Annotated in this window: 50 protein-coding genes and 1 pseudogene (1 of these 51 running past the window's edge); 26 read left to right on the forward strand and 25 right to left on the reverse strand. The window is 63.6% G+C overall.

Features of this window, described 5'->3' with window-relative positions; genetic code table 11:
- Positions 1–183: 183 nt before the first annotated feature.
- Positions 184–3,435, forward strand: coding sequence for an error-prone DNA polymerase (locus HGR_RS06025; protein ID WP_006297262.1), 3,252 nt, complete (start codon positions 184–186; stop codon positions 3,433–3,435).
- A gap of 120 nt (positions 3,436–3,555) precedes the next feature.
- Here the strand turns inward: HGR_RS06025 and HGR_RS06030 are convergent, their stop codons facing one another.
- Both HGR_RS06030 and HGR_RS06035 read right to left on the reverse strand, forming a co-directional pair.
- On the reverse strand, positions 3,556–4,881 hold the full coding sequence (locus HGR_RS06030) for an ABC transporter substrate-binding protein (RefSeq protein ID WP_006297263.1): 1,326 nt from the start codon (positions 4,879–4,881) through the stop codon (positions 3,556–3,558).
- A complete protein-coding gene (locus HGR_RS06035; protein ID WP_006297264.1) occupies positions 4,878–7,838 on the reverse strand; it encodes an EAL domain-containing protein in 2,961 nt (986 codons plus the stop codon). The genes HGR_RS06030 and HGR_RS06035 overlap by 4 nt, the downstream gene beginning before the upstream one ends.
- A gap of 510 nt (positions 7,839–8,348) precedes the next feature.
- Here HGR_RS06035 and HGR_RS06040 point away from each other — a divergent pair.
- Positions 8,349–9,134, forward strand: coding sequence for a phosphatase PAP2 family protein (locus HGR_RS06040; RefSeq protein WP_169312677.1), 786 nt, complete (start codon positions 8,349–8,351; stop codon positions 9,132–9,134).
- Here HGR_RS06040 and HGR_RS06045 read toward each other — a convergent pair.
- Positions 9,104–10,408: an NAD(P)/FAD-dependent oxidoreductase gene (locus HGR_RS06045; protein ID WP_006297266.1), complete on the reverse strand. Its 1,305-nt coding sequence runs from the start codon at positions 10,406–10,408 to the stop codon at positions 9,104–9,106. The genes HGR_RS06040 and HGR_RS06045 overlap by 31 nt on opposite strands.
- Before the next feature lie 111 nt (positions 10,409–10,519).
- Entirely contained in the window at positions 10,520–11,701 is a 1,182-nt protein-coding gene (metK, locus tag HGR_RS06050) for a methionine adenosyltransferase (RefSeq protein WP_006297267.1), read from the reverse strand.
- 143 nt (positions 11,702–11,844) lie between these two features.
- On the opposite strand from metK, the gene HGR_RS06055 reads away from it, so the two are divergent.
- Together HGR_RS06055 and HGR_RS06060 are read left to right on the forward strand one after the other, a co-directional pair.
- The gene (locus tag HGR_RS06055) at positions 11,845–12,681 is read left to right on the forward strand and encodes a lysophospholipid acyltransferase family protein (protein ID WP_006297268.1); all 837 of its coding nucleotides are present in this window, start codon (positions 11,845–11,847) and stop codon (positions 12,679–12,681) included.
- Positions 12,681–13,553 carry a lysophospholipid acyltransferase family protein gene (locus tag HGR_RS06060; RefSeq protein WP_006297269.1) on the forward strand — a complete coding sequence of 291 codons (873 nt, stop codon included), beginning with the start codon at positions 12,681–12,683 and terminating at the stop codon, positions 13,551–13,553. The genes HGR_RS06055 and HGR_RS06060 overlap by 1 nt, the downstream gene beginning before the upstream one ends.
- 17 nt (positions 13,554–13,570) lie before the next feature.
- Here HGR_RS06060 and HGR_RS06065 read toward each other — a convergent pair whose 3' ends face one another.
- Positions 13,571–14,737: a capsular polysaccharide export protein, LipB/KpsS family gene (locus HGR_RS06065; RefSeq protein WP_138922416.1), complete on the reverse strand. Its 1,167-nt coding sequence runs from the start codon at positions 14,735–14,737 to the stop codon at positions 13,571–13,573.
- A gap of 38 nt (positions 14,738–14,775) precedes the next feature.
- On the opposite strand from HGR_RS06065, the gene HGR_RS06070 reads away from it, so the two are divergent.
- Positions 14,776–15,645: a glycosyltransferase family 2 protein gene (locus HGR_RS06070; RefSeq protein WP_006297271.1), complete on the forward strand. Its 870-nt coding sequence runs from the start codon at positions 14,776–14,778 to the stop codon at positions 15,643–15,645.
- Between the two features lie 13 nt (positions 15,646–15,658).
- Positions 15,659–16,684 carry an NAD-dependent epimerase gene (locus HGR_RS06075; protein WP_039852651.1) on the forward strand — a complete coding sequence of 342 codons (1,026 nt, stop codon included), beginning with the start codon at positions 15,659–15,661 and terminating at the stop codon, positions 16,682–16,684.
- Positions 16,685–16,705: 21 nt separating this feature from the next.
- Here HGR_RS06075 and HGR_RS17250 read toward each other — a convergent pair whose 3' ends face one another.
- The 9 genes from HGR_RS17250 to yihA all read right to left on the reverse strand — a co-directional run bounded on the left by HGR_RS17250 (position 16,706) and on the right by yihA (position 27,302).
- Positions 16,706–17,371 carry a hypothetical protein gene (locus tag HGR_RS17250; protein ID WP_138922417.1) on the reverse strand — a complete coding sequence of 222 codons (666 nt, stop codon included), beginning with the start codon at positions 17,369–17,371 and terminating at the stop codon, positions 16,706–16,708.
- A 24-nt stretch (positions 17,372–17,395) separates the two neighbouring features.
- Positions 17,396–18,727: an O-antigen ligase family protein gene (locus HGR_RS06085; RefSeq protein ID WP_081463449.1), complete on the reverse strand. Its 1,332-nt coding sequence runs from the start codon at positions 18,725–18,727 to the stop codon at positions 17,396–17,398.
- Positions 18,728–18,729: 2 nt separating this feature from the next.
- Positions 18,730–20,748, reverse strand: a complete 2,019-nt coding sequence (locus HGR_RS16770) for an acyltransferase family protein (RefSeq protein ID WP_006297274.1) — start codon at positions 20,746–20,748, stop codon at positions 18,730–18,732.
- Positions 20,748–21,479, reverse strand: a complete 732-nt coding sequence (locus HGR_RS06095) for a glycosyltransferase (protein ID WP_006297275.1) — start codon at positions 21,477–21,479, stop codon at positions 20,748–20,750. Before HGR_RS06095 ends, HGR_RS16770 begins: the two co-directional genes overlap by 1 nt.
- 9 nt (positions 21,480–21,488) lie before the next feature.
- Entirely contained in the window at positions 21,489–23,120 is a 1,632-nt protein-coding gene (locus HGR_RS06100; RefSeq protein ID WP_237701377.1) for a glycosyltransferase family protein, read from the reverse strand.
- 176 nt (positions 23,121–23,296) lie between these two features.
- Complete coding sequence (locus tag HGR_RS06105) at positions 23,297–25,129, reverse strand: glycosyltransferase family protein (protein WP_006297278.1); 1,833 nt, start codon at positions 25,127–25,129, stop codon at positions 23,297–23,299.
- A gap of 21 nt (positions 25,130–25,150) precedes the next feature.
- Complete coding sequence (locus HGR_RS06110) at positions 25,151–25,702, reverse strand: hypothetical protein (RefSeq protein ID WP_006297279.1); 552 nt, start codon at positions 25,700–25,702, stop codon at positions 25,151–25,153.
- Positions 25,703–25,803: 101 nt separating this feature from the next.
- Positions 25,804–26,640: a glycosyltransferase family 2 protein gene (locus tag HGR_RS06115; protein ID WP_006297280.1), complete on the reverse strand. Its 837-nt coding sequence runs from the start codon at positions 26,638–26,640 to the stop codon at positions 25,804–25,806.
- Positions 26,637–27,302 (reverse strand): ribosome biogenesis GTP-binding protein YihA/YsxC, encoded by a 666-nt coding sequence (gene yihA / locus HGR_RS06120; protein WP_006297281.1) that lies wholly within the window; start codon positions 27,300–27,302, stop codon positions 26,637–26,639. Before yihA ends, HGR_RS06115 begins: the two co-directional genes overlap by 4 nt.
- A 286-nt stretch (positions 27,303–27,588) precedes the next feature.
- On the opposite strand from yihA, the gene HGR_RS06125 reads away from it, so the two are divergent.
- The 5 genes from HGR_RS06125 (at position 27,589) to HGR_RS06145 (ending at position 33,796) form a co-directional block, all read left to right on the forward strand.
- Positions 27,589–28,236 (forward strand): c-type cytochrome, encoded by a 648-nt coding sequence (locus HGR_RS06125; RefSeq protein ID WP_006297282.1) that lies wholly within the window; start codon positions 27,589–27,591, stop codon positions 28,234–28,236.
- A 174-nt stretch (positions 28,237–28,410) separates the two neighbouring features.
- Positions 28,411–30,537, forward strand: a complete 2,127-nt coding sequence (locus tag HGR_RS06130) for a cytochrome c biogenesis protein ResB (RefSeq protein ID WP_006297284.1) — start codon at positions 28,411–28,413, stop codon at positions 30,535–30,537.
- A gap of 4 nt (positions 30,538–30,541) precedes the next feature.
- Entirely contained in the window at positions 30,542–31,897 is a 1,356-nt protein-coding gene (ccsB, locus tag HGR_RS06135) for a c-type cytochrome biogenesis protein CcsB (protein ID WP_006297285.1), read from the forward strand.
- 167 nt (positions 31,898–32,064) lie between these two features.
- Complete coding sequence (gene msrP, locus HGR_RS06140; RefSeq protein ID WP_006297286.1) at positions 32,065–33,084, forward strand: protein-methionine-sulfoxide reductase catalytic subunit MsrP; 1,020 nt, start codon at positions 32,065–32,067, stop codon at positions 33,082–33,084.
- A gap of 64 nt (positions 33,085–33,148) precedes the next feature.
- On the forward strand, positions 33,149–33,796 hold the full coding sequence (locus tag HGR_RS06145; protein WP_006297287.1) for a protein-methionine-sulfoxide reductase heme-binding subunit MsrQ: 648 nt from the start codon (positions 33,149–33,151) through the stop codon (positions 33,794–33,796).
- On the opposite strand, the gene lysA is transcribed toward HGR_RS06145, so the two are convergent.
- Positions 33,797–35,119 (reverse strand): diaminopimelate decarboxylase, encoded by a 1,323-nt coding sequence (gene lysA / locus HGR_RS06150; RefSeq protein WP_006297288.1) that lies wholly within the window; start codon positions 35,117–35,119, stop codon positions 33,797–33,799. It lies immediately after the preceding gene.
- On the reverse strand, positions 35,116–35,451 hold the full coding sequence (gene lptM / locus HGR_RS18070) for an LPS translocon maturation chaperone LptM (RefSeq protein ID WP_006297289.1): 336 nt from the start codon (positions 35,449–35,451) through the stop codon (positions 35,116–35,118). The genes lysA and lptM overlap by 4 nt, the downstream gene beginning before the upstream one ends.
- A gap of 9 nt (positions 35,452–35,460) precedes the next feature.
- Here lptM and cyaY point away from each other — a divergent pair, with 9 nt between their 5' ends.
- Positions 35,461–35,790: an iron donor protein CyaY gene (gene cyaY, locus HGR_RS06160; RefSeq protein WP_006297290.1), complete on the forward strand. Its 330-nt coding sequence runs from the start codon at positions 35,461–35,463 to the stop codon at positions 35,788–35,790.
- 89 nt (positions 35,791–35,879) lie between these two features.
- On the opposite strand, the gene HGR_RS06165 is transcribed toward cyaY, so the two are convergent.
- Entirely contained in the window at positions 35,880–38,402 is a 2,523-nt protein-coding gene (locus tag HGR_RS06165) for a penicillin-binding protein 1A (protein ID WP_006297291.1), read from the reverse strand.
- Positions 38,403–38,800: 398 nt separating this feature from the next.
- Here HGR_RS06165 and pilM point away from each other — a divergent pair, with 398 nt between their 5' ends.
- The 12 genes and pseudogenes from pilM (at position 38,801) to HGR_RS06230 (ending at position 50,462) form a co-directional block, all read left to right on the forward strand.
- A complete protein-coding gene (gene pilM / locus HGR_RS16780; RefSeq protein ID WP_169312679.1) occupies positions 38,801–39,979 on the forward strand; it encodes a pilus assembly protein PilM in 1,179 nt (392 codons plus the stop codon).
- Positions 39,976–40,626, forward strand: coding sequence for a PilN domain-containing protein (locus HGR_RS06180; protein WP_006297294.1), 651 nt, complete (start codon positions 39,976–39,978; stop codon positions 40,624–40,626). The genes pilM and HGR_RS06180 overlap by 4 nt, the downstream gene beginning before the upstream one ends.
- Positions 40,623–41,294, forward strand: a complete 672-nt coding sequence (gene pilO / locus HGR_RS06185; protein ID WP_006297295.1) for a type 4a pilus biogenesis protein PilO — start codon at positions 40,623–40,625, stop codon at positions 41,292–41,294. The genes HGR_RS06180 and pilO overlap by 4 nt, the downstream gene beginning before the upstream one ends.
- Positions 41,295–41,410: 116 nt before the next feature.
- Positions 41,411–41,965: a pilus assembly protein PilP gene (locus HGR_RS16785; protein WP_006297296.1), complete on the forward strand. Its 555-nt coding sequence runs from the start codon at positions 41,411–41,413 to the stop codon at positions 41,963–41,965.
- 156 nt (positions 41,966–42,121) lie between these two features.
- Positions 42,122–43,498 (forward strand): annotated as a pseudogene (locus HGR_RS06195) (type IV pilus secretin PilQ); the annotation flags it as partial.
- A 37-nt stretch (positions 43,499–43,535) separates the two neighbouring features.
- Positions 43,536–44,123, forward strand: coding sequence for a shikimate kinase (locus tag HGR_RS06200; RefSeq protein ID WP_006297298.1), 588 nt, complete (start codon positions 43,536–43,538; stop codon positions 44,121–44,123).
- A 128-nt stretch (positions 44,124–44,251) separates the two neighbouring features.
- Positions 44,252–45,487, forward strand: a complete 1,236-nt coding sequence (gene aroB, locus HGR_RS06205) for a 3-dehydroquinate synthase (protein WP_006297299.1) — start codon at positions 44,252–44,254, stop codon at positions 45,485–45,487.
- A 66-nt stretch (positions 45,488–45,553) separates the two neighbouring features.
- Positions 45,554–46,714 carry a deoxyguanosinetriphosphate triphosphohydrolase gene (locus HGR_RS06210; protein WP_039852666.1) on the forward strand — a complete coding sequence of 387 codons (1,161 nt, stop codon included), beginning with the start codon at positions 45,554–45,556 and terminating at the stop codon, positions 46,712–46,714.
- A gap of 47 nt (positions 46,715–46,761) precedes the next feature.
- Positions 46,762–48,174: an MFS transporter gene (locus tag HGR_RS06215; RefSeq protein ID WP_081463453.1), complete on the forward strand. Its 1,413-nt coding sequence runs from the start codon at positions 46,762–46,764 to the stop codon at positions 48,172–48,174.
- Entirely contained in the window at positions 48,171–48,746 is a 576-nt protein-coding gene (locus HGR_RS06220; protein WP_006297302.1) for a DUF1415 domain-containing protein, read from the forward strand. Before HGR_RS06215 ends, HGR_RS06220 begins: the two co-directional genes overlap by 4 nt.
- 14 nt (positions 48,747–48,760) lie before the next feature.
- The gene (locus HGR_RS06225) at positions 48,761–49,717 is read left to right on the forward strand and encodes a class I SAM-dependent methyltransferase (RefSeq protein WP_006297303.1); all 957 of its coding nucleotides are present in this window, start codon (positions 48,761–48,763) and stop codon (positions 49,715–49,717) included.
- A gap of 49 nt (positions 49,718–49,766) precedes the next feature.
- Positions 49,767–50,462, forward strand: coding sequence for an REP-associated tyrosine transposase (locus HGR_RS06230; protein ID WP_006297304.1), 696 nt, complete (start codon positions 49,767–49,769; stop codon positions 50,460–50,462).
- A gap of 296 nt (positions 50,463–50,758) precedes the next feature.
- On the opposite strand, the gene HGR_RS06235 is transcribed toward HGR_RS06230, so the two are convergent.
- The 3 genes from HGR_RS06235 to HGR_RS06240 form a co-directional block, all read right to left on the reverse strand.
- The gene (locus HGR_RS06235; protein ID WP_006297305.1) at positions 50,759–51,079 is read right to left on the reverse strand and encodes a hypothetical protein; all 321 of its coding nucleotides are present in this window, start codon (positions 51,077–51,079) and stop codon (positions 50,759–50,761) included.
- Positions 51,080–51,734: 655 nt separating this feature from the next.
- Positions 51,735–51,965, reverse strand: a complete 231-nt coding sequence (locus HGR_RS17015) for a hypothetical protein (RefSeq protein ID WP_202796596.1) — start codon at positions 51,963–51,965, stop codon at positions 51,735–51,737.
- Positions 51,966–52,196: 231 nt separating this feature from the next.
- The gene (locus tag HGR_RS06240) at positions 52,197–52,682 is read right to left on the reverse strand and encodes a pyridoxamine 5'-phosphate oxidase family protein (protein WP_006297306.1); all 486 of its coding nucleotides are present in this window, start codon (positions 52,680–52,682) and stop codon (positions 52,197–52,199) included.
- Between the two features lie 72 nt (positions 52,683–52,754).
- On the opposite strand from HGR_RS06240, the gene HGR_RS06245 reads away from it, so the two are divergent.
- Entirely contained in the window at positions 52,755–53,036 is a 282-nt protein-coding gene (locus HGR_RS06245; RefSeq protein ID WP_006297307.1) for a DUF2277 domain-containing protein, read from the forward strand.
- Positions 53,037–53,120: 84 nt separating this feature from the next.
- On the opposite strand, the gene HGR_RS06250 is transcribed toward HGR_RS06245, so the two are convergent.
- The 5 genes from HGR_RS06250 to HGR_RS06270 form a co-directional block, all read right to left on the reverse strand.
- The gene (locus tag HGR_RS06250) at positions 53,121–53,654 is read right to left on the reverse strand and encodes a DinB family protein (RefSeq protein WP_039852642.1); all 534 of its coding nucleotides are present in this window, start codon (positions 53,652–53,654) and stop codon (positions 53,121–53,123) included.
- A 52-nt stretch (positions 53,655–53,706) separates the two neighbouring features.
- Positions 53,707–54,438: an ArsR/SmtB family transcription factor gene (locus HGR_RS06255; protein ID WP_081463454.1), complete on the reverse strand. Its 732-nt coding sequence runs from the start codon at positions 54,436–54,438 to the stop codon at positions 53,707–53,709.
- Between the two features lie 5 nt (positions 54,439–54,443).
- The gene (locus HGR_RS06260) at positions 54,444–54,788 is read right to left on the reverse strand and encodes an antibiotic biosynthesis monooxygenase family protein (protein WP_006297310.1); all 345 of its coding nucleotides are present in this window, start codon (positions 54,786–54,788) and stop codon (positions 54,444–54,446) included.
- Entirely contained in the window at positions 54,785–55,123 is a 339-nt protein-coding gene (locus HGR_RS06265) for an NIPSNAP family protein (RefSeq protein WP_006297311.1), read from the reverse strand. Before HGR_RS06265 ends, HGR_RS06260 begins: the two co-directional genes overlap by 4 nt.
- Positions 55,124–55,260: 137 nt before the next feature.
- Positions 55,261–55,791, reverse strand: coding sequence for an NUDIX domain-containing protein (locus HGR_RS06270; RefSeq protein ID WP_006297312.1), 531 nt, complete (start codon positions 55,789–55,791; stop codon positions 55,261–55,263).
- A gap of 386 nt (positions 55,792–56,177) precedes the next feature.
- Between HGR_RS06270 and HGR_RS06275 the strand changes: the two genes are divergently transcribed.
- Positions 56,178–57,242: the 5' portion of a glutamate synthase-related protein gene (locus HGR_RS06275; RefSeq protein ID WP_039852669.1), read on the forward strand. It continues 3,651 nt past the right edge of the window; 1,065 of the gene's 4,716 nt are visible here — the first part of the coding sequence; its start codon is at positions 56,178–56,180; its stop codon lies beyond the right edge, outside the window.

The following is a 57,242-nucleotide window of genomic DNA, read 5'->3' on the forward strand; positions in this document are numbered from 1 at the left end:
GGGGGGGAGCCGCCGATGCCGGGCGGGAAGGGGAGGGCGAAGGCCAGGAATTGGCCCTGCGCGATTACTACGTCGCCCACAGCCCGGGCGCGGGGTTGCTGTGGGTCTACCGGCGCCGCAGCGCGGGCGAGCCCGCGTGGTTTCTGCAAGGCGTGTATGGATAGCAGCGGCGCTCGCAGTCCCATGCCCAGGGTCATCCCCCTGCGCACACCCGTGGGCCGACCCATGGCAACGGCGGCCCGCGCGGTCTTGCCGGCCTACGCCGAGCTGCATTGCCTGAGCAATTTCAGCTTCCAGCGCGGCGCATCGAGCGCGGAGGAGCTGGTGGCGCGCGCGCATGCGCTCGGTTACAGCGCGCTGGCGATCACGGACGAGTGCAGCATGGCTGGCGTGGTGCGCGCGCACGTCGAGGCCCAAAAGCTGGGACTGAGCCTGCTGATCGGCACGGAGTTGCGCGTCAACGTCGATGACCAGACCCACTTCACCCTGGTGCTGCTGGCGCGCAGCCGCGTGGGTTATGGGCAGTTGTGTGAGCTGATCACCCAGGCGCGCGGCCACACCGTGACGGCGCGCGAACGCGAGCGCGGCCTGCGCTACCAGCAGCGCATGGACGGCTGGCCCCTGGAGCTGGACCGCCATGAGCTGCTGGCCCTGCTGGTGCCCCAGCGCGACGGCTTGCAGCCCGAGGCGCCGGGCTTCGCGGCGCGGCTGGACGCGCAGTTGCAGTGGCTGCGCGCGCGCTTCGCGCCCCATGGCTGGCTGGCGGTCGAACTGCTGCACGGTCTGGACGATGAGCGCTGGCTGCGCGAGCTGCAGGCCGCGGGGGCGCGTTGCGGCGTGCCCCTGGTGGCGGCGGGCGGGGTGCACATGCACGTGCGCTCGCGCAAGCCGCTGCAGGACGTGATGACCGCCATCCGCCTGGGCCGACCCGTGGCCGAGTGCGGCTTTGAACTGCAGCCCAATGCCGAGGCCCACCTGCGCTCGCGCCAGCGATTGGCCGCGCTCTACCCGGCGGCGCTGCTGGCCGAGACGGTGCGTCTGGCCGGGCTCTGCCACTTCAGCCTGGACGAGCTGAAGTACGAATATCCCGAGGAAGTGGTGCCCGCCGGTGAGACACCGGCCTCTTACTTGCGCCGCGCCACGCTGGAAGGCGCGCAGACACGCTACCCGCAAGGTGTGCCAACGGCGGTGCGGCGGCAGATCGAGCACGAGCTGGCGCTGATCAGCGAGCTGCGCTACGAGAAATACTTCCTCACGGTCTACGACATCGTGCGCCATGCGCGCGATGAGAAGATCCTTTGCCAGGGTCGGGGCTCGGCGGCCAATTCCGTCGTCTGCTACTGCCTGGGCGTGACCGAGGTGGACCCGGCGCGCACCAGCGTGCTGTTCGAGCGTTTCATCAGCAAGGAGCGCAACGAGCCGCCCGACATCGACGTGGATTTCGAGCACCAGCGGCGCGAGGAGGTCATCCAGTACCTCTACACCAAGTACGGCCGCGGCCGCGCCGCGCTGACGGCCGCCGTGCACACCTACCACGCGCGCGGGGCGATCCGCGACGTGGGCAAGGCCCTGGGCCTGGACGAGGACCTGATCGACGCACTGGCCAAGGCCCACCAGTGGTGGGACGGGCGTGAGGTGAACCGCGAGCGCCTGAGCGCGTTGGGCGTGGAGGTGGACAGCCGCCCGATCCGCCTGCTGCTTGAGCTCACGCGGCCCCTGCTTGGGTTTCCACGCCACCTGTCGCAGCACAGCGGCGGTTTCGTGCTCACGGGCGACAAGCTCACGCGCACCGTGCCCGTGGTGCCCGCCGCCATGGAGGGGCGCACCACCATCGAGTGGGACAAGGACGACATCGACGCGCTGGGTCTGCTCAAGGTGGACGTGCTGGCCCTGGGCATGCTCAGCGCCATCCGCCGCACCTTGGACTTCGTGAGCCAGTGGCGTGGCCGACCGTTCCGTTTGCAGGACATCCCGCCCGAGGACCCGCAGACCTACGAGATGATCTGCCGCGCCGACGTGGTGGGCGTGTTCCAGATCGAGAGCCGCGCGCAGATGAGCATGCTGCCGCGCCTGCGGCCGCGCTGCTTCTACGACCTGGTGATCGAGGTCGCCATCGTGCGTCCCGGCCCTATCCAGGGCGGCATGGTCCATCCCTTCCTGGAGCAGCGCGAGCGCCAGCGGCGTGGTGAGCCCCTGGCCTTGCCCAATGAAGCCCTGCGCCCGGCGCTGGCGCGCACCCTGGGCGTGCCCATCTTTCAGGAACAGGTGATGCAGATCGCCATCATCGCCGCGGGCTTCACCCCCGGCGAGGCCGACCAGCTGCGCCGCGCCATGGCCGCCTGGCGGCGCAAGGGCGGCGTGGACAAGTTCCAGCAGCGCCTGATCGAGGGCATGACGGCGCGGGGTTACGAGCGCGAATTCGCCGAGGCCATCTTCCGGCAGATCGAGGGCTTTGGTGAATACGGCTTCCCGGAGAGCCACGCGGCCAGCTTCGCGCTGCTGGTCTACAGCAGCGCGTGGCTCAAGCGTCACGAGCCCGCGGCCTTCCTGGCCGGGCTGCTCAATTCCCTGCCCATGGGCTTCTACGGCCCCTCGCAATTGGTGCAGGACGCGCAGCGCCATTGCGTGACGGTGCGGCCCGTGGACGTGCTGCACAGCGAGTGGGACTGCACGCTGGAGCGAGAGGAGGGGTACGAAGGGGACGAAGGGGAACATCGACCCGCCACGCGAGCGGCCGTCCGGTTGGGCTTGCGCCTGGTGGCGGGGCTCAAGCAAGAACGCGCCCATCGCATCGTCGCGGCCCGCGCTCAGGGGCCGTTGCTCAACACCGAAGACCTCGCCCTGCGCGCCGGGCTCGATGCGCTGGACCTGAATGCCCTGGCCAGCGCCGACGCGCTCATGGGCCTGTCGGGTCACCGACGCCAGCAGGTCTGGGATGCCTCGGCCTTGCACGCAGCCCCCGCCTTGCTGCGCGGTGCGCCCGTGCACGAACCGACACTGGCGCTGCCCGCCGCGCCCGAGGGGGAGGAGATCGTCTTCGATTACGCCGCCCTGGGCCTGACCCTGCGTCGCCACCCCTTGGCCTTGCTGCGCCCGCGTCTGTCGCGCCTGGGCGTGCAGACCGCGCAGGACTTGCTGGCCTGGCCGGACGGGCGGCCCGCCCGGGCCTGCGGCCTGGTCTTGGCCCGCCAGCAGCCGGGCACGGCCAAGGGCGTGGTCTTTGTCACCTTGGAAGATGAAACCGGTTCGGTGCAAGTCATCGTGTGGAAGGCTTTGCGTGACCAGCAGCGCGACGTCTTGCTGTCCGCACGGCTGATGGTCGTGCAAGGCACCTGGCAGCGCCAGGGCGCGGTGTGCCACTTGATCGCGAAGCATCTGGAAGACCAGACCCCTTGGCTGGGGCGCCTGGCCACGCAGAGCCGGGATTTCCATTGAGTGGGCCCGCCTCGGCGGAGCAGGGCATGCGAGGCGTGGTGCACGCCCCCATCCTGACCCATGCCTGACTCTAAGCCCGCCCCATGCAGGGTGCCCCGACCCGGATTGGGGGCCAGGGCTTCAAGGCGGGGTCGCGCTCAGCATGCGCCGCTGAGCGGCGCGCTGACCGAGGGCGAGGGCGTCGTCCACGCTCAGACGGCCCGTGAGCACGTCCGCGATGCGTTGGCCGACCTCGTCGCCGATCGCCGCGAATTCCGGGATGGTGACGAACTGCACACCGAGGTAGGGGCTGGGCAGCAACGTGGCGTTGCGCGGATCGGCCCCGCGGATCGCCGCGAGCTCCTGGCTGGCCCAGGGCGCGGCCCGCTGGAAGCGCGGGTTGGCATAGGTGGAAATGCGGGTGCCCGCAGGCACCAAGCCCCAGCCACGCAGCGCCGCCACCCGCTCGATGTAGGCGCGCGACGTGGCCCAGGCCACGAAGGTCTGCGCCGCTTCCGTGTGCGCCGCGTCGATGTCCGAGGGAATGGCCAGGGCCCAGGCCCAGAGCCAGCGCGCGCCCTTGGGGGTGGTGCCGATGGGGGCCGGCGCGAAGCCAACCTGCTGCGCATGCGGGTTCTGCTCGGGATCGGCCAGAAAGCCTGCTGCCACGGTGGCATCGACCCAGATCGCGCACTGTCCGGCCAGGAACAGTGCCAGGTTCTCGTTGTAGCCGCGTTGCACCGCGTCTGACGGGCCATGGCGGCGCAGCAGGTCGACGTAGAGGCTGACCGCGTCGTGCCAGGCCCGGCTCTGCAACTGCGGCCGCCATTGCATGTCGAACCACTGAGCCCCATGCGTGTTGGCGATGGTGGTGAGCAGGGACATGTTCTCGCCCCAGCCCGCCTTGGCACGCAGGCAGATGCCATGCACCTTGTCCTGCGGGGCATGCAGCCGGGCCGCGAAAGCGGCGATGTCCGACCAAGTTGGTTGCGCGGGCATGGTCAGTCCGGCACGGGCGAAGAGGTCCTTGCGATAAAACAGCATGGAGCTTTCGCCATAAATCGGCGCTCCGTACAGCCGGCCTTGGTGTGAGAGTCCTTCCCGGATGTTGGGCAGCAGATCCTGGGTGTCCAGTTCCGGCGTGGCACGGATGGGCGTCAACCAGCCCTGGCGTGCCCAGATCGGCACTTCGTACATGCCCACCGTCACGACGTCGAACTGTCGCCCCTGGGTCGCGATGTTGCTGCTGACCGCCTTGCGCAACTGGGCTTCGCTCAAGGTGACCCAGCGGATCTGGATGTCTGGATGGGCGCGCTCGAATTCAGGGCTCAGCGCAGCCATCTGCAGCATGTGCCCGTTGTTGACCGTCGCGACCACCACGGTGATGGCGCCCCCTGCCAGCGGCGCCATCACGCCGAAGAGCAGCGCACCCAGACGCGCCCAGACGGCGGCGGCGGGCCGGATCATGCGCGTCTTTCCACTGCCTGTTCCTGGCCTCTGCCGCCTTGCGCCAACAGGCTGGCTTCAAAAGCCTCCACGGCTTGCGGTCGTCCGAACAGATAACCCTGAAACGCCTGGCAACCTTGTTCCACCAGGAAGTGGTGCTGTGCCTCGGTTTCCACGCCCTCGGCGATGACGTCAAGCCCCAGGCCCCGGCCCATGGCGATGATGGTTTGCGCCACCATGGCGTCGCGATGGCTGGCTGGCAGGTCGTCGATGAAGGACTTGTCGATCTTGAGCTGGGTCAGCGGCAGCTTGGTCAGGTAATTGAGCGAGGAGTTGCCGGTGCCGAAATCGTCCAGCGAGATCATGAAGCCGCAGGTGCGCAGGGCCTGCAGCTTGCTCATGGAGACATCGAACTCGTCGATGGCGGTGCTCTCCGTCACCTCGAGCTTGAGCTTGTCGGCCGGGATGCCCGCGCGCCGAATTTTCGAGACGACGTCGTCCACGAAGGTCGGCGATTTGAACTGACGCGGGCTGATGTTGACCGCCATGGTCAGATGGTGCGTCTCGGGACGATCAGCCCACCGGGCCAGTTGGTGGCAAGCCGTGGACAGCGCCCATTGCCCGATCGGTTCGATCAGTCCGGTCTCTTCGGCCAAGGGAATGAAATCCGAAGGAGGCACCAGCCCGCGGCGCGGATGGGCCCAGCGCACCAGGGCTTCCGCGCCCAGAGGCTGACCCTGCGCATCCACCTGCAGCTGGTAGTGGAGCACCAACTGCTCGCGCTCGATGGCTTCGCGCAACTCATGCTCGAGGTCGCGGCGGCGATTGATCTCGGTCTGCATCGCCTCCTCGAAGAAGCGCACGGTGTTGCGTCCTTCCTTCTTGCACTTGTACATCGCCAGCTCGGCTTGGCGCAGCAGGGTGCCTGGATCGGAGCGCGGGCCAGACGACAGGGTGATGCCCACCGAAGCGGTACAGACGAGGCGATGTCCGTCCAGCATCACCGGGGCTTCGATGGTGCGCCGTACGGACTCGGCGAGCGCTTGGGCGCGTTGGGCTGTTTCCTGCCGGTCCGGGCCCAGGTGCTGCGCGACGATCACGAAGCTGTCGCCGCTGAAGCGCCCGACGGTGTCTCCCTCGCGTGCGATCAGGCTGATGCGCCGCGCCATTTCGATCAGCAGCTGATCGCCAATCACATGGCCGAGGGAGTCGTTGACTTTCTGGAACAGGTCCAGGTCGATCATCATCACGGCGTCGGCGGTGGGTGATTCGAGGTCTTGATCCAGCAGGTGGCTCCTCATGCGATCCTCGATTTGCAGCCGGTTGGGCAGGTTCGTCAAGGGATCGAACAACCTCAGCCGCTCGGCCAGCGCCCGCGCGTCGCGTTCCGCGGTGATGTCCTGGAGGTTGCCGATGTACCGCAGGGTCCGGCCCCCTGCGTCGGTCACTTCCGTGATGGTCAGGCGCGCCGTGTAGAGGTGGCCCTGTCGATGGCGGTTCACCACTTCGCCATGCCAGTGACCCTCCCGCTTGAGCGCGGTCCACAGCGCCTGATAGAAGGCCGGTTCGTGCAATCCGGATTGGAGCAGCTTGGGTGTCTTGCCAATCGCTTCCTCGGGTGTGTACCCACTGATCCGGGTGAACGCGGAGTTCACGCGTTCGATGACGCCGTTGGCGTCCGCAATCATCATGCCGTCGTGACTTTCAAAGGCCACGGAGGCGATCCGCAATTCACGCTCCGCGCGCCGCCGCTCGGTGATGTCGCGCCCAATGGTCAGAATGCCCGCGGGCGCGGCTTGGGCATCGTGCACCAGCACCTTGACCATCTCAAGGTTGCGCGTGCTCCCGTCCTGGGCTTTGAAGGTGGTTTCGTACTGCAGTGGCTTGCCGCCGTGCAGAACCTCCTGGTCATGACCGCGGATGAAGTGCACGAAGTCGGGGTCGTCGAGCAACTGCTCGTCGGTCTTGCCCAGCAGCTCCTCGCGCCCGAGCTTGAGCAGTTCAAGCGCGCCAGCGTTGCAGTCCAGGTAGACCCCTTGCGGGCTCTTGAGCATCATGGCGTCCGGGCTGCTTTCGATGATGGCGCGCAACAGCGCCCGTTCCACGCGCAGTTGCTGCGCCGCCGCCTCCAACTGTTGGTGCTTGTACCGGATTTCCGCCGTCCTGTGCTTGACCGAACGCCGCAGCAGGCGAATCCACAGACCACCCGCCGCACCCAAGCCCAGCACCAGCAGCACGGCCATCATGGCGATGCGCAAATAGGGGCGGTACTGGAAGGGCTGACTGAACCATTTGTCGCGCAGCAGAGCGCGCTCTTCGGGGCTGATCAGGCGCATGCCCCGCTCGACCCGCTCGAAGGTCGCGACGTCGCCCCGGTTGACGGCCCAGTGGAACTGTCCCTCGTAGAGCTGGAACGCTCGGCCAAAATTCAGCTGCTCTCGATGCAGGTAGAGATAGTAGTTGGCGGGCTCATCGTCCATGCAGAACATCTTGATTTGCCCGGCCTTCGCCGCTGCCAGGATGCTCTGGTAATTCGGGTACGCGGCCAGGTCAGACACCCCTCGGCTCGCCAGCGCGTCCACGCAAGCGTCGCCGCGTTGCACCCCGATCGTGAACCCACCGAGTGAGGCCGCGTCATGGATGCCCTGGATGGAGCTGTCCACGTAGATGCTGACGGGCAGCGTGGCATAGGGCTGGGAGAAGTCGTAGAGCTGCTCGCGCACTGGCGTGCGGAACATAATGTCGATCACATCGGCTTCGCGGTCGCGGATGGCCCGCTGTGCCTGCGACCACTCAATGGCCCGCAGGTCCACGCGGATCCCGGTCTTGCTCTCCCACAATCGCCACAGATCGACGATGTAGCCCTCGGCCTGACCGTCGGCGCGCAAGACGACATAGGGCGGGTAGTTGTTGTCGGTGACGACGCGAAGGACAGGCTCCGCATGCGACACCGTGGACACGCTGATGGTCAGCAACACCCACGCCCATCGCCGTGTCGGCAAAGGCCTTGCGCATGCAGTCACGATGCCCCCTACGCTGGAAGATGTGAAGCCACTCCGCGGGACCAGAGCGCCAGCCAGCCGGCCGCAGTTGGATCGCGCTGGCGTGCTGGGACCCTATCAAATCACAGCGCTCAATCGCAAGGCCCCGCCGTACGTCAAACAAAACATGCATTCCTGCCCAAAAGCGGAACTTTTTGGCGGAATACAGCAATTGCCGCGATCCATGGGCCTGGGGCATGTATGCCCTGTCAGCGCCACAGACAAGCACAAGACTTGCTTGGCCAATGAGCTGAGGCGCAAAAGTGCCGCTTTGGAACAGATGTTTCTGGATGTGTCGATAACTCGAGAATAGTCGGGAATACCCGGTCCACATAGTCCGCTCACCGAGTTCTTGTCCTGACGAAGGTAGGGGAGAATGAGGGTTGGCATGACTGAAAAAACTGAATTCGGCTAGGGAAAAGAATGCGCGTCACGTTCCTCTCCTCCATGGTCCCCAGACTGCGCCGTGCGCGTCATCGGGAACTGCTGCATCTGGTCGGATTTGTCCTGGCCTTGGCGCTGCTGTTTGGCTTGTGGCCGACGCTGGATTTGACGGTCAGTGGCTGGTTCTACGCGGGGGAAGGCCATTTCCCGGCCAAGCAATGGGCTTGGGTGCGGGCGATCTATGACTACCCAAAAGTGGGGCAGTGGATCGTCGTGGCTGCCTTGCTGGTGTTCCTTTTGGGGCGCTTCTTACCGGGGCGCTGGCGCGTCACACGCGCTTGGCGGCGGCGTTGTCTCGCACTGCTGCTGGCGGCCGCACTGGGGGTTGGATGGCTGGTGCATGACGTCGTGAAGGAAATCACGAACCGTCCGCGTCCGAATCAGACGCAGGTTTTCGGTGGCGAGTACGCCTTCGTGCCGATGCTGGGCCACGGTGCGCAATGCGTGGACTGCGTTTCCTTTGTCAGCGGTCATGCGGCCGGCGGCTTTGTCTACATGGCCTGGGGCATGTGGGGAGCGCCCGCGACGCGTCGTCGCTGGCGTGGCATTGCTTGGCTCGCGGGCGGTGTGCTGGGTGGCGCTCGCATCCTGCAAGGTGGACATTTCCTGAGCGATGTGCTGTTCTCGGCCGTTGTGATCTGGCTGTGCTGTTGGCTGATGCGCGAACTTTGGCTTCGCCTCGCATGCTGGCGGCGGTCACGCAAGGCGAAATCTGAAGAAACCAGTGCAGTGGTTTTGCCCGGCGTCTGCAACCAGGCTCACACGCCCAGTTTGTCGCGCAGGCTGTAATACCACGCCCCCAAGGCCGTGAGCGGCACCCGGATCAGCCGCCCGCCGGGAAAAGGGTAGTGCGGCAAGGCCCCGAAAGCATCAAAGCGTTCGGCCTGCCCGCGCAGGGCCTCGGCCAGCACCTTGCCTGCGACGTGCGTGAAGGTCACGCCGTGGCCACTGCAGCCTTGGGAGTAATAGATGTGGTCGCCCAGCCTACCCATTTGCGGTAGCCGCGAGAGCGTCAGCAGGAAATTCCCCGTCCAGGCGTAGTCAATCTTCACGCCCCGCAATTGCGGGAAGGTCTGGAGCATTTTGGGCCGGATGATGGCCTCGATGTCGGCCGGATCCCGCGCGCCGTACACCACCCCACCGCCATACAGCAGACGGCGTCCACGCCCCTGGTCATCGGCCGTGAGGCGGAAGTAGTCCAGCAGGTAGTTGCAGTCCTCCACGCAGTAGTCCTGCGGCAGCAGGCTGCGCGCCAGATCTTCGGGCAGGGGTTCGGTGGCGATGACCTGGGTGCCGCAGGGCATGGACTTCGCGGCCAGCTCGGGCAGCAGGCCACCCAGGTAGGCATTGCCGGCCACAACCACGAAGCGGGCGCGCACCTGGCCTTGCGGTGTGTGCACGATGGGTGGCGTCTGCGTCGAGCCCCGATCGATGCGCAGAACCGGGCTGTGTTCGTGAATCACGCCACCCAGCGACACGATGGCTGCTGCCTCGCCGAGGGCGAGATTGAGCGGGTGGATATGCCCGCCACCGTGGTCCACCGCACCGCCAACGTAGCGTTCGGTGGCGACCACACCGCGGATGGCCGCAGCGTCGAGCAGTTCCAGTTGGGTATAACCGTGGCGCGCCCAGAGCTTTTGCTGGGCTTCCAAGTGGCGCAGCTGCTTGGCCGTGAAGGCCGCGAACACGCCGCCCTCCTTCAGATCGCACTGTATGCCGTACTTGCTCACCCGTTCGCGGATGATGCGTCCGCCTTCGAAGGCCATGGCGGCCAACAGGCGAGCGGGCTCAGCGCCGACTTGACGCTCGATGGCATCGATGTCACGGCTGTAGCTGTTGACGATCTGACCGCCGTTGCGCCCGGAGGCGCCGAAGCCCACTTGGGCGGCTTCGAGCACCGTGACCTTGAAGCCGTGTTCCAGCAAGTGCAGCGCGGTGGACAGGCCCGTGTAGCCCGCGCCGATGACGCAAACATCGGTGTCCACCTCCCCAACCAGCGCCGGGTACGCCACCTGGGGATGGCGTGATGCGGCGTAGTAGCTGCGGGGGTGAGTGGTGCTCATGGAAGGACGCGGCCCTGAGGCTTCGACCAGCCCTTCGGGCGTTAACTTCGCAGTGCGAAGTTAACCTGATCCGAAGAGCCGGTGAAACCGCGTGCCGTGCACGCGGCGGGCTTACAGCCCAGCAGCTGCACGCAGCGCAGCGGCCTTATCGGTTCTTTCCCAGGTGAACTCGGGCTCTTCGCGGCCGAAGTGGCCGTAGGCGGCCGTCTTCTGGTAAATCGGGCGCAGCAAGTCCAGCATTTGAATGATGCCCTTGGGACGCAAGTCGAAGTGCTTATTCACCAATTCGGCAATTTTTTCGTCGGAAATCTTGCCGGTACCTTCGGTGTAGACCGTCACGTTCATGGGCTTGGCCACGCCGATCGCATAGGCCACCTGCACCTGGCATTGCTTGGCCAGGCCTGCAGCGACCACGTTCTTGGCCACGTAGCGCGCCGCGTAGGCGGCGGAACGGTCCACCTTGGACGGGTCCTTGCCACTGAACGCGCCGCCGCCGTGCGGGCAGGCGCCGCCGTAGGTGTCGACGATGATCTTGCGGCCCGTCAGGCCGCAGTCACCTTGCGGGCCACCAATGACAAAACGGCCGGTCGGATTGACCAGGTAGCGCGTGTCTTTCAGCCACTCCTTGGGCAGCACGGGCTTGATGATTTCTTCGATCACGGCCTCGTAAAAGCTGGCTTTGAGCTTGGTCGCCGTGTCACTCTGATCCGGGCTGTGCTGGGTGGAGAGCACCACGGTGTCGATGCTGTGCGGCTTGCCGTCCACGTAGCGCATCGTCACCTGGCTCTTGGCGTCCGGGCGCAGGAAGGGCAGCTTGCCGCTCTTGCGCAGTTGGGCCTGGCGCTCGACCAAGCGGTGAGCGTAATAGATGGGCGCGGGCATCAGCTCGGGCGTTTCGTCGCAGGCGTAGCCGAACATCAGGCCTTGGTCGCCGGCACCGGTGTTCAGGTGGTCGTCGCTGGCATGATCCACGCCCTGGGCAATGTCGTTCGACTGCTTGTCGTAGGCCACCAGCACGGCACAGCCCTTGTAGTCGATGCCGTACTCTGTGTTGTCGTAGCCGATGCGCTTGATGGTGTCGCGCGCGGTCTGGATGTAGTCGACATTGGCGTTGGTGGTGATTTCACCCGCCAGCACCACGAGACCGGTGTTGGTCAAGGTCTCAGCGGCAACCCGGCTCTTGGGATCCTGCGCGAATATCGCATCCAGGATTGCGTCCGAGATTTGGTCGGCCACCTTGTCGGGATGGCCTTCGGAAACGGATTCAGAAGTAAAGAGGTAGTCGTTCGCCATTGAATAAACTCCGGTATTTGCTGCCACGTCGGCCTGGAGCTCAGGGCGAACGCTTTAGCAGAATTGTTTTATGTCGCCCTGCAAGTTGCTCATTTAACTCAGCGACGCGGCCATTCTAGCCTGGAAAATTCTTCTCTCACCTCATGATTCTGCTGTTTCGCTTCTTGTCCAGGTGGCCTTTGTTGGTGCTGCACGGTTTGGGCTGGCTTCTGGGTTGGCTGGTGTTTTGTGCGTCTCCCACTTACAGGCGCCGATTCATCGCCAACATCAGGCAGGCGGGGTTGAATTGGCGACAAGGCCTCGCAGCCATAGGCCAGACCGGCTGCATGGTGATGGAAACACCGCGGTTATGGTTTGGGCGGCCGGTGCGGGTGCAATGGGCTGAGGGGGCGGAACGGTTGGTGCAGCAAGCATTGGATGCAGGCAAGGGCATTCTGATACTGACCCCCCATCTGGGCTGCTTTGAGATGATTCCCCAGGAATACGCCAAGAGATTCGGTGCAGTGCAGCCGATCACCGTGCTGTACCGTCCCTCGCGGCAGCCCTATCTGCGTGAGGTCGTGGCAACGGCCCGCCAGCGTGAGCATTTGTTGACCGCTCCAACCACGCTGGCCGGCGTCAAGCAGATGCTGAAGGCTCTGCGCGCCGGTCAGTGCGTTGGCCTATTGCCGGATCAGGTGCCGCCCGCAGGGCTCGGCGTGTGGGCCCCGTTCTTTGGGCGGGAGGCCTACACCATGACCCTCTCGGCCCGTTTGGCGCAGCAAACCGGGGCATCGATTGTGCTGGTGCGCGGCGAGCGTCTGAGTTGGGGGCGTGGATATCGGTTTCATGCCCTGCCCATGCGCCAACAACTACCTGATGAACTCGTGGCGGCGGCTGCCATGATCAACCAAGCCATGGAGCAGCTGATACTCAGCAGTCCTGGCCAGTATTTATGGGGGTACTCACGTTACAAGCAACCGCGCAAGGAGTCTGTCTGATGTTGGCCAAGTTTGGGATTGGGTGCTTGCGTCTTCTGGCTCTCTTGCCGTTGAGTTGCGTGCGCGGTTTGGGTTCTGTCTTGGGGCTTTTGCTCTACGTGTTCGTGGGTTCGCGTCGGCGCATCGTGATGACTAACCTCGCTTTGTGCTTTCCAGACCAACCGCTGGCTCAAAGACGGCGCTGGGCCCGGGCCTGCTGCGTCTATTTCGCGCAAACCCTGTTGGATCGTGCCTGGCTTTGGCATGGCAAGCCGGATGTCGTGAGTCGACGCCTGCGATTGACGGGGGCGGTGCATGATCTGCATGGAGACGCGCCGACGGTGATTTTCGCGCCGCATTTTTTTGGTCTTGACGCCGCAGGCGCGGCGGTGAGTCAGCAGATCCATCGGCCCATCGCCAGCATCTACATGCCGCAACGCAACAAGGTGGCGGATGACTGGTTGCGCAAGGGGCGGATGCGTTTTGGCGATGTACGACTTTTTGAGCGCAAGGATGGTAGCCTCAGGTCGATCGTTGCCACGCTGCGTGCTGGCGGCTTGCTGTATTTGTTGCCAGACATGAACTACGGGCGCAAGGACTCCCTCTTTGTGCCCTTCTTCGGCGTGAACGCCGCGACTGTGCCCTCATTGCCACGCTTTGCCCGCCTGGGCAAGGCCAAGGTGGTCCCGGTGACCGCCCGTTTGACCGAGTCAGGCTACGACATCGAAGTGCACCCTGCTTGGGTGAACTATCCGACGGAAGACGAAGCGGCGGATACGGACTACATGAATCGCTGGCTGGAGGGTGTCATCGCCACGATGCCTGCGCAGTACTACTGGGTGCACAAACGCTTCAAGACTCGGCCCAAGGGCGACAAGAAGAAGCTGTACTGACCGGCATCGCAGGAGGGTCAGCGCCGTGGAGCGGGCCGCAGCGATTGCAGGCGTGCTTTGATGCGCGTGTAATGTGTTTCGTCTGCCTTCACCTGGCGATTGCCAGGAATGAGGTAGTCGTCTTTCAGATAGGTCAGGAAATTCCGACGCAACTGTTCATCGGGTGTGAACTGTTCCAACTGGGTCAATGCTTTTTCCAATTGGGGGCCGCTGCGAGCCGAGAGCGTCAGACCGGGAAGGTCGTAAAACGCCTGTCCGATGACAATCACTTTCTTGCTGTACAGCATGGCCTCAATCCCGACCGTGGAACTGATGGTGATGACTGCTTCGGCATTCTCGATCAATGTTTGTGTCGGGTACTCATTGGCGAAAAACCCCCGGTCTGCCGGCAGCAGCGCATGCAGATCACCGTAGGTCTTGTGGCTGGAGGGGTGTTCCTTGAACACGAACTGGTATTGCGGAAATTTGTCTGACAGAGCCCGAAGCTCCTCAAACAAATGGCGCATGTTCTGTATCCAGGGGGAGAACAGAATGATTTTCGAATCCGTGTCGATTTGAAATGGGATGAAGATGTAACGTTTCGGCAACTCGCGCCCAGAGGATTGCCTGGCGGACTTGACCCGGCGCGCCACCAACTGGGCCGCTTCGGGTGCAGGTGCCGGGGGCAAGTTGCGGAAGAACGCAGGATCACGAGGGACGGAGTTTCTCTCGTGGATTCCTCGGCCATCGCAAACCGTCGTGTTGGGCAAAAATCCATGTTCCATGAAGGCACAGGGAATGTTGTCCCTTCGCGCGGCCTCCGCAAAAATGTAGCGACGTGGCTTCAAGCCGTTCCAGATCACGGCCAAGCTGGGGGAGAGCTTACGCATGGTTCTGCGGTCACAGGCGTAATGCCAGCGAAAAATCAGCCGCTGCATTGCCATCCAGATCCGGCCCGGCGATTTTCCATCGCGTTCCGCGCGATAGTCCTTGATGGCATAGGACATGCAATCAGCAATCAGCGTTTCGGGGGGCGACAGCAGATCCGAGATGGAGGGCCACTTCAAAGGTGACGGACGCATCACCACGAAAGCCTCGCCCATGAACTTACCCAGCTCGTTAAAATAAGTTCGCTGAGCGAGAGCTTTTGCGCAAAAAACAATCACGAGTTCATTCTCCGGTGTCGATTTCAAACCCGTGATCACGGGCCACAAAAAATCGTCGACAAATTATAAGGACGTCCATGAAGCTGGTCATGACACTGCTGGTCAAGAACGAGGAGGACACAGTAGAAACCAACATCCGTTTCCACGCGGATCAAGGTGTAGATGCATTCATCGTCATGGACAATGGCTCAACCGATACGACGCCGGACATACTGCGGACCGTGCAAAAGGAATACGAGCTGACTGTGGTCCACAACGCTTCGACGGCCTACAAGCAAAGCCAGTGGATGACCGGTATGGCCCGGCAAGCCCGGAAAGAGATGGGTGCTGACTTGGTCATCAGCAACGACGCTGATGAGTTCTGGAGCGCGCGTGACGGCAGCTCTCTGAAAACCAAGCTGAGTCTCCTAGACTCGGTGGTGACGGTTCGTCGCTATAACTTCATCTTGGATGAGACGCAGGGCGAGGATCGCGATGGTTATGTGCATTGCGCCAATCGCGTGATCAACCCGATTCTCTACACCTCGCAGGAGTATGAGGTTCAGAAGAAGTTGTCCATGCCCTTGCAGAGGATCGCCCCCAAGGTCATCGTCAACCCTGTGGGGCTGCTTCACATCAATGGCGGTAATCACCGCGCGAAGCACATGATGTTTTGGCGAAACCGCAAATCTGAAGACATCGTGGTGGACCACTATCCCATTCTGAGTTATAAAAATTTTGAGAAAAAGATTCAGAGTCGCCAAGTCATTCGTGCCCAGCATCCAGAGAGGCGACTCAATGTGCACTACAGGCGTTGGTTGGCCAGTCTGGATGCCGGCGAGTTGAAGCAGGAGTACCGACAGATGCTGGTCAACGAAAAAGAGCGGGATGTCTTGCAGCGCGTTGGTGTGATTGAGCGTGTTGAGCCGACGGCCTTGGCGCGCTGGCATGCTGCTCGTCAGGCTTGAGCCAAACTCGACCATGCAGAAAAAACACTACCTGATCACTGGAACGGCGGGTTTCATTGGATTCCATCTCGCCCGACGTTTGCTGCAAGAGGGGCATTCCGTCGTGGGTTTCGATGGGATGACGAAATATTACGATCCGCGCCTCAAAGAGCGGCGGCATGCCATCCTCAGTGAGTTCGGTGAGTTCACGCCAGTGATAGGAATGCTGGAGGACAAAGTCGCGCTCGAGCAAGCTGCTGCGATTCAGGGCAAACCTGAAGTCATCGTCCACCTTGCGGCGCAGGCTGGCGTGCGGTACAGCCTTGAGAATCCCAAGGCATATGTCGATTCCAATTTGATCGGCACGTGGAATATTCTGGAGCTGGCAAAAGAACATCGCCCAGAACATTTGCTGTTAGCGTCCACGTCCTCCATTTATGGGGCAAATGAAAAAATCCCTTTTGCCGAAACAGACCGAGCTGATGAACCCTTGACGCTCTATGCAGCTACAAAAAAATCAGGGGAGCTAATGGCGCACAGTTATGCGCATTTGTACAAGATTCCCACGACCGCATTTCGCTTTTTCACGGTCTACGGCCCGTGGGGCCGTCCTGACATGGCGCTGTTCAAATTCGTCGACAGCATCCTTAAGGGTAAACCGATTGATGTGTATGGCGAAGGCCGAATGAGCCGGGATTTCACTTACATCGACGACTTGATTGAAGGCATCGTCCGCTTGATGCGGGTAATGCCGAGTGAGCAAAACCGAGTTCAGGATGTCGACACGCTCTCGCGGCACGCACCATTCCGTGTTGTCAATATCGGTGGCGGGCAGCCTGTCGAGCTGATGAAATTCGTAGAAACCGTGGAGCAAGCGGTGCGCCGTCCAGCCCGCAGGAATATGTTGCCCATGCAGCAGGGCGATGTTCCTCGTACTTATGCTGCACCTGACTTGCTAAACGCATTGACGGGATTCTGTCCGGACATCCCAGTTTCTACGGGTGTTCAGAAGTTCGTCGACTGGTATACCGTGTATCTTTCCGAATTGGAAGCAAGTTGAGCGACTAAATGCTGCAAGACGTTAGCGCCGGAACCACTTGTCGATGCGTCCCAAAATACCTCTTCTCTTGGGTTGCTTGATCGGGAAGGCTTTTGCCGAGGTTCGGGCCAGTCTTTTCAAATCAAGGGTTGCAAGAGCGCTTTCATAAGAACCGCGTGGTGCGACGAGAACCCAAAAACCTTGCCGCACTGGTTGGAGATATAGGATTTCAAATCTAGCGGTTAGCCGCGACAGCCACCAACTGGGCGCTTCTTGGATGATGTGCGCATTACGTCCGTCGCTCAGTATTTTCTTTGCGGGGCCTGTATGAATGGAGAAGAGTCCATAGCTCTTTGTGATGCTCGCAAGTTCATCGAGTACACCATCTAGGAGATGGGGCTCGATGTGTTCCAGTACATCGATGCAACACACGAGGTCAGCAGGGTGCGGTGAACCATACTCTGGAAACACGGGATCATAGGGGTGATACCGCACGGATCCATGCCCCATGGCGTCCAATTTGTGCTTTAGAGCACACTTGCCGGCCCCGTAATCTGCCAACGATTGCACGCCACTCAGCTTGATCAACCCACTGACCAATGGTGCGTACATCACTGAGGCCACGCCATAACGACGACTTTTGTGCAGTTTCTGTTGCTCCGCCAGGTAAGTAGACGAAATGGTGGTGAGCGGCGAGGGTTGGGCCATTGATGATCTCCAGAGGTCGATATCCTAACGGATAGGCTGGCCCGTCTCGGACCGTCTTGCCATGACCAATTGCGCGGCCAGGACGCAGACGAGCAGGGCGTAAGTCATGCCATTGAACGCAGACTTGTAGATCACCACGCTGACAAGCCCAAATGCAAACACGGAACCGATCGTCAGTATTCCAGCAGCCGCGTGGACGCGCTGATGAGCGTCTCCTGTCGAAATTGCATGTCGTAAGCAACGGATGAAGAAAACCAACGGTCCGAGAATGATGCCTAGATAGGCCAGCAATCCTACGATCCCGCGCGTGGCCATAGAGTGCAACATGTCAGAGTGAGCATGGCTCCAAGGGCGGAAAGTTGGTATTTCACCCCGGGTGATCATTTCTTTAAGCTCAGGTTGGTACCCGGTGATTCCGATGCCTATGAACGGGTGTCGTAAAAACATCTGCCAGGCCGCTTCCCACATTCCGAATCGCGCGCCAATCGAAGTATCAAAATTATTCTTTTTGACTTGCTGAATGTCCTGCACTATTTCAGTTAAGCGTAACTTTTGCTGCAAAGTGTCGGAATTCAGCAAGATGACCCCACTAAGGATTGTTCCCATCAGTCCGATAACCAAGATCCAGCGGTGAAAGCGGTCTTTGCGAAATATCAGCAGCATGGCAATGAGCAGCGGAAGCGGCAATAGAGATGATCGCGAGCCAGAAGCCATGCTGGCAAACATCGCCAGCATGGCAAGGGCGAGCAGACAGATGCGCGATCGAACGCGCATTTGCGTGGAAAGCGCACTGAAAAGCACCAAGAGCATGGCGATTATCATGCTCCAATTACCAAAGCGAATCGGGAATCCGCTCAGTCCACTCGCGCGCGGCATGCCCTGAATAACTGTGTCATAAAAACCATGCCACGCCGCCAGCAATGCTGCGACTACCAATCCCCAAAGCAGACCAATTGGATTTGCTTGGGTGACAGTTGCTAGAGCAAGCACGCTCAAAACCAAAATGAAAACGTACTGCCAGTAGTTGTAGATATAAGCCTTCTCCAAAGGCACTGGAGAACTTAGGAAGAACAATCCCGACATCAGTCCCCAAAGCAGAAATGGCCAAGCAATCCAGCGCAAATCTGGTTGCCCAGCATACAAGAAGATTGAGCGCATGCCTGATCGAGTTTCCGCACGTGCGCAAACGGTGATGAAGGCAAGCAAGGCGACCCAGGATGTGCCAACCATTTTTTGGCTCTGAAAAAACAGAGCACCAAATACACCGAATGTCAGAGTATTTAGAAGCAGCCGCTTCCATGCATCAAGTAGATTGGACGATGGCGAGGACATCGGTGATAGGGTTTGATCTGACATTTTCAACGCGCCATTGCATCGAGGTATGGTTTAAGCACTTTGCCCACAAGGAAGCGCCCTCCACTGTACCGCGAAAGATGGTCTTCATCCCTGTACAGACTTGCCCCCTCTTCATTGAAAAGCAGGCATTCGTCTGAAGGACAAAATGCGTCGATACTGGGAATGATGGTTGCACCATGCAACTGATTCAACGCATTCAAGTAATTCTTTTGCTGGGTACGCACTTGATCTTTTAGCAAGCGTTGGGATGCCGATGTGCCTTGCATTCGGTGTAAGACAACGCGCAATGGTTGCCCAAGTTCGAGCATCCGTGCATCGAAAGTAAGTTCCGGGTTGTCTGCAAGTACATAAATCTGTTTGCCCAATTGGTTCATGCGATCAATGATGGGCTGCAGCACGCCGCGCACCCGTTCAGAGTCCATTTTTTCTGCGCTCATGATCAGGAAAACGGTATGTGCTTCTGGATTTTTCTGAATTTCAAGCGCGATTCGGTCTATCACGCCAGGCAGTGCCTTTGCGGGAATACCGTGTCTGAAAGCCGAGCGGCCCACCAGCCACGTGTTTATTCCAAGCCTGGCGTTGTAGTCAGCTACGGCTTCGTAAGCGGCCAACGCATGGCTATCACCCCAGAGGACTGCGGTGCGTGTTCCTTGCGCATTTTGGTAGCGGCAGTACGGTAAGACCTTACCCGTGCTTCCAGAGAAGTCCGGATTCGCGAGTAGGTCGTCGTACAACTCACCGTATCGCAGGCGACAGGCCTCGTCAGTGTTTTCTGCAGTGGAACGGTCAACCAATCGATGTCGGCCTGTCTCCTGAGGCACGGATTTGCCGGGCGTCGAAAGGTGGATGCCGTAGCCGAATAAGCCGAAAAGCGCCAGCGCAACAGTCAGTCCAATGGCTTTAGTGCTAAGAAACTTGCCAAAACGCAAAGGTTGCTCCACCAATTTATAGGTCAGCGTAGCGAGAATTAAAGCCAATAAAAGTAGCACCCAGCGAAATCCGATAGTGGGCACTTCCCCAAGAATGATGCGGGGAAAAACGAGCAATGGCCAATGCCATAGGTAGAGGGGGTAGCTGATGAGGCCTATCCATACCAGTGGTCGCCGGCTCAATAGTCTGTTGAAAATGGTCGTGTTGCCAACTTTAGTGCCGGCGGCAATCAGCAAAACAGTACCGAACACGGGGACCAGTGCTTGTATGCCGGGAAACCGGCGTTCTTGAGCGTTAAGAGAAAGTATCAAGAGGAGGAAACCAATCCCTGCCATCCAATGCGTTTTATCCGCCCAATAGCGGCGTCTTGCTTCGTTCTGAGCCGCGCGGACCGGCGAAACTGCGACTTGTTTCTGTCTTTGCCAAAAAGCCAGCAGCACACCCGCCAGCAATTCCCAAAAACGCGTCATGGGCATATAGAAATCAAACGCTGGGTTGGTTCTGTAAACCGCGAGATTCCAGCCGAAAGACGCCAGGGTTATCAGCCCAATACCCAAGGCGACGCGTGACTGCTTGCGCCAAGTGCCGAGGGAGATCAGATAAATGAACAGTGGGAAAACGAGATAAAACTGTTCTTCGATCCCCAGGCTCCACAGATGAAGCAAAGGTTTGACTGCGCCCGCTTCGTCGAAATAGCCGGTTTCCCCGAAAAGCACGAGGTTGGAGACGAAACCAGCGCCACCCGCGACATGCTTGCCCAGGTTGCCATAGTCTTCTGGCAGCAGAGCGAAATAGCCAAAAAGCAGGCAGCTGCCCAGCACCAGCAGCAAGCCCGGAAGTATGCGGCGCGCACGCCTCGCATAGAAATCCAGCAGGCTGAAGCGGTTCTCCGCGAAGGCGTCCAGCAGGACGCCTCCGATCAGGTAACCGGAAATGACAAAAAAAACGTCGACACCAATAAAGCCGCCGCGCACTGCGCCGGGGAAGTAGTGGTGAAACACCACTGCCAACACGGCGAAGGCGCGGAGCCCATCGATGTCGGAGCGCCAAGTGCCCGGACTCGAATGGCGGGCACCAGAAGAAGCTGCCATCAACCCTCGCGTTGCAACTTTTTCTTCGCGGTGGTTGTCAATTGGAAGACATCAGCCTCTTTGCAATTGTTCGCCGCCGCGTATTCGCGGAACCATTCCTCGGAGTACCCGCAATCCTTGTAGTCGGGGTAGAACGGCCCACCTTCGGTGTAATGCAGCATGGACGGATTCTTGAAGTGGTTGTAGTCCACCAATGTGTTCCATTCCAGCGGCAGAGAGCCAATCAAGTTGTCGTTCTCCAGCCATTTGAACTGATGGAGTTGCAGGCCCGTTGCGGTATTCACATAGTCCGGCGTCAGCGCCTTGCATTTCGCATTGTTGAACAGGATCACGCTGGACCAGTTCTTTTTCTCATACCGAGTCTGTGTGGCATGCATGAACTTCTCGGCTTCTCCGGGGTCATGCTCGTGCTTGCAGACCATGGCTGCATACTTGTCATCGCGAAGCGCCCACAGCTTGGCAATGTCATCGACAGCAATGATGTCGTTGTCCATGAAGATGGACCAGCCCTCGTAGTTCGAAAGGTAGGGTGTGAAGAAGCGGGAAAATGAAAATTCAGTGGATTGCAGTGGATTAACGTCGCGCGTGTAAAGGCTGCCCAAATTGGTCAGGCTGATTGGGCAGAACGTGACCGGGGCAGTTGCACGCGCAGTGATGCTATGCACCAAGGTCTGAAACGCCACGGGAATGCGGCGGTCATAGCCGATGAAGATTCTGATGGGTTCGTTCATGATGAAGAGTTAGGCATGCGCCTGTGTCATGTTGAGGACTAATTTTGCGAATTCGTCCATATCGGGAGTGCCAGCGGGCCAAGTATAGGTGCTCAACTCGGCCGCATTCAATGGCCGATTTTGATGTGCATCAATGATGCCTTTCAAAAGCGCTACCAGCGGCGTCTTGCTGCTTACGTAAACCGCGCTGCGGTGATTCCGGTCTGGTGGGGTGGACATGCCGAGCAGGTGGTTGTATCGATGTCTGGATGAGTGCAGCAGCACCGGTCGCCCCGCACCCAAGGCCTCGTCAATGGTCGTGGAGATGCAAGCCACCAGCAGATCCGTTTCCACTAGCGCTTGCTTGAACGAGCCTCCGTTGCTGATTTCCACATTGGGGTAATGCGGGACAAACTGCTTGATCGCGGCCAAGTTGATTTCGGTCTTGTTGTTCTGTGGCTTCAGGCGTATGACAAGCTTTGCCTCCGGAATCTGACCAACGGCTTGAGCCAATTCCGCAATGCCGTTGATGAATTCATCCGGCGTCTCCACCATCCAGGGAATGTGGCTGTTTTCGCCCACATAGTTGCCAGCGAACGTGATTTGAAAAGTCGGCTTGCTATGAGTTGCTGCCAATACGGAGTTCTGCCGGACTGCGATGATTTTTTTACCGTGCGGTGACAGCTCCCTGATCAACCCAGCGATAGCAGGAAAACGCACCGCCAGAACGGTTGCATGGTCACTGTATATACGACCGAGAGAAGCCCATAAGTCGCCCACCGTTTTGGACGGCGCCTCGCTTTGGGGCGTGTGAGAAGCATGATTGAACAGAACGACCTGGGTTCCGAGTTTGCGCGCGACGCGACACGCGGAGATTCTGAAGCTTGTGTTGATTGCATCCGTGCTGATCACGGCTGGCTTAAGCATCGACATTTGGTCGGGCATCGCGCGTTCGTACCCCAGCGTAAGCCCGACGATCCTTTCCATATACGGCTCGGATATCTCAAAGACCTTGCGTCGAAAATCATCCGCAATTCCCGCCGTCACTGCCTTCATCTCAGGCATGTGTGACCTGACGCGATGGGGATGGAAAAAGTAAGTGGGCGGATGCATTCTTGAGGCAGCAAGACCTCCTCTGAGTCGAAGGGCGCGACCCAAGGAACGCTGCACAGCCTTGATGACTTTGAAGAGGTTTTCTGGGGGTTTGCGTGGCGTTTCAAGGACCACCAGCGCCGAGTCATTTTTGCGCGCGGCAATTGAGAAACTTTGAGAGGATGGTCGAACCCCGTCAATGATCAACAGCTTCTTTCGATTCGCCAGCAGCAGACGTATGCAGAAGCCGTTCAGGCGAATCAGCATTCGATGCATCCATGACAAATCCAGCGGTTCCAGAGTGGATAGTCGTGTGCGCGACATCTCACCAAAGACGGCTTCGAAAGCCTCTTGGGGGGTGCTGGCGCGCTGCAAGACGCTATTGGAATCCACCCAATGAATTTCCTCCAAGCCTTGTAAGGACTGGTAGAAAAATGAGGCTATGCCAAGTTCGTGAAAGTAGGCGCATCGCCCAGCTTCTACTTGTGTCTCAGACAGACCCTGTTGCCGTGCCAGTCTTTCGAACTCAAGTAGCCCATCCTTCAGGTGCATGACGGTTTGAGCATGCATGTGGTCGTTGTAGATGTCAGAAGAGCGAATCACCTCATGACCACTGTCCTGACCGAATACAGCTGCGGCAGCAGGCGTGAAAGTCAGAAGTCGAGCACCCCGTCGCAAGTTCTGTCTTTGGACGACTCTCGCTTCTTTTTCGTCTCGAATGATGATGGTCGGTCTATGGAGCATGACTAAACGGTCTTCGTGTTCGAGGTTTGAGTCGCAGGTGCGCCGAGGACAAATCGCGCAAACTCGTCCATGTTAGGAGTGGTGTAGGGCCAAATAAAGGCTTTCAACTCCGCTTCATTCAAAGGTCGGTCGCGATGTGCATCCATAACGCCTTTCAAAAGCGCAACCAGCGGTGTCTTGCCGCTCACGTAGACTGCGCTGCGATGCGCCGCTGTGGGCGGCGTGGACATGCCCGGGAGATGGTGATAGCGGCCGCGAGTGGAATGCAGCAGCACGGGCCGGCCTGCACCTAGAGCTTCGTCGATGGTGGTTGAGATGCAGGCCACCAACAAATCCGACTGAGCGAGTGCCTGTTTGAACGTGCCTTCGTTGCTGATTTCCACGTTCGGAGACTTCGGTAGGAGCTTGCGCAGCGTTTCGGGATTGCATTCCGGCTTGGCGTTCACCTTGACACGAACCAGCAGCCGCGCTTGCGGAATTTGGCTCACGGCTTGCGCCAGCTCGGCGATGCCGTCGAGAAATTCATCCGGGGTCTCCAGCATCCAGGGGATGTGGTTGTGCACACCCATGTAGTTTCCCGCGAACAGGATCTGAAACGGCCGACTGCCTTGCGGATGTGCCAGCTTTGTCGTCTGACGAACGCCCATCACCTTGTTGCAGTGGGGGGACAGTTCCTTCACCAGTTCCGCAATGGAGGGCGCCCGCGCCGCAAGAATGGTCGAGTGCTCGTTGTATAGCCGTCCCAGGGACGCCCACAGATTGCCCATTGTCTTTGAGGGCTCTTCGGTTTGCGGCGTGTGCGAGGCGTGATTGAACAGCACCACTTGCTTGCCCATGCTCTTGGCTGTGCGACAGGCCGAGATGGCAAATCCGGTGAACGGTGAGTCCGTGCTGATGATGTCCGGTGCCAGGCGCGCGATGTCTTGGGGCACTTGGAGTTCATGGCCCAGCGCATGGCGCATGACTTTTTCCAGGTACTTCTTGGATACCTTCAACGTTGCCTTGCGGAATTCGTCGTGGACTCCGGCAGTGATCCCTTCGATCTCCGGCATATAGGATCTGACATCTTGCGGCCAAAAGAAGTAACGGGGCAAGCGCGTGCCCGTGAACTCCTTCTTGCTGCGCATCAGCACCAATGAGCCCGCCATGTTGATCACGGTTTTCAGTAGGCTTTTGGGCAGAGGGCGGGACAGCAGCATCACCAGGCTCGGGTCTTGTTTGTAAGCCGCATGCGCAAAATTTTGCGATGAGGGCCGAGCCTTGTCGATGATCAGCAGTTTTTTCCTGCCTTTCATCAGCTTGTCCATACGGGTCTTGTAAAGCTTTAGCAACCCGAAATGCAGGGCGGAATACGGGCCGTCCTGTTCAAGGTTCGCGATGTCGACTTCAGGCTTGAGCATCCGACGGTGGATGAAGCCGCCGAACACGCCTTCGAACACCTCGTCAAAATTCTTGCTGCCTTTCAGCTTTCCACGGGTATCCAGCCAAAAAGTTTCCGTGAAGCCGCGCAATGAATGCCAGAAAAAAGAAGCGGTCGCGAGCTTGTAGAAGTAAGTGATGCGTGTGGCTTCGATTTGCGTGTCCGTCAGTCCCTGCAATCGAGCAAGTCGGTCGAACTCTTCCAGACCGTCTTTCAAGTGCTCAACGGTTCGCGCATGCAGGTCGTCACCATAGACGCTCGTGGTCCGTATCACCTCGTAGCTCTGATCATCGACAAACACCGCCGCAGCGGCTGGGGTAAGCGTCAGCAGCTGGGCATTTTGGGCTAGGCGCTTGCGTTTGATGGTGTTCGCGTCCGCGACATCGCGAACGACAATCACGGGCCGGTCAGACATGGTCGGTGATCCAGAGCCTGGTCATTCTTTGGTGTAGGGGCGCACCAGTTGTGCTTCGATGGTCCATGGGTGACCGTCCCAGCCCTGGTGCGTGAAACCGATGGGCTCCAAGTAATCACCCGGGCGCATCAGTGTCTTGATCCATTCGAAAGCAATCAAGCCCGTGCTGGGCAGTTGATCCTCCTTCATGCCCAGCGCCATCAAGCGTTGGTCGAGCTCCGCTGAAAAAGCTGCATCGATTTCGATCAGTTTGAACTCTGCGGCGATCGCCTTCTTGTCCAATGGACAGCGAAAGCTCCGGTAGCTGCGGAAGAATCTGAAGAATCCCGTGGCCGCCGCCTTCAAGCGACGTATCTTTTCTTCCGAGTAGGCTTCGTTCCTGGCGAACACCAGAGAAAAATCACTGAGCTTCTTCCTGACCAACAACTTGCGCACATGGCGGACGACTTTCTTGGAAGGCGTTCCGGTGTTGGTGATGATGACGTACTTGGTCTTTTCTTGCGGGATGAGATCCACATGCAAGCACTTGTTCGTCTGAATGATCACGTCCGCATCGCGGATGCTGGCCTCCATGCCATCGATGGGGGCGTTTCCAACTAAAAGATATCGCATGAGCAATCCTCGGCCTTGAGCTTGGACTCGCGTTTTTAGGCGCGGCGTGCTTGAAGGAAGGGTTAGGCAAGCCGCCTGAACCGCTCCGGAAGTTTGACGACGATGCGCAGGCCGAGCATGCCAGGTTTGTTCCAGGCATAAATCGGGCGGAACCAGGTTTGCAAGAATCGGGCGATCCCGAAAATCCGTTCATTCACAACCGCTTGCTTTTCGGTGATGTCATGCACCACCCGCATCCGCGCGCGTTTGAAATGTTTTTGCTCACCTCGAGCGATGATGTCGGGGTGCCGGTACTTCGCCAGGAGCGCGTCGTAATCTGTGTTGCCCAGGTGAAGCAAGTACAGATTTTTGTCGATGTGGAAATTGTGCCCACGGATGCGATGAAAGCCTCGCCCCCATCTCACGGGTTTGGCAATCACGCTGGCTTTGGTGAAGCGTGTGTTGATCAGCGCATACCCTCGCTGGGGGAGGATGGGACGGGACTTGTCCAGAGGCTGTTCATGCGTCAGATGCTGGCCCACGTCCAGTCCCAGGCCGCTGACGCTGGTGCGTATGTCCAGGCTGGACAGGTACTGCGGAAGATTCATGCCGGTGTCGGGGTCCACCATCAGGCATTCGTCCGAGTCCGTCCCAATCACCAAGTCGTAGCGTTTGAGCAGTTCCGCCGCGCGGTCAGAGAGAAAGCTCAAGCGGCGGTTTTCGGCATCTACCACCTTGATGCCTTGTTTTTCAACCAGCGTGACGTTGGCGCGGCCTGCTTGAGCGGGGACCTTTTGATCGAGTCCATCCATGTAGATGTAGAGATTTTCTTCCCCCAGAAGAGGGCCGTAATAAGCCACCCATCGGTTCAGGAAAAACTCATCATTGCGGGCCATCGTGATGGCTGCGATTTTTTTCATGTTGGATTTTTGTTGGTATCAATCGAAAGTTGGGTGCTTGCCTCGTCCTCAGCCGGGGCGAGCGCGTGCGTCCAATCCCACAGCAGTCGCGAAACTTCGTCCACCCCGATGCGCTTGGTGGCCGAGAACAAGCGCACTTCACCGCCCCCGGCATTGAGTTTCGCGATGGACAGAGCCTTGGCCGCCTCGCTGCGGGTGAGTTTGTCTGCCTTGGTCAGCACGATCAGGAATTTCAGACCTTGCTCCACCCGCGGGCGTATGACTTCCAGCAGCACCTCGTCCAGTTCCGTCAGGCCATGTCGCGGGTCGCACAACAACACGATGGCCGCCAGGTTTTCCCGGGTGACCAGATAGTTGGCCATCACCTGCTGCCAACGCAGCTTGTCTTGCATGGGCACGGCCGCGTAGCCGTAGCCGGGCAGATCGGCCAGCATCGCGTCCGTCACGCCCTGCTTGCCAAGGGAGAAGAGGTTGATGTGTTGGGTGCGCCCTGGCTTCTTTGAGGCAAAAGCCAGCTGCTTTTGTTGGGTCAAGGTGTTGATGCAGGTGGATTTGCCCGCGTTGGAGCGGCCCACGAAGGCGATTTCGGGGACATCCAATGGCGGCAGATGCAGCAGGTCTGGCGAAGTGGTCAGGAAGCGAGCCGTGTGCAGCCAGCCCAACGCGGGATGCTGGGGCGTGGCGGCCGGGGCCGATTTCCGAGGCGACGTGGGTGCACGGGCGGTGGCACGACGCGCGGGGGCTTTGGGGGCGGATGGGGGGGGCATGGCGTCGGGCTGGAAAGGGTGGGGCGCCAAAGCGGCTGGAAGACGCGAGGCGCGAAGGCCGGGCAAAAATGGCGCGGCGGGCGGCGCATTGTAGAATCGCCGCGTTTGATCCGGGTCATCGGGGCGGTCTTGCCGGCTCCGGGCCGACCGCCGTTTTGCCCAACAACCCTAGAACCAGACCATGAAGTTGTTTGCCCCCCTGATGTTGGCTGCCGCGCTGGCAGCGCCCGCCTTTGCCATCGCCGAGGAAGCCCAGAAGGCCGCAGCCCCTGATCTGGCCAAGGGTGAGGCCAAGTTCGCAGCGGTCTGCGTGGCCTGCCACGCGGCGGACGGCAACTCCACCATCGCCGCCAATCCCAAGCTGGCCGGTCAGCATCCGCAGTACCTGCTCAAGCAGCTGCAGGAATTCAAGAGCGGCAAGCGTGAGAACGCTGTCATGAAGGGCTTCGCCTCCATGCTCAGCGACGAGGACATGATCAACATCACCGCCTGGCTCGCGGCTCAGAAGCCCAAGAACGGCTTCGCCACCGACAAGGAACTGGTGCAACTGGGTGAGCGCATCTACCGCGGCGGCATCCCCGATCGCCAGATCGCGGCTTGCGCGGGTTGCCACAGCCCCAACGGCGTGGGCATTCCGGCCCAATACCCCCGCCTCTCTGGTCAGCATGCCGCCTACACCGAAGCCCAACTGACGGCCTTCCGCGCAGGTGCGGCCAATGCCAAGGCCAGCGGCGCTCGCCTGAACTCCTTGCCCATGACCCAGGTGGCCGCCAAGTTGAACGACCGCGAGATCAAGGCCGTTTCCGACTACATCGCTGGCTTGCGCTGACACTGGCGCAGAGACCAACCGCCACAAAGCAAATTCATAACAAGGCGGGCTGCTCACAAGGCAGGCCCGCTTTTTTCATGCCTTTTTCCCGAGTTCTCCGTGACCGCTGAAACCTCATCCGACCTTGCCCTGCCGGGTTTGCGCGCGCGCGTACTGCTCGGGCTGAGGGGAGCCATGGAACTGCTGGCGTCCATGCGCTTCGCCATCTCGCTGCTGACCGTGATTTGCATCGCCTCGGTCATCGGCACGGTGCTGAAGCAATCGGAGCCCTATGCCAACTACGTCAACCAGTTCGGTCCGTTTTGGGCCGAGGTGTTTGGCAAGCTGCACCTCTACACGGTCTACAGCGCCTGGTGGTTCCTGCTGATCCTGGCCTTCCTGGTCGTCAGCACCACGCTGTGCATCATGCGCAACACGCCCAAGATCCTGACGGATCTGCGCACCTACAAGGAAAACATCCGCGCCCAGGCCCTGCAGGCCTTCCGGCATCGGGCCCAGGCGACGCTGGAGGAGGCTCCTGAGGCCGCCGCGCGGCGCATGGGGGCCGCCTTGGCCGCGCGGGGCTGGAAAGTCAAGCTGCAGCAACGCGAAGGCGCGGGCTGGATGATCGCCGCCAAGGCAGGCGCCGCCAACAAGCTCGGCTACCTGGCGGCGCACAGCGCCATCGTGATGATTTGCCTGGGTGGCTTGTTCGACGGGGACCTGATCGTTCGCGCCCAGATGTGGCTGGGTGACAAGACCGTCTACAGCGGCGGTGGCCTGGTGTCCGAGGTCGCCGCGCAGCACCGTCTGTCCGACCGCAACCCCACCTTCCGCGGGAACCTGTTGGTGGCCGAGGGCACGGCGGCGGACACGGCCATCCTCACCCAGCCCAATGGCATCGTGCTGCAGGAATTGCCTTTTGCGGTGGAACTCAAGAAGTTCATCGTCGAGTACTACCCCACGGGCATGCCGCGTCTGTTCGCGAGCGAGATCATCATCCATGACAAGGCCACGGGCGAGGCCCGGCCCGCGCGCGTCGAGGTCAACCATCCTGCTCGCTACAAGGGCGTGGAAATCTACCAATCCAGCTTCGACGATGGCGGCTCGTCCTTGAAGCTGCGTGCCCTGCCGATGGATGGCGTGAGCGCCGCCTTTGATCTGGAGGGCCGTGTTGGCGACAGCACGCGCTTGAGCCGCGCCGCGGGCATGCCGGGGAGTAGCGCCGAGCAGCTGACCTTGGAGTACACCGGCCTGCGCGTGATCAACGTCGAGAACATGGCCGAAGCCCAGGCGGGCGCAGGCAAGTCGGGCAATGCAGAGGCTGGCGTGGATGTGCGCAAGGTGGATTTGGGCAACCCCTTGAGTGGCCTGAACCAGCGGCTGGGTGCCGCCAACAAGCACGATGCGCCGCAGACCCTGCGCAACGTGGGGCCCAGCATCAGCTACAAGCTGCGCGACGCGGCGGGCCAGGCGCGCGAGTTCAACAACTACATGGTGCCGGTCGATCTGGGCGATGGCGTGCCGGTATTTCTCTGGGGGCTGCGCGACACGCCCGCCGAACCCTTCCGTTACCTTCGGGTGCCCGCGGATGCGGAGGGCGGCAGCACGGACTTCTTCCGCCTTCGCGCCGCCCTGGCCGACCCGTCCCTGCGTGAACGGGCCGTGCGCCGCTACGCCGCGCGCATGGTGGACGCCAACCGTCCTGACCTTCAGGCGCAACTCGCGGCGTCGGCCTTGCGCGCCCTGACGCTGTTCGCCGGGGCCGAGGCGCCGGCGCAAGGCCAGGCGCCGATGGGCGGCCTCCAGGCCATCGCCGATTTCATGGAGAACCAAGTGCCCGCGGCGGACCGTGAGCGCGCGGGCGAGATGCTGATGCGCATCCTCAACGGCGCGCTGTTCGAGTTGCTGCAGACCGCGCGTGAACGCGCCCACCTGGCGCCGCTGTCCACCGATGCCAGGACCCAAACCTGGATGGCCCAGGCCGTCATTGCCTTGGGCGACGCCTGGTTCTACCCCGCGCCTTTTGTGCTGCAGCTCAACGAGTTCACCCAGGTGCAGGCCAGTGTGTTCCAGGTCGCGCGAGCACCCGGCAAGAATGTGGTTTATCTGGGCTGTGCCTTGTTGATCATTGGGATTTTTGCCATGCTCTACGTCCGCGAGCGCAGACTCTGGGTCTGGCTGGTGCCCGCTGTGGGCGCGGCTGCCGCCGACGGCAGAGTGGGCAGCCAGGCCACCCTGGCACTGTCGACCAACCGCGAGACCCTGGACGCTGACAAGGAATTCGAGCAACTGCGCGACAGGCTGCTCGGCAAGGAGTGACGAGATGAACACCACCACCCTGACATTGAACGAAGGTTACTTCTCCCGCCGCAACACCTTCGACTGGGTTTTCGCGCTGTTGTTGCTGGTCGGCGGTGGCTACGCCTTCGCGCGATACCACACGGCGATGGATGTCTACGAGCAAGCCATCCTCGTGCTGTCCGTGCCCGCGCTCATCGCCTTGGGCTGGTTTTGGCGTCCGTTGCGGGCCTTGAGCTTGGGCATTGCGCTGTTGGCCTTGTTGGCGATCGCCTCTTACCAGGGCGTGGACGCGCAGGGGGCGCCCGGTGGGGATCTGGCTCGTGCCGAGCAGGTGTTCTGGCTGAAGTACTTCCTGTCCAGTCAGTCGGCGATCCTCTGGATGAGCGTGCTCTTCTTCATGAGCACGGTGTTTTACTGGCTGGGCATGTTCAGCCGGACCCAAGGCGCGACCCTGGAACTGATCGGCTCGCGCCTGACCTGGGCCGCGGTGGTGATGGCCCTGACCGGCACCCTGGTGCGCTGGTATGAGAGCTACCTGATTGGCCCCGGCATTGGCCACATTCCGGTGAGCAACCTCTACGAGGTGTTCGTGCTGTTTTGTTTGATGACCGCGCTGTTCTACCTCTACTTCGAGCAGCAGTACGCGACGCGCGCCATGGGCGCCTTCGTGATGCTGGTGGTCAGCGCGGCCGTCGGCTTCTTGCTTTGGTACACCGTGGTGCGCGAGGCGCATGCCATACAGCCCCTGGTGCCTGCCTTGCAGAGCTGGTGGATGAAGCTGCACGTGCCGGCCAACTTCGTGGGTTACGGCACCTTCTCCTTGGCGGCCATGATCGCCTATGCCTACCTGATCAAGAGTCAGGCCGAACAGGAGTCTCAAAGCGGATTGCGTTGGTACAAGCTCGCGCCGCTGTGGATCTTCGGCGTCGTGCTGTGTTTCGTGCCCATCGCATTTCGCCAGAAGATGGAGGGCGGTGGCAGCTATTGGCTGGTGTACTTCATCGTCGCGGCGCTCATCGTCGTTGGCATTTTGCTGGGCCGCAAGCGGATCGCCGAGCGCCTGCCCTCGGCCGAGGTGCTGGACGACGTGATGTACAAGGCCATCGCCGTCGGCTTTGCCTTCTTCACCATCGCCACGGTGCTGGGCGCGCTCTGGGCGGCCGAGGCCTGGGGCGGGTACTGGAGCTGGGACCCGAAGGAAACCTGGGCCTTGATCGTCTGGCTTAACTACGCCGCTTGGCTGCACATGCGCCTGATGAAGGGCCTGCGCGGCACGGTGGCCTCCTGGTGGGCGCTGGCTGGCTTGGGCGTGACGACCTTCGCCTTCATCGGCGTGAACATGTTCCTGTCGGGCCTGCACAGCTACGGCACGCTGTGATGCGTGGGTCCCTGGCCACGTAGCGTGAACCGCGGGCCGGCTTTGCTGCTGTGCCTGTGCTCGCACGCACAGGGCCCCGTCTCGTGGGCATGGCCTTGTGACGTCGGGGGCGTGCATGTTTTTCCCTCTGGGTGTAGGCTTGCGCGCTCGGAACAAGGAAGACCACCATGCTGATTCGCACGCAGAACCAGGGTTACGACCATCCCATAACCAGTGACATCACGCCCGCATCGGCCTACCACCGGCGGCGCGACTGGCTCCGTCTGATGGCCTCTGGCGCCGCGGGCGCAACCCTGGCGGCGTGGGCTGGCCGTGACGCTCTGGCGCAAACCGCCGCGCCAACGGCCGCTTTAGTGTCCCAGCCGGGCAAGCTGGCGCCGCTGCCGGGAGCGAAGTCCGCCGTGGCCGGTGCCGCCACGATGGAAAAGCCGACCTCCTACGAAGACGCGAGCACGTACAACAACTACTACGAGTTCGGCACGGACAAGAGTGATCCGGCGCGTAACGCGCATCGGCTCAAGACCTCGCCTTGGACGGTCAGCGTGGAAGGTCTGGTGAAGAAGCCTGTCAAATTGTCGCTGGAGGATCTGCTCAAGCTGGCCCCGATGGAAGAGCGCATCTACCGCATGCGCTGCGTGGAAGGCTGGTCCATGGTGATCCCTTGGGTGGGCTATTCGCTCTCCGCCCTGGTCAAGAAGGTGGAGCCCTTGGGCAGCGCCAAGTACGTCGAGTTCGTGACCCTGGCCGATCCCAAGACCATGCCCTTCGTGGGCTCGCGCATCCTGGACTGGCCCTACACCGAGGGCCTGCGCATGGACGAAGCCCTGCACCCGCTGACCTTGCTGAGCTTTGGCATGTACGGCGAAGTGCTGCCCAACCAGAACGGCGCGCCGGTGCGCCTCGTGGTGCCCTGGAAGTACGGTTTCAAGAGCGCCAAGAGCCTGGTGACCATCCGCTTCACCGAAAAGGAGCCTGGCACGGCCTGGAACAAGGCGGCTGCCAATGAATACGGCTTCTATTCGAACGTGAACCCGGACGTGCCTCACCCGCGCTGGAGCCAGGCCACGGAGCGTCGCATCGGCGAGGACGGTCTGTTCGCCAAGAAGCGCAAGACCCTGATCTTCAACGGCTACGAGGCCCAGGTGGGGCAGCTGTACGCGGGCATGGACCTGAAGAAAAATTACTGAGGATGGTCCTGGTTTCCATCTCCGTCCGCCCGCCCCAGTGGGTCGCCGGCGACAGGGGCAGCGCATGAACAAGTGGCTGCTGCATCCGGTGACCAAGCCGCTGGTCTTCGTGCTGGCGCTGCTGCCTTTCGCCGCGCTGTTCCACGGCGCGCTGACGGACCAGCTGGGCGCCAACCCGGCTCAACATCTGATCCGCGCCACCGGCGAGTGGGCCTTGCGCTTCCTCTGTCTGACCCTGGCAGTGACGCCCCTGCGTGTGCAGTTCGGCTGGGCCGCGCTGGCGCGTCTGCGACGCATGCTGGGGCTCTACGTTTTCTTCTACGCCCTGCTGCATTTCCTCTGCTATGCGGTCTTCGACATGGGCCTGGGCCTGGACGAGGGCGCCTGGGCCGAAATCGTGCGCGACATCCCCAAGCGCCCCTTCATCCTCGTGGGTTTCGCCGCCTTGCTGCTGCTGCTGCCCCTGGCCCTGACCTCTTTCAACCGAGCCATCCGTGCCCTGGGCGCGACGCGCTGGCGTGCGCTGCACCGGGTTGTCTACGCGGTGGCCGCCTTGGCCGTTTTGCACTTCTACTGGATGCGGGCGGGCAAGCGTGATTTCGCGGAGGTGGCGGTGTACGGCGCCATCCTCGCGCTGTTGCTCGGGTGGCGGGTCCTGGACCGCTGGCGCCGCGCGCGCACTGATCGGCAAGCGGCGCCCCGCCGCGCCTGATCACAGCAGGATGTCGTGGCGGAAGCTGTCCGCCGCGCTTTCACGCTGGCGGATGAGGATGGCTTGATCGCCCTGCACCAGCACTTCGGCAGCACGACCGCGTGTGTTGTAGTTGCTGGCCATGCTCATGCAATAGGCGCCTGCCGAGAGCACGGCCAGCTGATCGCCGGCTTGCACGCTCAGCGCGCGGTCGTGCCCCAGCCAGTCACCGCTTTCGCAGATGGGGCCCACCACCTCGTAGTTCACGGCGCCGCCGGCCTGGGCCGGTTCACGCGGCGCCAGCGGCACGATCTGGTGGTAAGCCTCGTACATGGCCGGGCGGGGCAAGTCGTTCATGGCTGCGTCCACGATGCAGAAGTTCTTCTGCTCACCGGGCTTGAGGTAAAGCACCTCGGTCAAGCAGACGCCCGCGTTGCCGACCAGGGAACGGCCAGGTTCGATGAAGATGGCCTTGTCAGCATGACCGCGCGCGTCCACGCGGGCCAGCAACTTGTGCCAGAGTGCGTCGGCGGCCGGCGGGGTGTCACCGTGGTAGTCGATGCCCAGGCCACCGCCCAAATCGATGTGATGCAACGGAATGCCCGCAGCCTCGATGGCCTCCACCAGATCGAGCACGCGCTCCAGCGCATCCAGGTAAGGCCGTTCCTCGGTGATTTGCGAGCCGATGTGGCAGTCGATGCCCACGACCTTGAGGCCCGGCAGCCGCGCGGCATGCTGGTAGACGGCCACGGCGCGTTCGTGCGCGATGCCGAACTTGTTGCCCTTGAGGCCGGTGGAGATGTAGGGGTGGGTCTTGGCGTCCACGTCGGGGTTGACGCGGATGCTGACCGGCGCGACCTTGCCGAGCGCCGTGGCGACTTCGTTCAGCACGTCCAGCTCGGCTTCGCTTTCGACGTTGAAGCAGCCAATGCCGGCGCCTTGGCCAGCGTTCAGAGCCTGCCGCATCTCGGCGCGGGTCTTGCCCACGCCCGAGAAAATGACCCGCGCCGGATCACCGCCCGCGGCCAGCACGCGCTCCAGCTCGCCGCCCGAGACGATGTCGAAGCCGCAGCCCGCGCGCGCGAACAGCTGCAAGATGGCCAAGGACGAATTGGCTTTCAGCGCGTAGCAGATACGTGCCTTCCCTTGCGCAAGGCGGCTGGCCAGCCCGCGCTGGTAGGCCGCCAGCGCGTCCAGCATGGCTTGTTGCGAATACACGAAAAGGGGTGTGCCATGGGTACGGGCCAGGTCGGCCAGACGCACGCCTTCCAGGTGGAGGTCCTGGCCGGTGGCGGTGGCGCGATAAGCGAGATGAGGGTGGCCGGGCAGCAGGGGAGCGGTCATGGTTGTTCTTCTGGGAGGGCGTAAGGGTCGTCGTACTCAGGGTCTTGGGGGACGGTGGTCTCGCTGGCTTGGTCGGGTGCCTCGTCGCTCTTTTTCGAGGGCATGAAGGGCCAAAGCGATCTGGGCAAGCTGGCCCGATGGGCTGCCGCTGGGTCCTTGGGCAGGTAGAGCTTGCCAGTCTGGCCGCAGCCCGAAAGCAGCAGCGAGCCGGATATGCCGATGACGATGAGCGCGGCAGGGGCAAAAGCGCGGCGGCGCGCGGTTGTGAGACGGCTGACTAGAATCGCGCAAGCTCTGAAGATTGAACGGGCGATTGCTCGGGTTTCCAACATCGCGAAATTATGACTGACCTGGAATTCATGGACCGTGCCGAGGCCGTGCTGCGCGCCATCGAGGCGAACTGCGACCGCATCAACGACGCTGGCGACGCGGACATCGACAACCAGCGCGTTGGCGGCATGGTGACCCTGGTGTTCCCCGACCGCAGTCAGATCGTCGTGAACCTGCAAAAGCCGCTGCATGAAATTTGGCTGGCGGCGCGTGCTGGCGGCTTCCACTACAAGTTCGATGGCCAGCGCTGGATGGACACCAAGGGCCAGGGCGAGTTCTTCGCCAGCCTGTCGCGCCACGCGAGCGAGCAGGCGCGGGTGGCCCTCGCCTTCGCGGCCTGAGACTCAAGCCGCAGGGCGGCAGGCCCGGGCTGCCCTTCGCGTCCCTCCTCAGTCCCGCAAGCTCAGTCCCGCGAGCCCGGGCACGGGGCTCAGTTGCGGCGGAACAGGTCCAGGATGCGTGAGCGTTCCTCGCCCTGCGTGCCGCTCGGCGGTTCGTCCGCGGGCGGGTTGTAGGGCAGGTTGGGCATGATGCCGCCCGGCAGCGTCATCATCACCCCGCCGTTGTCCTCGTCCAGACCCAGGGACTTGACGCCCCCGTCTTCGGCGTACTCCGAGTACATCCAGTCGATGCCGGTCTGCACCACGCCCTCGGGAGGGATCACCTCCTGCACGGGCACGCCGCGCAAGGCGTGTTCCATGTAGCTGATCCACACCGGCAGGGACAGCCCACCGCCTGTCTCCTTGTCGCCCAGCTTGCGCGGGGTGTCGTAACCGATCCAAGTGACCGCCGTCAGCGTGGGCTGGTAGCCCGCGAACCAGGCGTCCATGGAGTCGTTGGTGGTGCCGGTCTTGCCGTAGATGTCCGGACGCTTGAGCTGAGCCTGCGCGCGCGCGGCCGTGCCGACGCGGGCCACTTCCTGCAGCAGCGTGGACATGATGAAGGCGTTGCGCGGCTCCAGCGTGCGCTTGCTTTCGTCCAGCACCACGGGCGGCGTTTCGACCAGCACCTTGCCGTTGGGGTCGGTGATCTTGCGGATCAGCCAGGGATCGAGGAGGTAGCCGCCGTTGGCGAACACTGAATAGGCCACGGCCATTTGCAAGGGCGTGACCGTGCCCGCGCCCAAGGCCATCGTCAGGTAGGCCGGGTGGCGTCGCGGCTCGAAACCGAAGCGCGCCGTCCACTCCTGGGCATAGCGCGGGCCGATGGCGTCCAGCACGCGGATGGACACCATGTTCTTCGAGCGCGCCAGCGCGCGGCGCAGCGGCATCGGGCCCTCGAACACACCGTCGTAGTTCTTCGGTTCCCAGGGCTGGCCACCCGTGGTGTCGGGCTCGAAGAAGAGAGGGCCGTCGTTGACCACGGTGGCGGGCGTGAAGCCTTTTTCCAGCGCGGCCGAGTAGATGAAGGGCTTGAAGCTTGAGCCCGGCTGCCGCCAGGCCTGTGTCACGTGGTTGAACTTGTTCTTGTCGTAGTCAAAGCCACCCACCATCGCGTGCACGGCCCCATCGCGCGGGTCCAGGGAGACGAAGGCGCCTTCTACTTCGGGCTGCTGCAGGATTTCCCAGCTGGCGGCCTGGTTCTTGGCCGGATCTTCCGGGGTGTGCAGGCGGATGCGCACGACCGCGCCACGCCGGATCTTGAGCGTGGGTGCGGCCCGCGATGACAGGCCGTCCGCCGCGTAGCGCAGGCCGGCGCCGGTGATGTCCAGGGTCTCTCCGTCCTGACGCATCACCGTGACCTTGCGGGGGTCGGCCTCCAGCACCACGGCGCTGAGCAGGTCGCCGTTGTTCGGGTGCTCCATCAGCGACTCCGAAACCGCCTCGGCGATGGCGTCGGCGTTGTCGGTGGTCTGCGCGGGCAGGGGGATGACTTTTTCCGGGCCGCGGTAGGGCTGGCGGCGCTCGTAGTCCATGATGCTGCGGCGCAAGGCCGCGTAGGCCACTTCCTGCTCGCCTGAGCGGATGGTCGTGTACACGCGCAGGCCGCGGGTGTAGGTCTCCTCGCCGTATTGGGCGAAGATGATCTGGCGCACGATTTCCGCGGCGTATTCAGCGTGTCCCTGGCCCGGCCGCTCGCCTTGCGCCGTGACGGTGCGAACCTGGATGTCCTCGGCGCGGGCGGCCGCGGCTTCCTCGGCCGTGATGAATCCGTTGTCCAGCATGCGCGAGATGATGTAGAGCTGACGAGCCCGCGCGCGCTTGGGGTTGCTGATGGGGTTGTAGGCCGAGGGGGCCTTGGGCAGTCCAGCCAGCATCGCGGCCTCGGCGACCGAGATGTCCTTGAGCGGCTTGCCGAAGTAGGTTTCCGACGCGGCGGCGAAGCCGTAGGCGCGCTGACCCAGGTAGATCTGGTTCATGTAGATCTCGAGGATCTGGTCCTTGCTCAGCAGGTGTTCCAGCTTGTAGGTCAGCAGGATTTCATAGATCTTGCGCGTGTAGGTCTTCTCGGACGAGAGGTAGACGTTGCGCGCGACCTGCATGGTGATGGTGGACGCGCCCTGGCTGTTCACCCGCCGCAGATTGGCCAGCACGGCGCGCGCCATGCCCACGTAGTCCACGCCGCCGTGCTGATAGAAGCGCGCGTCCTCGATGGCGAGCACGGCATCGGTGAGCGCGCGCGGAATTTTTTCAATTGGGACAAAGCGGCGGCGTTCCTCCCCGAACTCACCGATCAGATCGCCTTCGACCGAGTAGATCCGCAGCGGCAGCTTGGGACGGTATTCGGAGAGGTCGGACACATCCGGCAGATTGGGGAAGGCGAAGGCCATGGCCACGGCCACGAGCATCAGGCCACTGAGCAGACCGGCCACGCCGATGCCGGCAACCCACACGGCGATGCGCGCGAACGGATGCAAAGTGGCCCAGCGTCGGGAAAGCGTCGATTTCATGCGGGCGAATTGTGCGCCCATCGTGGAAGCACGGGGCGAGGGAGATGGATCGTCGGCGGACATGGGGGCTGTCGTCTTGGCCGGGTGGCCTCGGAGCTTAGGGGTTCTGGGGCAGGACCATCCAGGCCGTGAGCCTGTGCGGGCGGGTCCAAACCGGGTTGGCGACGTGCCCCGGCGCGATGACCAGGGCGGCATATCTTTTCCGAACAGCCGCCATTATAAAAATCATGGAGCCCCTGTGACGCTTGGCCGTCTGAGCCCAGGGGTTGAGGTGGCCACAATCCGAGTCCCGGCGGTTGGAAAAATGTGAGTGCATGCTTTTAAAGAGGGGCTTGGTAAACCTCGGACTTCGACCGTCGTCGGTGAACCCCGCTGCTACGATCCAGACGCCTGCCCACGAGGATCGGATCGCTCTTTCAACGGCAGCACCCGCTTGGGTTTCATCACGAGGAGGGCTGCCCATGTTGTTTCCGTCATCACGTCGCCGGTCGGAGCCCCTCTTGGGGCTGGATCTGCAGCCCGATGCGGTCAGGCTGGTTGGGTTGGGCCAGACCCGCCAAGGGCAGCCGACGCTGGAGCATTGCGGCTGCGAGCCCCTGTCGCCCGCCTGGATGGTGGACGGCCGCATCGACGACTTCACGGCGGTGACCCAGGCCGTCTCTCGCCTGCTGCGCCGTGCGCGCCCGCGCACCGACAGAGTGGCCCTGGCCTTGCCCGAGGCCGCGGTCATCACCCGGCGCATCACGCTGCCCATCACGCTGCCCCAAGCGCCGAGCCGTGACGCCCTGGACGCCAGGGTGCGGGCGGAGGCCGAGCAACTCCTTCCTTTCCCCCTGCAAGAGGTCTACCTCGACTACGGCGTGGTGGCGCGGCGCGCCGTGGCCGATGCGGGGGCCTCTGTTCAGCCGACGCAAGTGTGCGCGCCGCTGTCCAGCGCCGTCGATGTGCTCCTCGTGGCCGCGCGGCGCGAGCGCGTGCGCGATTTGCAGGCCCTGGCCGAGGCCGTCGGTCTGGAGCCCGTGGCCGTGGACGTGGCCACGTTCGCGGCGCGTCGCGGCATGCTGCATCTGCTGTCGCGCTCCGCGCGGGCCCAGGTTCCGCCCCAGGCTCGGCCCGCTGCGGGAACACCACCGGCCAGGGCGGTGCTCGAGCTGCGCGCGGACCGCATGGGCTGGTGGCTGGTGCGCGGTGACCAGATCGTCGAAGAGGGCGAGCGTGTCGGCCATCCCGGCGCGGGCCCGGGGCGGCCTGGCGACCTCGATCCTGCGCTGGCGGTGGTGAGTGATTTGGCGCAGGCGCTGTCCCGCGCGTGGAATGTTCAAGGCCAGAGTTCGGGCGACGGCGAGTTTCACCACGCGCTGGGCAGCGGCGCTGTGGGCCTTGAAGCCGTTTGGTTGACGGGGGAGCCCCAGGCCTGCGCAGCTTGGGCCGAGCCCCTGTCTCGTCTGCTGGCGTGTCCCTGCCGGGTGGCGAATCCCTTCGAGGGCATGCCGCATCGGCGCCAGCCGCCTTGGCGCATCGTGCGCCGGTCGCGCAAGGGGGTCGAGGGGCGCGAGTCGGAATCGGCCGCGCCAGAGACGGGCGCTGCCTGGGCGTATTTGCAAGCCTGCGGCTTGGCCCTGCGCCAGTTTCAGCCATGACCGTCACGATCAATTTGCTGCCGCGCCTGCACGGCCTGCACCCGCGAGCACGGGCTGCTTTCAGAAGGGCGGTGGTCCTGGCTTTCGCCACGGGCTGGGTCATCGCGGGGCTGCTGCACCTGCACTGGCGCGAGCGCCTGGCCGCGCAGCGCGCGCTCAACGACCTGCTCGCGCGCGAGATCGCGCAACTCCAACAGCCACTCCAGGGCCTGCCGGGGCTGCGCGCGGAAATCGACGCGTGGGCCGAGTTGCAGACCCAGCGCTTGCGCGCCGCCCGCGTGCTGAGTGCCCTGCCCAGTGCCTTGCCCGATCAAGTGCACCTCAAGGGCTTGACCCTCGAAGCCGACCTGGTGACCTTGCGCGGCGCGGCCCGCTCCGATCAGGATCTGTCCGGGCTGCTGCGCCACCTGGCCCAGCCACGGTCTGGATTCCAGCAGGCCGAGCTGGTGGAGTTGCTGGGCGCGCCGATGCCGCTGTCCGTGCCCGGCACCGAACCGCTCCGTGCCGAGGCGACCTCCAGCGATGCCGACATGCGGGCGCAAACCCTGCAATTCACCGTCCGTGCCCGTCTCGCGGCGCCTTCCGTCGAGGACGCCACGGCCGTCTCCGAGCGGGGACTGGGTGCGAATCTGGAGTTCGCACCATGAGCGCCGCAGCACGGGCCTGGTCCACCACGCCCGCCGAATGGCCCCGCGCCGCGCGTTGGAGTCTGTTGGCCTTGATCGCCGCGCTGCCGCTCGTGCTGCCCGCCTGTCTGGGTCTGAACGACGACGCACGGGCATGGCATCAACTGCAGGCCCAGGCCCGGCAGGCGCGCGAGGACTACCGCGGCGGGCTCGCACGCCAGCAGGCCATGGACTTGGCGCGTGAGCGCCGGGACGCCTTGGGGCGTGCGCTGTGGTCCCGGCGGCCGGGTGAGGGCTCGCCCATGCCGGAGCAGGGCTGGACGGAATCCTTGTTGCGCGACATCCATCGCACCGGTGAGGGCCGGGCCGTGCGTTTCGAGCTGTTCAGGCCGGGGCCACCGGCCACGCGGCCACACCACGTGGAGTTGCCGTTCACGCTGCGTGTCGTGGGCAGCTACCGCGACCTCACGGCGTTTGCGGCCGCGCTGGCGGCTTTGAACCCAGCGGTCGTGGTCGATCGCCTGACCTTGGTCGCGCGACCCAGCGCGGGGCCGACGGGTGACACGGGCTCCGAGGCAGGTGGACTGTTGGCCATGGATGTGGCGGCCCGCGCCTTGCGCATGCCCCAGGGCCACAAGCCTGTGGTGCCCGACGCGCGCACCCCAACCTCCTTGGAGACCCGGCGATGAAACCTTGCACGCCACCCCCACCGCCACCTCCACCGTTGAGCCTGCCACCACGCCCCAAACGCCCGCGTGCTGCATGGGTGGCGGCCCGCACCACGTGGGCTCCCGCAGGGACTCCCATGCAGGCGTCGACCTGGCTTTGGGCCCTGGCCTGCGCCTCGGTGCTGGCGGCTTGCGCACCCACCGAACCCACTCAACCCGCCGACCCAGCCGCCTTGCGCGAGTGGATGGCCGAGCAGCGATTGCAGTTCAACGCGCGCAACGCGCGATCAGCCGCAGCCGCGGCTGGGGCTGGGACTGTGCCCACCGCCTTGCCCGCCATTGAGCCTGTGGCTGCTGGGCGCGGCGTGTTCGCCGATCCCTTCGATGCACGTCGTCTTTCCGGTCTGCCGCCCGCCCCAGGCCAGCGGCCCGAGCGCGCCGATCCACCGCTGCTGGCCCATCCTCTCTCAGCCCTGCGGATGGTGGGCAGTCTGCGCCGGGGCGACGAGGTCGTCGCGTTGGTGCAGGCCGATGTGCAGATTTATCAGGTCCCGGTGGGGGCGTTCCTGGGCAAGAACCAAGCCCAGGTGTTGCGCATCACCGAGGAGGGCATCACCTTGCAAGAACCGCCGCGCGGGCTGCCGGGCCAGTCCCCGGCCCGCACCGTCACCTTGCCCTTGCAGGGGCGTTGAACCATGAAGACCTTGATGTTGCCAGCGCAGCCCGCCGACCTCATGCACCTGATCCGTCGCGGCTGCGGAGGTCTCCTTCTTCTTCTCCTCCTCGTCGCCGCGAGCGGCCTCGCGCCCGCCCGCGCAACGGCCATCGACGAGGTGCCGCCAGTGGGCGAGCCGACCACGGCGCAGGCGCAGCCCAGGGTCGAAGTCCTGCCCCGCGCTGCCTCGCTCGACGAGACGGCGGCGCAGTCGCGCTACAGCGGGCAGAAGTTGACGCTCAACTTTCAGAACATCGACATCCGTGCCCTGTTGCAGGTGATCGCCGACTTCAGTGGCTTCAACGTGGTCACGTCCGACAAGGTCAGCGGCAACGTCACCTTGCGCCTGCGCGATGTGCCGTGGGATCAGGCCCTGGACATCCTGCTGCAGTCCAAGGGGCTGGACCAGCGCCGCGAGGGCAATGTGCTGTGGGTCGCGCCCCGGCAGGAGATCGCGGCCCGCGAGCGGCAAGACAGCGAGGCCCGTGCCGCGCAGGAAGGACTGGAGCCCCTGCGCACGCGCAGCTTTCAGCTCAACTACGCCAAGGCCGCCGACGTGGCTCAGCAACTCGGCGGCGCGGGCGCCGTGGGGGGCTCGGCTGGCGCCGCGGCCGCCGCGCGCATCCTCAGCCCGCGCGGCAGCGCGATCGCCGAGTCGCGCACCAACCAGCTCTTCGTGACCGACATCCACGCGCGCATGGAAGCCGTTCGCGCCCTGATCGCGAAAATCGACGTACCGGTGCGCCAGGTGCTGATCGAGGCGCGCATCGTCGAAGCCTCGGACACCTTCAGCCGTTCCTTGGGGGCCCGCCTGGGCGGCGCGGGCGGCCGATCGCCTTCGGGGGGCGCGGGGGCGGGGGCGGGTTTCGGCGGCAGCTACAGCGCCACGGCGGCGGGCGCCGGGGGCGGCTCCTTCGTCAACCTGCCCTCGCCGGGCCTGGGCGGTCAGCCCGCCGGGGTCTTCGCCGTGTCCATCTTTGGCGAAAGCGCCGCGCGTTTCCTCAACCTCGAAATCTCCGCGCTCGAGGCGGATGGCAAGGGCAAGGTGGTCTCCAGCCCGCGCGTGGTCACGGCGGACAAGGTCAAGGCCCTGATCGAGCAGGGCACCGAGCTGCCCTACCAAGTCTCGACCTCCAGCGGCGCAACCTCCATTTCCTTCCGCAAGGCCAACCTGATGCTCGAAGTCACGCCGCAGATCACGCCCGAGGGCAATGTGATCCTGGAGGTGGACGTGAGCAAGGATTCGGTGGGTCAGGACACCCAGGCCGGCTTCGCCATCGACACCAAGCACGTGAAGACCCAGGTTCTGGTGGAAAATGGCGGCACGGTCGTCATCGGCGGCATTTACACGCAGGAAGAGCGCGAAACCGTGACCAAGATTCCCTTCCTGGGGGACTTGCCCGGCCTGGGTGCGTTGTTCCGCGCCAAGGAGACGCGCTCCGAGAAGCGGGAGATGCTGGTGTTCATCACCCCCAAGACCTTGACCGACTCCCTCCTTTCCACGCGCTGACCTTCCGTTTGCCCTGACTGTCTTGAATCCGGCTCCCTTGTTCATCAGCTTCGTCGGCATGCCCGGTTCGGGCAAGTCCACCGTCGGGCGCCATCTGGCGCGCCGCCTCAACGTGCCTTTCCGCGACTCCGACCCCGTGATCGAGCAGCGCATCGGCTGCTCCATCCGCGAATTCTTCGAGCGTGGGGGCGAGGGCGGTGGCGAGACGCGTTTCCGCGACATTGAGTCCGAGGTCATCGCCAGCCTTTGCCTCCAGGGCGGCGACCCAGGGGGGACGGGGGGCGTGTTGTCCACGGGCGGCGGCGCGGTGCTGCGCGAGGCCAATCGCCAGCACTTGCGCGCGCACGGCCACGTGGTGTACCTGCGCGCGACCGCCGAGGAACTGATGCGCCGCCTGCGGCGCGACACGCAACGCCCCTTGCTGCAGGTGGACGACCCGATGCAACGCCTGCGGGACCTGCTGGCCCAGCGCGACCCCCTCTACCGCGAAGTCGCGCACTTCATCGTCGACACGGGCCGGCCCTCGGTCGCCTCCCTGGTCAACATGATCGTCATGCAGTTGGAGCTGGCCGGCGTGATCCCGGCCCATGTCGCCTCCGTGCCCGCCGCCGACAAGGCGCTCTGAGCCACGCGGCGCGGCCAGGCCCCCGTGCCTGCGGCGGCCCTCGCGGGCCTTTTGGCGCTCGCGACCCTGGCCTCGTGCGCGGTGCGCGCGCGGTCCGTGCGCGGACCCGCCCCACGTAAACTAGCGGGATGTCTTCCATCTCTCCATCGACGCCGGTGTCGGCGCCCGCGTCCATCCGGCCCGTGTCCTACGACGTGTCCGAGTCCTCGGGGTTTCGGGACGGGTCCGCGCCGGCCGCCGAGGGCGACGGCACCTCGCCCCAGCAGGTGCGCATCGAGCTGCGCGAATCCGGGGCCGACCGCAGCTACCCCATCTTCATCGGCAGCGGGCTGCTGTCCTGGTCCGCCAGCTTCGCGGGCCTGCCCAAAGCCTCGCAGGCGCTGATCGTCAGCAACACGACGGTGGCGCCCCTGTACGCCGAGACCTTGAAGCAGGCTCTGCAAGCGCACCACGCCCAGGTGACGGTGCTGGAGCTGCCCGATGGCGAGGCGCACAAAGACTGGTCGACCCTGAACCTGATTTTCGACGCGCTGCTCAGCCAGGGTGCGGACCGCAAGACCGTGCTCTACGCCCTGGGCGGCGGCGTGGTGGGCGACATGACGGGTTTCGCCGCCGCCTGCTACATGCGCGGCGTGCCCTTTGTGCAGGTGCCCACGACCCTGCTGGCGCAGGTGGACTCTTCGGTGGGCGGCAAGACCGCCATCAACCACCCGCAGGGCAAGAACATGATCGGCGCCTTCTACCAGCCCAAGCGCGTGGTCTGTGACCTGGACCTGCTCAAGACCCTGCCCGCGCGCGAACTCAGCGCCGGCCTGGCCGAGGTCATCAAGTACGGCCCCATCTTCGACATGGCCCTGCTGGACTGGCTGGAACAGCACATGGACGCGCTGCGCGCGCTCGACACCGCGGCCCTGGCGCATGCCGTGCGCCGCAGCTGCGAAATCAAGGCCGAGGTGGTGGGCCAGGACGAACGCGAAAGCGGCCTGCGCGCCATCCTCAACTTCGGCCACACCTTTGGCCACGCCATCGAGGCGGGGCTGGGTTACGGCGCCTGGCTGCACGGCGAGGCCGTGGGCTGTGGCATGGTGATGGCCGCCACGCTCTCGCAGCGCCTGGGCCTGGTGGACGCGGCTTTCGTCGCGCGCCTCAAGCGCCTGATCGAGCGCGCGGGCCTGCCCGTCGTGGCCCCGGTGCTGGACAAGCAGGACAACGCGGGCCGTTACCTCAACCTGATGCGCCTGGACAAGAAAGCCGAGGCGGGTGAAATCAAGTTCGTGGTCATCGAACGACCCGGCCAGGCCGCGCTGCGCGGCGCGCCCGACGCCCTGGTGCGCGAGGTGATCGATGCCTGCGCGGCGGCTTGAATGTCGGCTGACGTGGCAGTTGACGCCGCGCTCACCGCTCCCGTCCATGCGGAACCCGGCACAACCATGACGCACACCCTCGCCGCGTGGGCCAGCGACCCCGCGCGCAGCCGGGGCCGACGCCACCCGCAGGCCCCGGCGCCCACGCGCAACGAACACCAGCGCGACCGCGACCGCATCGTCCACTCCACGGCCTTTCGCCGCCTGGTCTACAAGACCCAGGTCTTCCTCAACCACGAGGGCGACCTGTTCCGCACGCGCATGACGCACTCGCTGGAGGTCGCCCAGCTCGGCCGCTCCATCGCCCGCGCCCTGGCCTTGAACGAAGACCTGGTGGAAGCCATCGCGCTCGCGCATGACCTGGGCCACACGCCCTTTGGCCACACCGGGCAAGACGCGCTCAACGAGGCCCTGCGTGAACATGGCGGCTTTGAGCACAACCTGCAAAGCCTGCGCGTGGTGGACGCGCTGGAAGAACGCTACCCCGACTTCGATGGCCTGAACCTGACCTTCGAAACCCGCGAAGGCATCCTCAAGCATTGCTCGCGCGCCAACGCCGTGGCGCTGGAAGCGGCCGAGCCCGGCGGCGTGGCGCGGCGCTTTCTGGACCGCACCCAGCCCAGCCTGGAGGCGCAGCTGTGCAACCTGGCCGACGAGATCGCCTACAACGCGCACGACATCGACGACGGCGTGCGCTCCGGCCTGATCACGCTGGAGCAGCTCGAAGCCGTGCCCCTGTTCGATACCTACCGGCGTGAGGTGCTGCGCGAGTATCCCGATCTGGCCGCGCCGCGCGCCGGCCGCCGCCTGCTGTACGAAAGCATCCGCCGCATGCTCAGCGCCCAGGTCTACGACGTGATCGCCGCGACCCAGGCCCGCCTGGACCACAGCCGCCCGGCCAGTGCCGACGAGGTGCGCCGCCTGCCGCCGCAACTGGGCTTCAGCCCGGCCATGCGCGAGCAGTCCATCGCGCTCAAGCAGTTCCTGTTCCAGAACCTCTACCGCCATCCGCAGGTCACGCAGACCATGGCCCTGGCGCGTCAGGTCATCCAGGAGCTGTACGCCTGCTACTGCGCCGCGCCGCAAGAGATGCAGCAGGGCTACGCCGACAAGGCGGCCCAGGCCGAGGGCCCGCAGCGTGTGGTGGCCGACTACATCGCCGGCATGACCGACCGCTACGCCAGCCGCGAACATGGCCGCCTGACGGGCCGCACACTGTGGGAATGACGCGCATGCCGAAGACCGACGGGGCTCAAACGGCCCAGACGACCCCAATGGATAAGACCGCTAAGACCGCTAAGACCGCTAAGACAGCAAATGCGGCCCGCACCTCGGCGGTGACCTGGGTGGTCATCGTCGCGGGCGTGGCCGCGGCCCTGCACGTGGGCAAGCTGCCGCCCGCCATCCCCGTGCTGCGCGAGGCGCTGGACTTGACCCTGGTGCAGGCCGGTTTCATGCTCGCCCTCGTGCAACTCGCGGGCATGCTGCTGGGCGTGGTCGCGGGCCTGCTGGCCGATGGCATGGGACTGCGCCGCGGCATGATCGTCGGCTTGGTGCTGCTGGGCATCAGCAGCGCGGCCGGGGGCCTGGCCCAGGACGCGACGGCCTTGCTGCTGCTGCGCGCGCTGGAAGGCTGTGGCGTGCTGATGGCCACCATGCCCGGGCCGGGTCTGATCCGGCGCATCGTGAGTCTGGAAGCTGGGGCCGCGGGTCCGTCCCCGGGCCGCTTGAACGCCGCGCTGAGTTTGTGGAGCATGTACATGCCCGCGGGCACGGCGCTGTCCTTGCTGGTCACGCCCTGGATCATCGGCCTCGTGGGCTGGGCCGCATGCTGGTGGGTCTTGGCCGCGCTGGCCCTGCTGGCCGCCGCGCTGGTGGCGCGGGCGTTGCCGCAGGACGCCTCGCGCACCGGTCCGCACCGGGCCGATCAGTCCGCTGAGTCCGCTAAGTCCGAGCAGTCTTCTAAGTCCGCTAAGACTGCGAAGTCCGTTCAGTTCGCCAAGTCGGATCACTGGACGGCGCGCCTGCGCCAGACCCTCGGCGCCCTCGGCCCCTGGCTGCTGGCCCTGACCTTCGGCGTCTACGCCGCGCAGTGGTTGGCGGTGGTCGGCTTCCTGCCCTCGGCCTACGCGCAGGCCGGTATCTCGGTGCAATGGGCGGGTCTGCTCACGGCGGGCGTGGCGCTCATCAACATCGTGGGCAATGTCGGCGCGGGCCGTCTGCTGCAAGCCCATGTGCCCGCGCGCACCGTGCTGGGCACGGGCTTTGGCGTGATGGCCGTGTCGGCTTTCGTGGCCTTCGCCGATTGGCCGCACTGGCTGAGCCTGGAGTCGTCCACGGTGACTGGCGTGTCGCGTTACGTCGCGGTGCTGCTGTTCTCCGCCGTGGGGGGGGTCATCCCCGGCACGCTGTTCGCGCTGTCGGTGCGCCTGGCGCCCAGCGAGCGCACCGTGGGGGCCACGGTGGGCTGGATGCAGCAGGGCTCGTCCGCGGGCCAGGTGCTGTTGCCGCCCCTGGCGGGTTGGCTGGCCCAGCGCGTGGGCGGCTGGCACTGGACCTGGGCCTTGACCGGCGCCTGCGCCCTCGCGGGGCTGGTGTTGACCTGGGCCATTGGGCGCCAATTGCAGCGGCAAGTGAGTCGACCATCGGGCCCATCGGTGCGCCAACCTTCGGAGCAAGGCGCATGAGGCTGCCCGCCGACGATCCGCGCCACGTCGCCGTGCAGGCCGACCTGCGGCACTGGCTGGAACAGGCCGTGATCGGCCTCAACCTGTGCCCCTTCGCCAAGGGCGTGCACGTGAAGGGACAGATCCACTGGGTGGTCAGCGACGCACGTGATGGCGATGCGCTGCGTGAAGACTTGCGCGCCGAACTCCTGGCCTTGGCCGAGAGTGACCCGGAGCAGCGCGACACCACGGTACTGGCCGCGCCCTGGTGCCTCGCGGATTTTCTGGACTTCAACGATTTCCTGGACGAGGCCGACGCCGTGCTCGAAGCGCTGGAACTGGACGGCACCTTGCAGATCGCCAACTTCCACCCGCACTACCAGTTCGCGGGCACCGTCGACGACGACGTGAGCAACAACAGCAACCGCGCGCCGTACCCCGTGCTGCACCTGCTGCGCGAAAGCAGCATCGACCGCGCGGTGGCCGCTTACCCCGAGGCCGAGATGATTTACGAGCGCAACATCGAAGCCCTGGAGCGCCTGGGCGCGGCGGGGTGGGCCGCATTGAACATCCGCCGCAGCGTGGGGGAGTGAGCATGAACGCCGCCATGAAACAACAGACCCGCCACGCCAAGACGGACAAAAACGCCAAGACAGGCAAGGCCGCCCAACCGTCGGTCGCCGACGACCTGGGCCTGCGCCCCGGCCAGTCCCTGGAACTGCTGCAAGAACTGCACATCCTTACCCGCGAAGGCCGCCTCAACCAGGACAGCCGCCGCAAGCTCAAGCAGGTGCTGCACCTGTTCCAGTTCATCGAAGCACTGTTGAAGGAACTGCCGCCCGGCACGGCGCCCACCCTGGCCGACCACGGCGCGGGCAAGTCCTACCTGGGCTTCATCATTTACGACCTGTTCTTCAAGGCCCTGGACGCAGGGCAGATCTACGGCATCGAGACCCGTCCTGAGCTGGTGCAGAAATCGCGCGAGCTGGCCGAGCGCCTGGGCTTCGCGCGCATGCGCTTCCTCAACCTCAGCGTGGCCGAGTCCGAGCGCGCGACCGAGCTGCCCGCGCGCATCGACGTGGTCACGGCCTTGCACGCCTGCGACACCGCCACCGACGACGCCATCGCCTTTGGCCTGGCCAAGCAGGCCCGCTTCATGGCCCTGGTGCCCTGCTGCCAGGCCGAGGTGGCGGGCGTGCTGCGCGGCGGCAAGGCCCTGGCCCTGGCGCGCACGCCGCTGGCCGAGCTGTGGCGGCATCCGCTGCACACGCGCGAGTTCGGCAGCCAGATCACCAACGTGCTGCGCTGCCTCTACCTCGAAGCCATGGGCTACCAGGTGACGGTGACCGAGCTGGTGGGCTGGGAGCACAGTATGAAGAACGAACTGATCCTGGCGCGCTACACCGGCCAGAAGAAGCGCAGCGCCGCCGAGCGCCTGCGCGCCATGCTGGGCGAATTCGGCCTGGAATCCCTGCTGCCCGTGCGCTACGCGCGCCTCGGCCTGGTTCAAGGTGCGGACGCCAGTTCAGACTCGGGCTCAGACCCCAGCCCGGCCTCCGCCTGAAGCGGCACGTCCAAGCCAACCCAGCGCACCACCAGCAAGGCCTTCCCCCATGGCACGCCTGCCCCGCCTCAGCGTCGCCGGTCATGCACACCACGTGGTGCAGCGGGGCAACGACGGCCAGGCCATCTTCCGCGACGAGGTGGACCGGCGGCAGATGCTGCAACTGCTGGAGACGCAGGCGCGTGAACACCGCGTCGCCCTGCACGCCTACGTGCTGATGGACAACCATGTGCACCTGCTGCTCACCCCCGCCACGGCCGAGGGCCTGCCCAAGATGATGCAGGCCGTGGGCCGCCGTTACGTGCGCTGGTTCAACGACCGCCATGGCCGCAGCGGAACGCTGTGGGAAGGGCGCTACCGCGCTACCGTGATCGAGGCCGAGCGCCACCTGCTGCCCTGCATGGCCTACATCGACCTCAACCCCGTGCGCGCCGGCCTGGTGGCCCAGGCCGCGGACTACCCCTGGTCCAGCCACACGCACTACATCGGCCAGCGCGCCGACCGCCTCGTCACGCCCCACGCCCTCTACTGGGCCCTGGGCAACACCCCCTTCGCCCGCGAAGCCGCCTACACCCGCCTCGTCGCCGAGGGCCTGACTCAGCAACAGCAAGAGGCCCTGACCGACTCCGCCTTCAAGGGCTGGGCCCTGGGCGGGCCGGAATTCATGGCTGCGCTGCAGAAGCAAACGGCGCGGCGGCTGAGCAAGGGGAAGGCGGGGAGGCCGGCGGGGCGGGGGGCGGGTTAGACGTTGCTTGCATAGCCCGCACACCGATCGCACAAGCCAAGTTAGTCAAGGTCTTGAACAGGAAACATCTCCTCAAATCTGACCTTTGGGATATTTGAGGGCGTATCAGACTTGCGCCCGTACTGCTGGCATGCGGCGCATTGTGTGATCCACTTTCTGGCCCTCGTGTCTGCAAGGAACCAGTCTTGTGTCTTCGTTTCTGTCCGCATGTCGACGTTTAACGCGAAGATGACCGAACCACAACACGTTGCGGCGAAGCCGCCTTCTGTTGTTGTGGGTCCGTGTCGATTGGCATGTTAGAGCGGATGCTGACGGAGTAGTGATCCATCGGGATTGATCGCCTCCTCGTCACGCCTCGTCGGGTAGTACTTCATTTTCGAGTCAAGCTGATAGAACAGCAGGCCATGAATTCCCATTGCGTCTTTCTTTGGAATTCGGCGTGTCCAAATCTGCTTGAAAGCACGCCCCAACTCTTCGGCCCGCCCCCTGTCCCAGACTTCGTCAATGAAGGCCACGTCCTGGCCGTCCGGAAAAATCAGCGAGAACTCTTCGTCCGTCGCTTGGAAGATGTCATAAACGGAATTGTCTGCCCCGTCGATAACCTGGATGTTTTTCATGCGCTCTGACGTTTGAGGTAAGCGGATGCCGCAGGCAATCCGCGCTTGACTGAAATGTTAGAGCTCATGCCGCACTCCTGCGTGTATGTCGAGCCCGAGCATCATCGGCGGAAACACGTGTCTAAGCGTCAAGGTCGCACCGGAGCTTAGTACCAAATCAAGTGCAGATACTGCACCTTCACCCATCGAATCCCATGCTCTTACATCGGAGATAGTCGCGGGCAAAAGGCCCTCAACTTCGACAGGTGTGGCAACAGCGTATTCACAACCGTCCGACCACTTTTGAACTCCAGGCGACTCAGGCCAAACGACTATTTCAATCCCTAAGGCTGGATACTGGCCTGGGAGTGGCACCTCACAAGGACGCACTTGAACGCAGGGCGAGTCCGCAAGTTCTAGGTTTGCAGCATAAGTGGCGATCTGGGGAGTGGAAGCATCGACCCAGGCCGGGTGCGTCCCGACGCTAAGAAGCTTCAGCGAAAGTAGCTGCTGACCAGCGAGGCGCTCGTATTTCATGAGCTCTAACGTTGGAGGCAACTGGACCACAACAGATGCGGCGAAGCCGCAGCCTTCAGTTGTGGGTCCGTGTTGGCCGACCTGTTAAAACTAAAGCTGCGACCATGACCGCATGAGATGTTGGTGCTAAAACGCATCTTCACTTCCCGCCAGTGACTGAAAGTTCCAGTGCATCGACCGTTCGATCCACAAAAAGTCGTGTTCCATCCGTGAATTCCAACAAGACCTCAGTCGGTCTATTGCGGATCACCTTCGCAATCACTTTTCCACGCAGCATTTCCGATGCGCGTTCCGCTTCATCTTCGAGCTGAGTAACTTCGCTTGGCATGAGTTTTAACGTGATATCGACCGCAAAAGTGCGGAATAACATGGACTAATGTACATCCTGATGCCTCCCGAATTGCGAGCTAAGTGCTTGTATTGTTTGGAGAATTCAGATGAATATAACGTGGCGTTGCGTCCGAGACAAACCCTGAAACCTCGCAAAACTGCGAAATAACATTACCGCCACTCGTCGACTCGCGAGGTCGAGACAAGCCCTCTTCATTGGGACTCCGGGTCACGCAAAAAACGGACCGCGTTCAAAGTAGGGAAGCAGCTTCTAGAGCCCGCCCTCGTCTGCTCGCCACACCCCATAAGCCCGCAGCGCCGCCTCAATCTGCATAGCCTCGCTGGTTTCCAACGGGTACAGCCGATAACTGGGCGCCACGATGGGTTCCACCTTTGTCGCGCGCACCACGAACACGCTGTGGATGGGAAAGCGCTCGCCAGCCATCGCGCGCAGGGGATCGGCCCAGCGGGCGTAGTCGGCGTCGGAGGGCTGGGCCTCCGTGGCGAGGCCGAGCACCTTGTACCCCTTCTGGGCGAACACGTCGATGAAGCTGAGGCACACCTTGGCGTTGGCGCGGATGTTCCGGGCCGAGCCTGGCGAGGCGATGTTCGCCACGACGATGTGCTCGCTGTCCAGAACAGCGAATATCTCCTTGGGCGAGACGTTGGGTTGACCGGATGCGTCCACCGTGGCGAGCCAGCAGAGCACGCTGCGTTGCGCCATGGCCTGGATGTCGGGACCGAGGAGTTGCTTCATATCGGCTCTGGTTGTTTGCGCTCAGTCTAGCTAGACTGGCGCGACCAACCGAACGACCACCGACGCCCCACCATGTGCCGCAACATCAAGACGCTCTTCAACTTTGAGCCTCCGGCGACCGAGCTGGAGATACGCGACGCCTCGCTGCAGTTCGTGCGCAAGCTCAGCGGCTTCTCGGTGCCTTCGCGCGCCAACGAGGCGGCGTTCAATCAGGCGGTGGAAGAGGTCGCGGCCACGGCGCGCAGGCTGATGGCCAGCCTGGTTACCCACGCGGAGCCCCGCAATCGGGAGGTGGAGGCGCTCAAGGCCAAGGAAAGGTCGGCCAAGCGTTTTGGCACGGACGCCTTGTCCTGACGCCGATCCTGCGGGCCTGCTCGCCCCCGTCCTCGCCCACGCCCACGCCCAACCCCACGCAGGCCGCGTCCGCAGCCGCCCGGCTCACACCTCGTTCGGAATCAGCGTGAACAGATCCGTCACGCCCACATCCACGCCCGCCTGGAACAGCAGGGTGCTGGCCTGGCCGCGGTGGTGGGTCTGGTGGTTGAAGAAGTGCTGGAGCAGGGCGCCGACGTTGCGGGCCTGTGGCTTGCCCGAGGTGTTGGCGTAACGCAGGGTCTCGGCCAGGTGCGCGGGTGTGAGTTGCTGGGCGAACTGGAGGATCACGGCGTCGAGCCGCGTGCGGTAGTCCCACAGTTCCGCGAAGGATGCCGCCATGGGCTCGCGCAGCGAGGTCGGCTTCGGAAAGCCCTGCATCGCTTCTTGCAGCCCGCCCAGTGCCGGGTGCTGCGCGAAACGCTGCAGCCAGATGGTGTCGGCCACGGCGAGGTGGTTCAGCGTTTCGTAAAGCGATCCGAAGAAGGCGCCGCGGTCTTGCCGCAGTTGCGCATCGCTCAACTGGCCGGCGGCCTCGTAGAGCTTGGTGTTCATCCAGCGGTTGTAGTCCGCCATCAGGGTGCAGGAAGCAGGGGTCATGGTCAGGGCAGGGGCGTAGCTTGGACTGAGCGTGGGCTGAGCAGGGAGGAGGCTACGCCATTGTGGGGGCGGCGTCCGCCAGATGGGGCAGCAGTTTCTGCTGCCCGGTGGGTGTCAGCTCGATGGCGCGCCCCGTGCCGCGCCGCAGCCAGCCGCGGTTCAGAAAATGCTGCAGCAATTCGTCCGCGAGCTGACCGGCCAGATGGTCACGGCGTTCGGACCAATCGAGGCAACGGTAGGCGTAACGGCGTTTGCGCGTGGGTTCGGGCGGGGTGAATCCCAGTTCGGCCAGCCAGGCGCGGCCCGCTACGCTGAGTTCAAAACCCTCGGGGTGGGTGCGCAGGCCCTCGCCTCGCAGCAGGCTGTCGAACAGGCGCACGCCCAGGGCGCCGGCCAGGTGGCCGTAGCAGCAGCGCGCCTGGCGCAGCCGTTCGCGTTCGGGGCGGGCCCATTCACGTTCATGCACGTCCCGTTCGGCGACCAAGGCCAGCGATTCAAGCGCGTGCGCCACCTCGGCGTCGGCCAGCCGGTAGTAGCGGTGCCGCCCGCGCTGTTCGCAGACGATGAACTGCGCTTCCAGCATCTTGCCCAGGTGCCCGCTGGCCGTGGCCGGTGTCACCGAGGCGGCCCGTGCCAGTTCACCCGCGCTGGCGTAGTCGCCCGAGAGCAGGTAGGCCAGCATGCGCGAGCGCGCCGGGTCGGCCACGACGGCCGCCACCCGGGCCAGGCGCGGCTCGTGCGGTGAGGATGACGGTGCGGACGCGCGGGACGGTGATGGGGGCATGGCCTTCAGACCAGGGCTTGCAGGGAATCGCTGGGCGCATTGTCGCGGTCGCGCAGGCCGTAGTCACGCAGCACGGCCGCCACGCGCAGCCGGTAGTCGGCGAACAGCGCGCTGCGGCCCGCCTGCTGCGCCGCGCGGTGTTGCGTCTGCTGGCGCCAGGCGCGCACGGCGTCCTCGTCGCGCCAGAAGCTGAGCGAGAGGTAACGGCCGGGGCGCGACAGGCTCTGGAAGCGTTCGACGGAGAGGAAGCCATCGATGCCCTCCAGCAGGGGCCGCAGCTGCGCGGCCGTGTCGAAGTAGGCCGCTTCGGCGCCAGGCTTGGCTTCCAGTTCGAACAGCACGGCGATCATGGGCGCACCTGCCGTGGCTGGTTCAGCGTGCTGGCCACGTCGTCCAGCCAGGTGCGTTCCTCGCGCAGGATGAAGCGCTGCGTCTGCGCCAGCTCGAAGTTGGCCCGTCCTTCCGCGTCTTGCCGCAGCACCGCGCGGTAACGCTCGTAGGCCGCCAGGTCGTCGAAGCCGATCAGGCCCCAGGCGATGTCGTTCGTGCCCTCGTGCGGCAGAAAGTAACCCAGCAAATTGCCGCCGCAGCGCGGGATGATGCGGCCCCAGGCCTCGGCGTAGCGCTGGAAGGCGGCGCGCTGGAACGGGTCGATCTGGTAGCGGATGAAACAGGTGAGGGACATGGTGCTGGGGCTCCTGAAGTAAGAGCAGGCATTCTGGAAGCCGCCACGCGGGGGATGTTTCGGTGCAGGCCGAAATGACGGTGCCGAAACACGCCGAGGTGCTGCAGCAGGCGCCACACGCACTGACCTCTGTGCCCTCACTTGGCCGGGATCGCCATCTCCTGCGGGTCGAAGCCCTTGCCGCGCAGCCAGTCGCGCAGCGCGTACCCGGTCGCGGCGGGCCAGTAGCGGGCCTGCTCGAAGCGCAGGTGCTTGTACTCGGCCAGTTCCTCATTGAGCCGCACCGTGCCCTCGGCGGGCACGTGGTACGCGATGATCAATTGGTTCATCCGCTCGAAGGTGTAGTGGCCGATGAAGGCCGCGCTCAGGGGCCGCAGGCTCAGTTCTTCCTCCACCTCGCGCTGCACGGCTTCGTGCGGCAGCTCGTTCTTTTCCAGAAAGCCGGTCACCAGCGCGAAGAAGCCTGGCGGCCAAGCCACGTTGCGCGCCAGCAGCAGGCGGCCTTCGTGCTCGACCACCGCGGCCACCACCGGCGTGGGGTTGTCCCACCAGACAAAGCCACAGCCCTCCGCCCGACAGAAGCGGCGCGTGAAGCCGCCTTCGACGCGGTCGTGCAGTGGGGCCGCGCAGCGCGGGCAGAACTGGAATTCGGGGGTGGCGGGGGTCATGACGAGGGTGGGTGCAGGGCTAAAAGGGGTGAGGGAGGGGCGTGGGAGGGGCGTGGGAAGGCAAGCGGGCGTGGCGCAGAGGCCGCCGGGAGCAAAAAACCATCTTCGCATGCCGCTGGAGGCCGTTGCCATGGGGGTAAGACGGTCCGCGCGGCACGCAAGTTGCTCAACACTGCGCCCCGGCGAGGTCGAACGGCCGTTGTTGGGCCGTCTCGCGGGCGGCATTCACGGTTGATCTTTATGTGTCCCCAATTAAATTCCGATCAGAAAACTAGGTCTTTAAATAAGAATCTGACCCCTATTGTTTTCTTGGAAGCCTACTGAATCTGCTCTATGCTCGGCCCCCTTGTCATGATTAGCAGGAGCAGGCCATGAAGGATGGCGCGATGTCCGCGGTTGCCGAGATTCAGCATCTCGAGGAAACCGGTTTGTATTCGGGTGCGAACGAGCACGACGCTTGCGGCGTGGGCTTCGTGGCGCACATCAAGGGCGTCAAGACCCATGACATCGTGCGGGGCGCGCTCAAGATCCTGGAAAACCTGGATCACCGCGGCGCCGTTGGCGCGGACAAGCTGATGGGCGACGGCGCGGGCATCCTGATCCAGTTGCCGGACGCTCTGTACCGCGAGGAAATGGCCAAGCAGGGCGTGGAGCTGCCGCCGCCGGGTGAATACGGCGTGGGCATGATCTTCTTGCCCAAGGAACACGCCTCCCGCCTGGCCTGTGAACAGGAGCTGGAGCGCGCCATCCGCGCCGAGGGCCAGGTACTGTTGGGCTGGCGCGACGTGCCGGTGGACCGTGACATGCCCATGTCGCCCACGGTGCGGACCAAGGAACCCATCATGCGCCAGGTCTTCATTGGCCGCGGCGCGGACGTGATCGTGCAGGACGCGCTGGAGCGCAAGCTCTACGTGATCCGCAAGACGGCCAGCGCCGCCATCCAGGCGCTGCAGCTCAAGCACAGCAAAGAGTATTACGTGCCCAGCATGTCCAGCCGCACGGTGGTCTACAAGGGCCTGCTGCTGGCGAACCAGGTCGGTGAATACTTCCTGGACCTGAAAGACTCGCGCTGCGTCTCGGCCCTGGGCCTGGTGCACCAGCGTTTCTCGACCAACACCTTCCCCGAGTGGCCGCTGGCCCACCCCTACCGCTACGTCGCGCACAACGGCGAGATCAACACGGTCAAGGGCAACTACAACTGGATGAAGGCGCGCGAAGGCGTGATGTCCTCGCCCGTGCTGGCCGCGGACCTGAAGAAGCTCTACCCCATCAGCTTTGCCAACCAGTCCGACACCGCCACCTTCGACAACTGCCTCGAACTGCTGACCATGGCGGGCTACCCGCTGTCGCAAGCCGTGATGATGATGATTCCCGAGCCCTGGGAACAGCACGCCACGATGGACGAGCGCCGCAAGGCCTTCTACGAATACCACGCCGCCATGATGGAGCCC

The organism is Hylemonella gracilis ATCC 19624 (assembly GCF_000211835.1).
Classification (GTDB): domain Bacteria; phylum Pseudomonadota; class Gammaproteobacteria; order Burkholderiales; family Burkholderiaceae_C; genus Hylemonella; species Hylemonella gracilis.

Coding starts and splice junctions, on each gene's coding strand:
- HGR_RS06070 (WP_006297271.1), top strand. CDS start 14,776: ATGAAGCTGGTCATGACACTGCTGGTCAAGAACGAGGAGGACACAGTA.
- metK (WP_006297267.1), bottom strand. CDS start 11,701: ATGGCGAACGACTACCTCTTTACTTCTGAATCCGTTTCCGAAGGCCAT.
- HGR_RS06145 (WP_006297287.1), top strand. CDS start 33,149: ATGAACAAGTGGCTGCTGCATCCGGTGACCAAGCCGCTGGTCTTCGTG.
- HGR_RS06115 (WP_006297280.1), bottom strand. CDS start 26,640: ATGAAAAAAATCGCAGCCATCACGATGGCCCGCAATGATGAGTTTTTC.
- HGR_RS06230 (WP_006297304.1), top strand. CDS start 49,767: ATGGCACGCCTGCCCCGCCTCAGCGTCGCCGGTCATGCACACCACGTG.
- ccsB (WP_006297285.1), top strand. CDS start 30,542: ATGAACACCACCACCCTGACATTGAACGAAGGTTACTTCTCCCGCCGC.
- HGR_RS06085 (WP_081463449.1), bottom strand. CDS start 18,727: ATGTCAGATCAAACCCTATCACCGATGTCCTCGCCATCGTCCAATCTA.
- cyaY (WP_006297290.1), top strand. CDS start 35,461: ATGACTGACCTGGAATTCATGGACCGTGCCGAGGCCGTGCTGCGCGCC.
- HGR_RS06095 (WP_006297275.1), bottom strand. CDS start 21,479: ATGAACGAACCCATCAGAATCTTCATCGGCTATGACCGCCGCATTCCC.
- HGR_RS06110 (WP_006297279.1), bottom strand. CDS start 25,702: ATGGAGGCCAGCATCCGCGATGCGGACGTGATCATTCAGACGAACAAG.
- HGR_RS16785 (WP_006297296.1), top strand. CDS start 41,411: ATGCAGGCGTCGACCTGGCTTTGGGCCCTGGCCTGCGCCTCGGTGCTG.
- HGR_RS06250 (WP_039852642.1), bottom strand. CDS start 53,654: ATGACCCCTGCTTCCTGCACCCTGATGGCGGACTACAACCGCTGGATG.
- msrP (WP_006297286.1), top strand. CDS start 32,065: ATGCTGATTCGCACGCAGAACCAGGGTTACGACCATCCCATAACCAGT.
- lptM (WP_006297289.1), bottom strand. CDS start 35,451: ATGTTGGAAACCCGAGCAATCGCCCGTTCAATCTTCAGAGCTTGCGCG.
- HGR_RS17015 (WP_202796596.1), bottom strand. CDS start 51,965: ATGTTATTCCGCACTTTTGCGGTCGATATCACGTTAAAACTCATGCCA.
- HGR_RS06260 (WP_006297310.1), bottom strand. CDS start 54,788: ATGATCGCCGTGCTGTTCGAACTGGAAGCCAAGCCTGGCGCCGAAGCG.
- HGR_RS06100 (WP_237701377.1), bottom strand. CDS start 23,120: ATGCATGCTCAAACCGTCATGCACCTGAAGGATGGGCTACTTGAGTTC.
- HGR_RS06075 (WP_039852651.1), top strand. CDS start 15,659: ATGCAGAAAAAACACTACCTGATCACTGGAACGGCGGGTTTCATTGGA.
- HGR_RS06165 (WP_006297291.1), bottom strand. CDS start 38,402: ATGTCCGCCGACGATCCATCTCCCTCGCCCCGTGCTTCCACGATGGGC.
- HGR_RS06130 (WP_006297284.1), top strand. CDS start 28,411: ATGGAACTGCTGGCGTCCATGCGCTTCGCCATCTCGCTGCTGACCGTG.
- pilO (WP_006297295.1), top strand. CDS start 40,623: ATGAGCGCCGCAGCACGGGCCTGGTCCACCACGCCCGCCGAATGGCCC.
- HGR_RS06245 (WP_006297307.1), top strand. CDS start 52,755: ATGTGCCGCAACATCAAGACGCTCTTCAACTTTGAGCCTCCGGCGACC.
- HGR_RS06025 (WP_006297262.1), top strand. CDS start 184: ATGCCCAGGGTCATCCCCCTGCGCACACCCGTGGGCCGACCCATGGCA.
- HGR_RS06030 (WP_006297263.1), bottom strand. CDS start 4,881: ATGATCCGGCCCGCCGCCGCCGTCTGGGCGCGTCTGGGTGCGCTGCTC.
- HGR_RS06060 (WP_006297269.1), top strand. CDS start 12,681: ATGTTGGCCAAGTTTGGGATTGGGTGCTTGCGTCTTCTGGCTCTCTTG.
- HGR_RS06210 (WP_039852666.1), top strand. CDS start 45,554: ATGACGCACACCCTCGCCGCGTGGGCCAGCGACCCCGCGCGCAGCCGG.
- HGR_RS06225 (WP_006297303.1), top strand. CDS start 48,761: ATGAAACAACAGACCCGCCACGCCAAGACGGACAAAAACGCCAAGACA.
- HGR_RS06180 (WP_006297294.1), top strand. CDS start 39,976: ATGACCGTCACGATCAATTTGCTGCCGCGCCTGCACGGCCTGCACCCG.
- HGR_RS16770 (WP_006297274.1), bottom strand. CDS start 20,748: ATGGCAGCTTCTTCTGGTGCCCGCCATTCGAGTCCGGGCACTTGGCGC.
- lysA (WP_006297288.1), bottom strand. CDS start 35,119: ATGACCGCTCCCCTGCTGCCCGGCCACCCTCATCTCGCTTATCGCGCC.
- HGR_RS06240 (WP_006297306.1), bottom strand. CDS start 52,682: ATGAAGCAACTCCTCGGTCCCGACATCCAGGCCATGGCGCAACGCAGC.
- HGR_RS17250 (WP_138922417.1), bottom strand. CDS start 17,371: ATGGCCCAACCCTCGCCGCTCACCACCATTTCGTCTACTTACCTGGCG.
- HGR_RS06215 (WP_081463453.1), top strand. CDS start 46,762: ATGGATAAGACCGCTAAGACCGCTAAGACCGCTAAGACAGCAAATGCG.
- HGR_RS06265 (WP_006297311.1), bottom strand. CDS start 55,123: ATGTCCCTCACCTGTTTCATCCGCTACCAGATCGACCCGTTCCAGCGC.
- HGR_RS06255 (WP_081463454.1), bottom strand. CDS start 54,438: ATGCCCCCATCACCGTCCCGCGCGTCCGCACCGTCATCCTCACCGCAC.
- HGR_RS06220 (WP_006297302.1), top strand. CDS start 48,171: ATGAGGCTGCCCGCCGACGATCCGCGCCACGTCGCCGTGCAGGCCGAC.
- HGR_RS06235 (WP_006297305.1), bottom strand. CDS start 51,079: ATGAAAAACATCCAGGTTATCGACGGGGCAGACAATTCCGTTTATGAC.
- aroB (WP_006297299.1), top strand. CDS start 44,252: ATGTCTTCCATCTCTCCATCGACGCCGGTGTCGGCGCCCGCGTCCATC.
- pilM (WP_169312679.1), top strand. CDS start 38,801: ATGTTGTTTCCGTCATCACGTCGCCGGTCGGAGCCCCTCTTGGGGCTG.
- HGR_RS06105 (WP_006297278.1), bottom strand. CDS start 25,129: ATGTCTGACCGGCCCGTGATTGTCGTTCGCGATGTCGCGGACGCGAAC.
- HGR_RS06270 (WP_006297312.1), bottom strand. CDS start 55,791: ATGACCCCCGCCACCCCCGAATTCCAGTTCTGCCCGCGCTGCGCGGCC.
- HGR_RS06055 (WP_006297268.1), top strand. CDS start 11,845: ATGATTCTGCTGTTTCGCTTCTTGTCCAGGTGGCCTTTGTTGGTGCTG.
- HGR_RS06045 (WP_006297266.1), bottom strand. CDS start 10,408: ATGAGCACCACTCACCCCCGCAGCTACTACGCCGCATCACGCCATCCC.
- HGR_RS06040 (WP_169312677.1), top strand. CDS start 8,349: ATGGTCCCCAGACTGCGCCGTGCGCGTCATCGGGAACTGCTGCATCTG.
- HGR_RS06125 (WP_006297282.1), top strand. CDS start 27,589: ATGAAGTTGTTTGCCCCCCTGATGTTGGCTGCCGCGCTGGCAGCGCCC.